Raw genomic sequence first — 57,671 nt, 5'->3', positions numbered from 1 at the left:
AACCGCCGTCATAACCTTGCGTACACAATTCATGCAATTCAGCCCTGATAAGGGAAGCGTGATCAGATTTTGTGCTTTGATTGGCGAGTTTGGGTTTGGAGCTTGTATATCAGCCATGCGGTAACCTTGTTTCGCCCATAGTGACTTGCGGTCAGGCGTTGGAATTGTTCATAATGTAAAGCATAAACCTTCCATCAACTGTAAGGTCAAGCATGAATGTGAGATTGGGAGCGATTGATGAAGATTAATGAAGTTGCACGTATAACGGGGCTGACAGCGAAGACCATTCGATTCTATGAGCAGAAGGGTGTGATCAGCGAACCGGATCGTAGTGATAACGGATATCGAGCCTACAGCGATCGGCACATTAATGAACTGCAGATGATCAAGCGATCACGGTTGGTTGGATTTAGTCTCGATGAGTGTCAATCCTTACTGGATATGTCACGTAATCCGAATCGTCGAAGTGCCGATGTAAAACAGAAAGCACTAGAGAAAATCGCAGAGATTGATGAGAAAATTATTGAGCTGAAAGCGATGAAAGCCTCCCTTAAGTCTTTAGCGAGTACATGTCCCGGTGATGAGAGTGCATGCTGTCCGATCATTGAAGCTCTTTCTCAGGGCAATGATTGAACAATCACTTCTCATGAAAAAATCCGCTCATTGAGAGCGGATTTTCTATTTTTGCGCATAGAGTTAGTTCGTGAGTTTAGTTGGTGAACTTAGTGCGTATGCAACATAGCCATGTCATGTCTGCTATCAAGCGCGAAGCTTGAATTGGCCAACAATACTTTGTAGCGTATTTGCCAATTGAGAAAGTTCGTTACTGGCATTGACGGTTGTTTCGACACTGTCTGCGCTTTCTTTCGAAATCGAGCTGACCTCTTGAACGTTTTTGTTTATTTCTCTTGTCGTTGCACTTTGTTCTTCACAAGCCGTAGCATTCAGCGTACTGAACTGTTGTATTTCGTTGATCGCTTTCGTGATGATATTGAACGCATCGCCAGACTTGCCAGCATCTTCTACGCTGGCGTTGACGATAGCACTGCTTTTCTCCATGCTCGTGACAACTTCGCGAGTACCTTGTTGTAGTCTCTCTATCAGACTTTGAATTTCTGATGTTGAGTTCTGAGTTCGCTGAGCCAATCCCCGCACTTCGTCCGCAACAACGGCAAACCCACGGCCTTGCTCCCCAGCCCTTGCTGCTTCAATCGCTGCATTCAATGCAAGCAGATTAGTTTGGTCCGCAATACCTAAGATGACGTCAAGAATGCCGCCAATGTTATCGGTTTCTTCGGCGAGTTGATTAAGACGATTAGCCGTTGTGTTGACTTCGTTTTCAAGTGTTTGAATGCTGTTGATAGTATCTTGTACTACTTTCAGTCCTGATTGCGCTTCACCGTTCGCCTGATCAGCGAGTCTTGCAACGGCTTCGGCATTGCTGGAAACGTCATTAACAACACTTTCCATCTCTTGCATGCCAGTCGCCACTTGTTCTGTCATGTGTAATTGATTCTGTGCCCCCTCGCTAGTGGCATGGGTGGTACTTCCCAAGTCACCTGAAGCGACACTGAGTCGATCACTGGCTTTAGCCATACTCGTGATTATACCGCTGAGACTTTCAGAGGTATCTCTCAGCGCATTTTGGAGATGTCCAATTTCGGTATTGGCGCCTTTTTCGAGTGTAAACGTCAGGTCTCCTTTTGCGAGTGAGCCTGCAGCGGCAACCACTTTGCCGATTGGCTTCGTAATTGTGCTAGATACAAATAGACCAAACAGAATAGCGACAATGATGGTTGTTATGCCGCCGAAAATAATCACATTGGAAGCAATGACTGATGCTTCATGTGCAGCCGTGGAGCGTTGCTCCATGAGGCCTTGCTCGATTGAAACGATTGCAGCCACTTTCTCTCTCAAACCATCCATGAAGGCCTTGCCCTCTTTCTTTGATAGCTTGAGGTATAAGTCTTGAGACGTCGAAAATTTGTTGGCTTCTCTCACTTTAGTGATGGCTTGTTCTGCATAGTCGTTAATCCAGCCTTGCGCATCTGAAGCCAGTTGGGTGCCTTGAATACCTCCCAATATCGCTTCTGCAGTTTCTTTTCCTGCAATGTAGGGCTCTAAGTATTGCTCTTGTCGGTTTAGCAAGAAGCCACGAAGACCCGTTTCCATATTGATCATCGAGCTAAGAAGCCTGTTTCCAGCCAAACCAAATTGGTTTGACGCAATTTCTGCTCTTAGACCGTCCATTTTCTGTTTGCCGATCCCAGAGTCAATCAGTGCTTTCAACTCTGTGTTAATTTCATCACCAGCACGAATGTCTTTTCTAAGTGATATAACACTTTCTGCGTAAACGTCCCATTTGGCTGCATCTTTGGCGACGTCATCAAATCTGACTTGTTGGGCGGGGTTATCACTGGTGAGGTTTTTAACGATATCCAAATTTTCTTTGAACGATTTCATCCCGCCAAAGTAGGGTTCCAAATAGGCATCTTCCCCTCCAATAGCAAAGCCACGAAGACCTGTTTCTTTGTCGACCATGGCGTTGACAAGGTTATTTGAATGATCCATGACCTTGTAAGTATGGTTAACCATGTCTGCGGTTTTATCCATGGTATTAATGCCGTTCCATGCGACACCGCAAAGCAGGGCAAGCAGTAACCCTGTGATTATATTGCCGACAAGTAATTTTGATTTGATAGTTAGCTTGTTCATTAACACGGCATCCCCCTGGTTAACAGGCTTAATCAAGCTGGTTAAACAATCATTCACTAATGGTGTACAGAAAATAGTCTGGCTCAAAATTGAGTCGCTTGCCTCTATTTCTGGCAATTTTTGTTGGGGTATTCTGAAGGTGTGTTTTGCTTTGAAGTAGGCTGTTTGGAATGTTTGACTTTAAAATCAGTCGGTTAATATGCGTTAAGATGTCTGGGTTTATGATGTTTGTGTTTGAATTAATTGTGAATTTCGAATAGGGATCGGGAGGGTGTTTTATCACCGCCTTAATCGGGGAAATGACGACAATGTTTTCGACCAATGAAGCATCATTTCTCTCTTTGGGGGAATGCTTTTATACAGCGCTGATTGAGGTTTGTTTTATTGATATACCCAAGCTTGAATCAGCACAAAAAAAGGCCGCTCAAAAGAGCAGCCTATCTTAGGACAAGACACACCGACATAGGAGGTATCAATAAAGCAGTGAATACAGTTGGCGACGGTAACGGCTGGCAACTTCATTGCCCTGACCGAGGGCTGCAAGAATATCCATCATGGTTTTCTTTGCATCGCCATTGGCGCAGTTAAGATCTTTACGCAGTAAGCCGATGAGCAACTCTAATGCTTCTTCTTGACGGTTAACCTGACTGAATTGAATCGCCAACTCGTAAGCCAAATCCGCATTGCTTGGGTCAGCATCGTATGCGTTTTGAAGTTCGCGAATTTCTGGCGTGTCAGCGGCTTGCTTATGCAGTTCAACCTTGGCAATAAGTGCCTTGTATTGTGCATCTTGGTCTTGCATTAGCACGGTTGCAAGGGTGGCTTCTGCCGCGTCGTATTGCTGGGTTTCAACTAAGCACTCAGCCATGGCTAACTTAAATGCTCCGGCCTCACCCAATGCAGCTTCTAGCACTTTAAGTTGCTGCAACGCATCGGTGTAGTTGCCTTCAGCAATAAGTGCGAGGGCTTGTTTGAATGCTATTTCGTCTTGGCTTGGCAAATGACGAGTAAGCATTTCACGCACAGTATCTTCGGTTTGTGGCCCCGCAATACCATCAACAGGCTGTCCATTGCTGAACAATGCAAGGGTAGGCAATGCTCGAACGCCGAATTGCTGCACGAGCATTTGTTGCTGTTCGCAGTTGAGTAATGCCAGCGTGAAAGCGCCTGCGTATTCGTGTGCTAACTTTTCGAGAGCGGGAATGATCTCTGTGCTTTCTGGACTCATTTGCGCCCAAAAATGGATCAGGACTGGAGTGTTTACAGAATTCTCCAGCACTTGCTGAAAGTTTTGCTCGGTAAGTTCAACAATATAATTCGGTTGCATGGTTTCGCCCACTGAAAGGAGTAATGCTGTAAAGGTGGGGGGAGAGCACCGAAAATTCAAGGCATTAGGCGGCGAAATTCGTACTTGGTGGCAAAGTTGAGAGGTTTCATCAATAGGTTTGATGAGAAATGAAAAAGGCCACTGGTATCAGTGGCCTCTCTCGTTTGGCGTTTGTCGATATGAAACGCTGACTTAGAACACAAGCAATATCGCCAGCGTTACACTCAGACAGAGCCAGTTCAATTGACTTAAGGACATAGTCCGGCTCCTTGAGGGGAATTATTGTTTTTGTTTTCGTCCCCGTTCACGGCCTGATCCGACACACATCACACTGAAGTAGAAGGTTAGGGCAGGTGTTTCACGGTACAAGGAACAGCTTACCAAGGCTTTATGACAAAACTATGAACCTGACAAAATTGTTTTTATGCATTTTTTTGGGATCCATTCGACCATTAGCCTCCTTTGGCTAAAACGCGGTCAAGCATTCGTGAAGGAAGCAGCCTTTTGCACAGAGCCATATAGTGCGTTGGCTTTGTTACTCGATAGCGAATTTTCGCTCTTGGTGCGGTTAGCGCATGCAGTAACGGTGCAATAATCGCTTCTGAAGGAAGAGTATACTTGTTGGTGGAATGTTCGCTTTCCATGCGAGATTGCTGGGCACGGTAATCACTTTCAAAGCGACTATTGTTAATATTTATGGCTTGATAAAAGGCGTCAAGCGCATTGGCACGAAAGCGACTTTCAATCGGGCCGGGTTCAATGAGGCTAATTTGTATTGGCGTGCCCGCAAGTTCCAATCGCAGTGTGTCTGTCCAACCTTCAACAGCGAACTTGCTGGCGTTATAAGCGCCACGGAATTTCAGGGCGACGAAACCTAACACAGAACTGTTCTGTACGATTCGTCCCGCGCCGTTTTCCATCATCATGGGAATCACAGCTTGCGTTAGGGTGTGCCAACCAAAAAAATTAGTTTCAAATTGTTTCCGAAGTGCATCTGTGGGCAAGTCTTCCAATGCACCTGGCTGACCATAAGCGCCGTTGTTGAATAGCCCAAAGAGTTTACCTCCTGTGTATTCTCTTACTGCCTCCACGGCAGTAAGAATGCTGTTGGTATCGGCCAAATCCAGCTGAATACAGTACAACCCTTCGGCATTTAGTCGCGCGACATCCTCACTTTTTCGGCATGACGCAATCACATCAAAGCCTTCTTTTGCCAATGCGTGGGCACACACGTAGCCGATACCAGATGAGCATCCTGTCACCAAAACCGTTTTTGTCATTGTTTTTACTATCCTTGTTTGTTCAGATGAGGGAGAAGTTGCTCAGTCACAAATTCAGCTATCCATGGTTGGGCGATGTCTTTCGGGTGAAGACCATCAGACATCATCCAGCCATCAGTGAGTACGACTTTTTCCATAAAAAAGGGAATGAGTGGGATTTGCATATCTTTACTTAGAGATGGATAGATATCGGCAAAGGCCTTGCTGTATCTTTGACCATAGTTAGGTGGGATCTGGATCTGCATAATGGCAACGTTCGCGCCATTTCCCTGACTAAGACTGATCAATTTGGCCAAGTTGCTACGTATTTGTTTGGGCGGGAAGCCTCGCAATCCATCATTTGCGCCTAGTTCAATAAATACCCAGTTAGGTTGATGTTGCTCAAGCAGAGCAGGAAAACGGTCTAGGCTGTTGCCACTCGTGTCGCCAGAAATGCTGGCGTTAATCACGCGCGTTATTGGGCTAGAAGAGGCCAATTTCGGTTCCATCAATGATGGCCAGCTTTTCTCAATGGCCATTTGATAGCCTGCGCTCAGGCTGTCACCCAACACAAGCAGCGTCTGAGCCGTGGCGCTTTGACTCAGAATTAAAAGACAGAAAGAAAGGATGCGAATCATGACAACTCCAGTGATCAGGGCCAGTAATGTTTCAAAAAAGGTGACGACGAATACGCAGTCTCTGACCATTCTGCAGGATGTTTCGCTTCAGGTCGAGCAGGGGGAAAGTATTGCTTTGGTTGGGGTTTCAGGGGCGGGTAAATCGACGCTGATGACACTGCTTGCGGGATTGGACACGCCAAGTACGGGTGAAATTGAGTTATTAGGGCAACCTCTTAGCCAATTGGATGATGATGCGCGAGCTGCATTGCGTGCCGAATCCATTGGCTTTGTTTTCCAAAGCTTCCTGCTCGTCCCTTCTTTGACTGCGCTCGAAAATGTACTTCTGCCTTGTACCATTCGTGGTGAAGACGAGGATGAAGAGCGAGGAATGTCACTGCTTGCTTCTGTTGGCCTAACCGGGAGAGAAACCCATTTGCCATCCCAGCTTTCAGGCGGTGAGCAACAGCGCGTCGCTATCGCTCGTGCATTCATGACAAAACCGCAGGTTCTGTTTGCGGATGAACCCACAGGTAACCTTGACCAACACACGGCGGCGACAGTGATCGATCTTCTGTTCTCATTGAACCGAGATCATGGGACGACGTTAATTCTCGTGACCCATGATCCCGCGTTGGCGGAGCGTTGCCATCGCACCTTACATCTCAATGCTGGCGAGATGGTGGAGGCTGCATGAGAAAAACCTTGGTTTGGCGCTGGGCTTGGCGCGAATTATTCCATGGGCAGCTTTGGCCTATCGTTGCTGCACTCGCGCTTATTATTGCGTGTGTTTTTGCGCTTTCAGCTTTAGCTGGGCGGATAGAATCCGTTTTGACTCAGCAAGGTAGAACCATGCTGGCAGCCGATTTGGTGCTGCGTAGCAATCAACCGCTCGCCCCTGAAATCCTGACTCAGCTTGATGCCACTGGCGCAGAATCATCGGATCAAACGCGTTTCGGCACCATGGCGTTTAGTGATAACAGCATGCAACTGATCAGCGTGAAGGCGGTTGAAAGCAATTACCCACTTCGCGGTGCACTAGAACTTCAAAGCGAAGCTGAACTGCGTGACAAGGTTCAGCCGGGGGAGTTGTGGTTGGAAGAGCGCTTATTCTCATTGTTAGAGGTTGAGCGCGGCGACACGGTAGACGTTGGTGATGTTACCTTGACCGTGTCAGGCATGATTGTCTCAGAGCCTGAGCTGTCCTTTAACCCGTTCAGCCAAATGCCCGCGGCATTGATTCACCAGAGTGATGTGGATGCCTCTGGTGTGGTGCGTCCAGGTAGCCGTGTCAGTTATCGTTACTTCTTCCGAGGAGAAGACAGTGAGCTAGCCGCCGTAAAGGCGAGTTATACGCTTGATGAAGGGCAACGTTGGATTGATGAAAACGACGGTGACCGCACGGGAGATATGCTAGATCGCAGTCGCGGGTATTTGTCCTTAACTGTCGTGTTAGTGATCATCATGGCGGCAGCGACTTTGCTACTGACTTGTCAGCATTACGTCGATAGCCGAACGCAAACCTTGGCGATGGTGAAAAGTCTAGGGGCCCAGCGATCATGGGTTCGACGCTGGCTATCAAGACAGCTATTGATGCTCATGTTGATGGCAACTGTTTTAGGGCTGGGAGTGGGCGCTGGTCTGGAGTTTTTGCTGCGTTTACCGCTGGCTGATGTCCTGCCTTCGCCGTTGCCCAGTTATGGGATCCTGCCGTGGGTTTTAGGCCCTCTTGTGGCGTTACTTGTCGCTTTGCCTGCGTTAGGTATTCCATTGATTCGCCTTGTTGAAGCGCCCGCAATGAGCGTGCTCCAAGCACAAAGCAAAGTACGTGCTCGTAAAAACCCATGGAGCTGGCTACTTACGGCTGTGCCTGTACTGGCCTTGGTGGCGTGGTCTTATGACAATCGCTTGCTGTGGCTAGTCTTAGCGGCATTGGTGCTCATGCTAAGTTTACTCGCAGGCTTGGGTGTGATGGTATTGCGCTTTGCGCAAAAGCGGGTAAAACGTCCTGCCTTCAAGCTAGCGTTAAGTCGTATTACCCGTAATCCAGCCTCCAGTGGGGCGCAACTCGGTGCCTTGGCGACCTCGTTCATGTTGTTGTCGATTATTTGGCTATTGAGAACAGATTTGTTGGAAGATTGGCAACAAACTCTGCCACCAAATGCGCCAAATGTGTTCGCATTGAACATTGCCAAGCAAGAGCTGGGGGATTATGTCTCCCGTATCGATGAAAACAACATAGAGCGCTCGGAAGCATACCCTATTATTCGTGGCAGGCTGATCGGTTTAAATGGTCAAAACTATGCAGAGTTAACGCCCAATCGCGAAGAGCGTGATGAAGCGCTGCGTCGTGAATTGAATTTTACGTGGCGTGATACTTTGCCGAGCCATAATGAATTGTTGCAAGGCAGTTGGCCTAGTGAAGGTGGCGTGTCGGTCGAAGAGGGCATTGCCCAGCGTTTAGGGTTACGTTTGGGGGATGAGTTAACCTTTAGTGTTAACAGTCAGGAGTTTACCGCGACCATCAATTCGATTCGCGATGTTGAATGGCGAAATATGAAGCCTAACTTCTATTTTATTTTTGACCCTGAACTGGTGGAAACACTCCCTGCGAATTGGTTGATCAGTTTCCGGTTAGAGCAAGCGCAGAGTGACATATTAAATGGACTTGGGCGTGACTACCCAACCGTCACCTTATTGGATTTACGCGCCATGAGCAGTCGTATTCAAGCGATTCTCAGTCAGGTGAGCTTGTCGTTGTCAGTGTTGGCGGGTCTTGCTGTGGTGAGTGGTTTGTTACTTCTTCTCACGCTGTTGCGCATTACGCTTGCGGAGCGTCAGCGTGAAATCATGCTCTATCGCACCTTAGGTGCAAGCAAGAAGCGTATCAATACTACCTTGTGGGCGGAATACGGCATCATGGCGTTAGTCTCGGGTTGTATGGCGGTGGGTGGTGCGGAGTTAGCGATGGCGGCATTGCTTAAATGGGGCGTCGAATTGCCTGTTCGCCTTCACCCTGAAGTGTGGCTGGTGCTGCCGACGTTGGCGGTAGGGTTGGTATTCTTGACGGTCGCTTGGATGATCCGAGGGTTACTAGAACCGCTCAAACGCTAAGGGTAGCTGCACTGACAGACCAAAAGGCACGTGACTCACGTGCCTTTTTATTTGCCGATGGGTATAGGTTTACCTCAGCAAATCTTCCAATGCCGAAGGGAGGTCGGGGAATTCAAAAGTAAACCCGTTATCTTCGAGTGTGCGAGGCACGGCGCGTTGGCCTTCTAAAAGAAGCTGACCAGCTTCACCCAGCATTAAAGAGATGGCAAATTTGGGGGTAAATAGCAGGTGAGGGCGCTTCAGCGTTGAAGCCAGTGCCTTACTGAACGCTTTATTCGTGGCCGGGTTGGGCGCTGTGAGGTTGAAGGGGCCTTGCATTTTTTCGTTATTAAGAAGAAAAAGAATGCCGGACACCATGTCTCTAATGTGGATCCAAGGAAAATACTGACTCCCATCACCGATAGGCCCGCCCAGACCTAGCTGATAAGGCAAGAGCATTTTTTTCAGTGCGCCGCCTTCTTTGCTTAACACAATGCCCGTTCGAAGAAGACAAACGCGCGTTTTGTTGGACTGCGCTCTCTTCGCGATTTTTTCCCAGTTCGCGCACACCGCATGGGCAAAGTCTGTTGAATCGACTTTTAGAGTTTCATCGACGATCGTATCGCCTTGGTCGCTGTAATAACCAACAGCAGAACCACTGATGAAGGTATGCGGAGGCTTGTCTGCTGCCAAAATTCGTTTGACGATTTTCTCCGTGATCCCCCAGCGGCTTGAACAAATAATGCCTTTTTGCTGCTCGCTCCAGCGTTTGTCGACGATGGGTTCTCCCGCAAGATTGATGACCGCATCCACCTCACTGAAATCGCTCAACTCATCCAAATCTCGGATAAAGCGAACACCGCTTGGCAAGATCTTCTGGGCGCTTTCAGGTGATCGCGTCAATACGGTCACCTGATGGTGTTCTAATTGAGCAACGAGTACGCGGCCAATTAAGCCCGTTCCCCCAGTAACAAGAATATGCATGAGATTTGTCCATTCTATGAGCGATAAGATTGAGTATGCATTCAATTGGTTAAATGATCACTATATCCCCAAGTAACTGGAAATTGAGCATCTTCAGGTAGTTTAGGGACATAAACGATCGTGATTCCGATTTTAAATAAAACCTTGTTACCTTTATCACCCTATAGACATTGTGGAATGGAAAATTTCTGTACAGTGGAACAGGGTTATAAAGAGGGTTGGTAACATTACCGTCTTTTTATTTTGATTTACCGCTCGTGATTTTGGCTATCTCATTGCCTGAATCTGCTCGCTTGGAGAGTGTGTGAAGGGAATTACTGCATTACTGACCGCTATGTTAGGAAGCTTGAAGGATTTGCTGCCTATCATCTTAGTCATCGGTTTTTTTCAGGTTATTGTCTTGCAACAGCCGTTGCCAGATTGGATCTCTATTGTCGTAGGGCTCGTCCTTGTAGTGATGGGTTTGACGTTTTTTGTTTTTGGTTTGGAAATGGGCTTATTTCCTATTGGGGAATCAATGGCTCATGCGCTGGCCAAAAAAGGCAGCGTATTTTGGCTAATGGTCTTTGCATTTTTGTTGGGTTTTGGCACCACGATTGCTGAACCCGCATTGACCGCTGTTGCCGCAGAAGCCGCAGAGGTCGCGGCAGAAGGCGGAATTATTACAATGGACGAAGAGTCGCAATCTTCCTACGCCAATGGGCTAAGAATCACGGTGGCATTGTCGGTAGGCTTCGCGATCATGCTCGGGGTACTGCGCATACTCAAAGGCTGGCCTATTCATCGCATTATCATTGGTGGCTACATGCTGGTGGTGGCGATGACCATGGTTGCGCCGCGCTATATTATTGGCATTGCCTATGACTCCGGTGGTGTCACTACATCCACCATTACCGTGCCGCTTGTGACAGCATTAGGCGTTGGTTTAGCCACCGTGATTAAAGGCCGAAACCCAATGATTGATGGCTTTGGTTTGATCGCCTTTGCCTCCCTGTCTCCGATGATATTTGTGATGGTTTACGGGATGGTGGCGGTATGACCCTACTCCTTTCCCTCATCCCTACCTTTTTCGACACCTTACTTTCGACGGTCCGGGATGTATTTCCGATCGTCTGTATTATTTTCGGCTTTCAGTTTGCGGTTTTGCGCAAACCTGTGGTCAACCTAAAGAAAATCGTTTTTGGTTTCGCCTACGTTATTTTAGGGCTGTCTTTGTTTTTGATGGGGCTCGAAATGGCCTTGTTCCCGCTGGGTGAATCGATGGCGATTCAGCTTACTGCACCAGCGTTTTTATACGGCGAAGGCGCAGTCATGCCAAGCGTTGTGGAATGGCATCATTACTACTGGGTATACCTTTTTGCTGCCGCCATTGGTTTTAGTACCACGGTCGCAGAGCCTTCCTTGATTGCGGTTGCGATTAAAGCGGCACAAGTGTCTGGCGGCGCTATCAGTGTTAACGGGCTACGATTTTCGGTGGCGCTGGGTGTGTCGATGGGGATTTCTCTTGGGTGCTATCGCATTGTTGCAGGTGACCCTATCCACTACTACATCATTGCGGGTTACGTCTTGGTGGTGTGCCAAACCTTCTACGCGCCAAAGTTTATTGTGCCGTTGGCGTATGACTCTGGCGGTGTCACAACATCAACGGTAACGGTGCCTTTGGTCACAGCGCTTGGCCTTGGTCTTGCATCGACTGTTCCGGGCAGAAGCCCACTTATTGATGGGTTTGGATTGATAGCGTTTGCCAGCTTGTTCCCAATGATTACTGTCATGGGGTATGCCCAGTTAACCGAGTGGTCGGCAAAGCGCGGATCGGCTCAAAAAGAAACGAGGGAACCATAATGCGATTCAAATTGATTGTCGCTTTCATTGAAGATTCAAAAACCGATGCGGTGCTTGATGCAGCAAGAAAGGCAGGAGCAACGGGCGCGACCGTAATTAACAATGCGCGAGGTGAAGGGCTCACCAAGCAGAAAACCTTCTTTGGCTTAACCCTAGACGTGCAGCGAGATGTGTTGTTGTTTGTGGTGGAAGAGCATTTAGCGCGCAGTATTCTCGAAACCATCAATGAAGTGGGAGAGTTTGATGCGACGTCCGGCAAAGGAATAGCTGTACAACTGGATATCGAGGATGCGGTGGGTGTGGCCCATCAGGTTCAAGAATTGAGTAGTGTGATTGAGGATGAGTTATGAAAATATTGAAGCGCGTCGGTGACGTAATGAAAGACGATTTTGCCGTGGTTGATGGGCTAATTACCGTTGCAGAAGCCATTCGCATTGCACGTGATAAGCACATCAAAGCGCTAGTGGTAAACAAGCGTGACGAAAATGACGAATACGGCTTGGTGTTGATGAATGATATTGCGAAAAAAGTCTTGTCGCAGAACAAGTCACCAGAACGTGTAAACATCTACGAAATCATGACGAAACCTGCTTTGGGTGTCTCGCCTGATATGAATGTGAAGTACTGCGCCAGACTGTTTGAGCGATTCGGCATTAGTCGTGCCCCAGTGATTGATAACGGCAAGGTACTGGGCGTGGTCAGTTATAACAGCATCGTGATGTATGGCATGTTGGCGGATTAGGCCAACACTTGCCTCGCGTTTTTAGCGATCGTTATGGCCTAAATCTCGCTCAGGGTCGAACACATCACGTACGCGTTGTTTCAGGATTTTGGCTTCGGGAAAGCCGCCATCTCGTTTTCGTTCCCAAATGACTTCACCGTTACAATGGATTTCAAAGCGGCCTCCTGTATCAGGGTGAAGTGCTAAGCAGCCAATTTCTTCGCTGAAGGTAGAAAGTAGTTCTTGCGCCATCCATGCTGAACGCAACATCCAGTTGCACTGACGGCAGTAATAAATATCGATATTCATTTTGTTCATGATGTTCCTTACCATGCGCTCCAAAGCAGTTTTAATCCGACAGCGAACGTAAGCCATTCAAAGGCCACTTTGATCAATTGATTGCTGTACTTGTCAGCCATGTAAGCGCCCAAGTATCCGCCGAGTAACGACCCAACCAGCAGTGCGGGTATCCAAGGCCAATAGATATCGGCACCGGCGACAGCGAGTGTTACCGCACCCAACCCATTCCAAAAGATGCCCACGCTGACCAAGGTCAGCGCCACCGCCTGCTTGTAGTCTAAACCGAACCATCGCACCAAAAAGAGGGTAACGAAAAGCCCAGTACCTGCTGTTAAAGAGCCATTGAGTATGCCAATGACACTCAACCCGATGCAGCCAATGACCAAGCCTAAGGTGTCGCGATGTTTAGGCTCAGCTTCTTGCCCCAAGGTTTTTCGCATTCGGGAATAGAGACCAAGCGCAATGATCAGCGCCCCCAGCAGGGCTTCTGCCATAGGGCCGGGCACGAACAGGATAAGGTTAGCGCCTGCAACAACCCCTGCAGCCCCAGCTAACACCACATAGAGAGTCAGTGCAGGGTCGAGGTTGCCACTTTTCCAGTGCTTTATTGCCGCGCCTAAGCCAAGTGCCACAGACGCGACTTTATGTGTGGCGAGTGCCACTGAAAATGTGAGCCCGAGAAACAGCAGAAGCGGCAGTTGCAGCAACCCAGCGCCTCCGCCAGCAAGAGAGGCCAATGTATTGGCTATGAGTGAGCCTATGAACAGGCCAAAGGTTGCGAGAATATCCATATTCGCTCAGTTAACAAGATATGAGTTGGCAGTGGTTATGCCGTTATTGAGTGTTGATACCACGGCGGTTAAATAGATGCCAGTATTAGAAAAAAAGAAAAGCCTGTGACGAGCACAGGCTTAGGCGTTGGATAGCAGAGAAGGAAGATTACCAGCCTTTCACCGCACCACCGTCGAAGATGTCCATCGCAGCGCTAAAGACAGCGTCTGACTGGTAAGCTTGAACGAACTGCTGAACGTTCTGCGCTTTCACATTGTCTGCACGAGCCACAATCAGGTTCACGTACGGAGATTCTTTGTCTTCAACGAATACACCGTCTTTTTCTTGTGAAAGACCGATAGTCGCCGCGTATGTGTTGTTGATGATCGCCAACGTTACGTCGTCCAGTGAACGCGGAAGTTGCGCGGCTTCTAGCTCAACAATGTCCAAGTTCTTTGGGTTGCCCACGATATCAAGAACGGTCGCTTGAAGGCCGACGCCATCTTTAAGTGTTAGCAAGCCTTGCTCTTCAAGAAGAATCAAAGAACGGCCTAGGTTGGTTGGATCGTTAGGTACCGCGATCTGTGCGCCATCTTGGATTTGCTCAACAGAAGTCACGGTGTTTGAGTAACCCGCAATTGGGTAAACCAAGGTGTTACCTGCGATAGTGAATTTGTAACCGCGGTCGCTGATTTGCTGGTCCAAGTAAGGCTTGTGCTGGAAAGCATTGGCGTCGATCGCACCTTCTTCCAGCGCCGCATTCGGTGAAACGTAATCTGTAAACGTCACCAGTTCCACGTCTAAGTCGTATTTTTCTTTGGCCACTTTTGCAGCGATTTCTGCTACTTGCTCTTCTGCACCCGCCATCACGCCGATTTTTACTTTGGTCAGGTCAATGGCCTTTTCTTCACCACAGCCAGTTAATGCCAGTGCCGAAGCCAAACCTAGAGCGGTGGCGATTTTTTTAAGATTGAACGTCATTTGCGCATCTCCTATGAGCTTAAATTTCCATTATTTTTTTGATTTTCTAGATTTATCTGTGGTCGACGCGTTTAACGAAGTAATCACCCGCCGACTGAATCAGTTGAACCAATATGACGAGCATGACAATGGTGATCATCATGACGGTGCCGTCAAAGCGCTGGTATCCATAGCGAATGCCAACATCGCCCAGGCCACCGCCGCCTACCGCGCCAGCCATCGCCGAATAGCTAACCAGCGTGACCAAGGTGATCGTTACGCTGTTCACAATGCCGGGTAGCGCCTCGGGCAAGAGAACCTTGCGAATAATTTGCAGCGGGGTTGCCCCCATTGCTTGCGCCGCCTCAACAAGACCTGAAGGCACTTCAATCAGCGCACCTTCGACAAGACGGGCAATGAAAGGGATGGCACCAACAATCAAAGGCACGATGGCTGCGGCTGTACCTATCGAGCTACCCACCACAAGGCGAGTAAACGGAATGATGGCAACCAGTAATATGATGAAGGGGATAGAGCGACCAATGTTCACCACGGCCCCTAGGCTGCGATTAAGTAGCTTGTTTTCCAGCAAACCACGGGGTTTGGACAGATGAAGCAAGACGCCTAAAGGAATACCAAACACAAAGCCAATGAAACCAGAGACAAACACCATGGTGAGGGTTTGGCCGAGCGCATCAATCAATAAGCTAACGAGGCGTTCGTTTTCCGCGAACCAGCCAGAAATGGCAGCAATATTAAGCGACATAACCAAGCACCTCTATGTTGACGTTGTGTTCTTTTAAGTAATCCAATGCGCGTGTGACATCTGGAGCATCACCGAAAAACTCTGCCAGCATGAGGCCGAATTTCACGCCGCCAGCGTAATCCATGTCGGCGCTTAAAATGCTCACATCGATATTGAACTTGCGCGAAACTTGGCTTACCAGTGGGGCATCCACGCTGGTGCCGGTAAATTCAAGGCGAACTAATGGCGGCAGATCCCCTGTGTTTTCAGTTTGCAGTCGCGCTGCATAATCTTGAGGAATCGACAGGTTCAGGGTGGCGCGAATAAAGTCGCGGGCAAGTTCGGTTTTTGGGTGGGCGAAAATATCGCCGACCGTGCCTTTTTCTACCAGTTTGCCATCGCCGATAATTGCCACTTCATGACAGATGCGCTTTACCACATCCATTTCATGGGTGATCAGCAAGATGGTTAAACCCAACTTCTGATTAATCGTCTGCAGCAGATTCAAAATTGAATGGGTGGTGGCAGGATCTAAGGCGCTGGTGGCCTCGTCGCATAGCAGGACTTTTGGGTCACTGGCGAGTGCGCGAGCAATGGCAACGCGTTGCTTTTGTCCGCCACTTAAATTTGCAGGATAGCTGGAGCGTTTATCTTCTAGGCCAACCAACTCAAGTAACTCTGTCACTTTGTTTTGGATATGCGCGTGGTCTTTACCTGCGAGTTCAAGAGGTAACGCGACGTTATCAAACACGGTGCGAGAAGAGAGGAGATTAAAGTGCTGGAAGATCATGCCGATCTTCTGGCGCTCACGTGTCAGCTCAGACGCTGAAAGGGTGGTGAGTTCTACGCCATCGACGTTGACATTCCCACTTGTTGGTCGCTCCAACAAGTTAACAATACGAATCAAGGTACTTTTACCTGCGCCAGATGCGCCGATAACCCCAAAAATTCTGCCCTTTGGAATGTGAAGGTCAATATCACGCAAAGCATGAATCGTTTTCACGCCCTGTTTGAATTCTTTATTAACCTGACTAATTTCGATCATAAGCCATCCTGGACAAAATCGTGTTAAATAATCGTTAAAATGTAGTGATAATCGTTGCTTTTGTTCTTCACTATGGAATTTGATGCTATTTATAGTCGAACGACAAGTCAATAGATATTTTTACGGCTAGACGTCTATACGGTTATTTGGGTGGTTTTCTTGGTGTGTTTTGAGGGAAGCTCGAAGACAATGTCTTAATAAAAGCCGAGTAAGGCAGGACGTTTACTGGGAAGGCCCTATAGAAATACCCAAACCAGAACGGTTTGTAATTAAATTTCTGTTGTTCGTGAACCAACTGCTTAGTTTTTGCACTGAAGCACGTCGTTAACGTCGCTTTTACAGTAAGGTATCGGGTTAATTTCATATGAATGGTGAATATGACGTTAACTGCCTATTTAGCACACAATAAGTCGTTTAAGCGTGCAATGCTCTGCGCGAGCACCTTGAGTTGGCTGCTTGTTTCTTTGATGCCGGTGATTAACGCACACGGCAGCAGTGCGGGCGTGTGGGCGACACTTTGCACCGTGAATGGCTTTGAGTTGGTGCAAGTCGAAGAGGGGGAAACCTCCAAAACGCACAGCAGTAAGCCTTGCCCATTCAGCCATTTTTCTTCCTTTCATCATCACTCGCTTTCTTTCAATCCGGTTTATACACGTAGCTCTGAAATCGCGCTTGAATCCTATCCGTACTTCGTAAAAAGGATTCGGTTTGAGCTGCCTGTGACCCGAGCGCCACCTTCATTCCTCCTTGCTTAAATACCGCATAAAAACAACAAGGGCTTATACCCAAACGTAAAGTCAAAATGCAATGTCACTGCGTTTTTCGGTGCATCTCAATGATGCTTAAGAAGTGCGGTGAGGTCGCGCATGAAAAAAGGAATGATTCATGGTTATTTCTAACCCCAGTAACAATCCTCTAGACACACTGGCGAAGCAAAAATCCCGTTATTTTCTCACTTGGCGCTGGCACTTCTACTCAGGGTTATTCGTTATCCCTTTTATGCTGATGCTAAGTGTTACCGGTTTCATCATGCTGTTTGATGATGAAATTGAAGCGGTGCGATATGGCGAGGTGCTGTCGGTCAACCCTAGCACGTATCCATCTCAAGAACCGTTGCCCCTATCTGCGCAATTAGAGGCTGTGCAACAGGCGTATCCTGATGGCACGGTAACGCAGTTTGTGCCAGCGACTTCTTCTGACGTCGCTAACCGATTTTCCGTCACCATGGCTGATGAATCGACGCGGTTTGTACTGGTGAATCCTTACAACGCAGACATCACTGGCACGATTGATCGCAGCGACAGTTGGTATCAATTGGCGAACGACATTCACGGCACCTTATTGATCGGTGATGTGGGCGATTATTTAATCGAGATTGCCGCTAGCCTGACGGTGATTCTCTTGGTGTCGGGGATATATCTTTGGCTACCCAACGACAATGCGCGCCGTGCTGGTTTTCTGAAAATTCGCACTGACAGTGGGTCAAGAGTTTTACTGCGTGACCTTCATGCCAACATGGGTGGCATCCTGTCTATTGTGCTTCTCTTTTTTGTGCTGAGTGGCTTGGCGTGGGCGGGCGTATGGGGCGCGAAAATCGTGCAGCCTTGGAACAGCTTTCCTGCCCAGAAATGGGATGATGTGCCTGTGTCTGACATTAACCACAAGGCGCTAAATCATGGTTCAGAAGAAGAGATGCCGTGGAACCTTGAACTGACGCCGTTACCTGAATCCAAGGTGCATGTGCACGGGGAGGAAAACACCTCGGGTTCATCGGCAGGAAATGCTAAAAAAGCAGAAATAGCTGCCAAGCAAATCGGTATCGATCGTGTTGTGAGTGAAGCGAAGGCGTTGGGTTTTGGGCAATACAAACTCAATTTTCCGCGCTCAGAAACAGGTGTGTTTACGGTATCAGCCAACACCATGAGCGGGGATATTACCGATCCTACGCAGGACAGAACCACCCACATTGATCAGTATTCTGGAAAGGTACTCGCTGACGTCACGTGGAATGATTACAACACCATCGCGAAAGCCATGGCGGCAGGTATTGCGCTGCATCAGGGAGACATAAGCATTATCAACAAAGTCGCAAATGTATTCTTCTGTTTGGCGTTTATTCTGATCGCTATCACGGGAGGCGTAATGTGGTGGCAACGTCGCCCTGTAGGTCAGCGAAAGCTGGGGGCACCACCGAAACTCGCAGATTCAGGGCTTTGGAAAGTGGGAATTGTCAGCGTTGTTTTGGTGTGTATCGCATTCCCGATGGCAGGATTAACCATTGTGGCTTTGATGGTGATAGATGCGTTGATTTGCCGATATATGGTGACATTTAAAGATGCGTTAAGTTAACGCGAAAACGTTTTTTGTTTCGACAAAAAACACGATGACATGCCTTCCTGTGGGAAGGCATTTTCGTCTCTACCAAAAAAATGTAAACACAACGCGCAGGGATAAGGTTGACGAGGCGTAGCACGTTATTGGTCGGTCACAGAGGCCGTTATCTATCAGATGTTTAGATTTCTAGTGATCATTGTTTGACCAACTTCAAACAACCTCGCCCTTTTACTACTTGCTGGCTGCGATAATAGGTAAAGTTATTGCAACAAACCATTAACTCATCGGTGTGATTGATGAGTATCGTGTTAGTAAGGCAGTACCTACTTTTAGATGTAAACCTTCAGTACTGCCATATCTTTCGCCTTTCCCAAGCAAGGAGATCACTCTCATGTACAAACGTCGTTCGTTTCTTGCCGCAACAGCAGTTGCACTCAGTGTGCTGCTAACTGGTTGTGGTGAAGAAAAGCAGGAAGCAAGTGCGCAGGCTCAGCCAGTAGCACAGGAAAAAATCAATTGGAAAATGGTAACGACTTGGCCGAAAAACTTCCCTGGGTTAGGTACAGGTGCAAACAACCTTGCTGAGCTAATCACCGAGATGAGTGATGGTCGTTTGGACGTGAAAGTATACGGTGCCGGTGAGCTAGTTGGCGCACTGGATGTGTTTGATGCCGTGTCTCGTGGTACGGCTGAAATGGGTCACGGTGCAGGCTACTACTGGAAAGGCAAAGCGCCAGCAGGTCAATTCTTCGCGGCAGTACCTTTTGGTCTAACTGCACAAGAAATGAATGGCTGGATCTACAGCGGTGGCGGTCTTGAGCTTTGGGCTGAAGCGTACGAACCGTTTGGCATTATTCCTATGCCTGCGGGTAACACTGGCGTTCAGATGGGCGGTTGGTTTAACAAAGAAATCAACACCATCAGCGACCTTGAAGGCCTGAAAATGCGTATTCCTGGTCTGGGTGGCGAAGTGCTGAAACGCGCAGGTGGTACACCTGTACTGTTACCGGGTGGCGAAATCTTCCCATCACTGCAATCAGGTGCCATTGATGCAACTGAGTGGGTAGGTCCATACAACGACCTTGCATTTGGTCTGCATAAAGCATCGAAATACTACTACTACCCAGGTTGGCATGAGCCGGGCACAACCCTTGAAGCGCTGATCAACAAAAAAGCCTTCGATGCCTTGCCAAAAGATTTGCAAGCTATCGTTTTGGCAGCAACACGCGTGGCGAACGCGGACATGATTGCTGAGTTCACTGCGCGTAACAATGCCGCGTTGGAAAGCTTGGTAAACGAGCACAATGTGGATTTGCGTCCGTACCCGAAAGAAGTGCTGTCACAACTTCAAGTATTGTCTGATGAAGTGGTTGCCGAGCAAGCGCAGGTCGATGAAATCAGCAAGAAAGTTTACGAGTCTTACAAAGGCTTCCGTGATCAAGCGATCGATTGGCATGCCATTTCAGAGCAAGCCATGCTGAACGCACGTAACCCGCAGTAACCTTTAAGAGGCGATTCTGAATCGCCTCTTTTTCTTTCCAATTTTAGCCAACAGGCTGATGTTAGAGTAGCTCTATGAATACCGCCTCTCCCCAATTGATCGCTCTTATTAAGGGGATCAACCGTTTTAGTGATTGGACGGGACGCATTGTTTCCTGGTTCGTCTTAGCCATCGTGCTAATCACCTTTGTCGTGGTTGTCATGCGCTATGTGCTCAATTCTGGATCGGTGTTTTTGCAAGAATCTGTCCTTTATTTCCATAACTACGTCATCATGCTCGGCGCGGCATATGCCTTATTGAAAGGCGCTCATGTTCGCGTTGATATTTTTTACCGCCCTATGTCAGACAAGAAAAAAGCATGGGTCGATTTGCTCGGATTTCTCTTCTTATTGCTCCCAACATGCAGTTTCATTTTTTACATCGCTTGGGATTACGTTTCCGTGTCTTGGCAAATCATGGAAGGCTCGCAAGAAGCGGGCGGGGTAGATGCAAAGTACCTTTTTAAAACCAGTATCTTACTGATGCCTGTTCTTATGATTATTCAAGGATTCGCCGAAGCGCTGAAGTCAGTGCTGACCATTACTGGTTACCGAGATATTGCCAAACAACTTGAAGAACACGATGAGGAGCACGCGCTATGAGTGAATTCCTCGCCCTGTTCCTTTTCCTGTTTACCTTTGGCGTGTTGCTGGTCGGCTACCCTGTCGCGTTCACCCTTGGTGGCTCGGCGCTCTTGTTCGCCTTCATTGGCGGCATAACCGGCACCTTTGATCCTGCTTTTTTAGAAGCGATTCCGAACCGTATTCAAGGCACGCTATCGAATGAATTACTGGTCGCGATTCCCTTGTTTATTTTCATGGGAGTCATGCTTGAGAAATCGCGTATCGCAGAAGATTTGCTTGATACCATGGGGCAAGTGTTTGGTGGCCTTGCGGGTGGCTTAGGCATTTCAGTTACCATTGTGGGCATGTTGCTGGCGGCAAGTACTGGCATTGTGGGCGCAACCGTGGTCACCATGGGTTTGCTGTCGCTACCTTCTATGATGAAGCGTGGCTATTGTCCAAAACTGTCTACGGGTATCATCTGTGCCTCGGGCACATTAGGACAAATCATTCCACCTTCCATCGTCTTAGTATTGCTCGGCGATGTGATATCTTCGGCGTATCAACAAGCTCAGCTAGACCAAGGTATTTACTCACCAGAAAGCGTCACTGTTGGCGATCTCTTTCTCGGTGCGTTGATCCCAGGCTTTATGCTCGTCGGCATGTACATCGTTTATTTGATTGTGATTGCGATTACCCAACCGCACCGTGTTCCGCCGATTCCTGCTGAAGAAAGAAAGGTCAGTAAAGAGTTGTGGATGCAGGTACTTACCGTTTTGTTCCCACCCGTGCTTTTGATTGTGTTGGTGCTGGGCTCAATTCTTGGTGGTATCGCAACGCCGACAGAGGCCGCTTCTGTCGGGTCGGTGGGAGCCATTATTCTTGCTGTCAGCAAACGTATGTTCAGCCTGTCGATTCTGCGTGATGTCCTGAGAAGTACCACCGAAGTGACGGCCATGGTCTTCTTGATCCTGATTGGCGCATCCTTGTTTGCGTTGGTGTTCCGCGGATTTGGCGGTGATGACATTGTTCGTGATTTCTTGATGAGCCTGCCGGGTGGCGTGTTCGGTGCTATGTTGTTGGTGATGTTGGTACTGTTTCTACTGGGCTTCTTCCTCGACTTCATTGAGATTACCTTCGTGGTTATCCCGATTGTCGCGCCAATACTGCTGACCATGGGCGTCGACCCAGTATGGCTGGGGATCATGATTGCGTTGAACCTTCAAACGTCATTCTTAACGCCGCCATTTGGCTTCTCGCTGTTCTACTTGCGAGGTGTGGCACCGGATTCCATATCAACCATGGATATCTATCGTGGCGTGTTGCCTTTCATTTTGATTCAATTGGTGATGTTGGGGCTATTGGCCTACTGGCCTACCTTAGCAACATGGTTACCAGACATCGTTTACGGTTAAGAAATAGCCTAAAAAAAGCCTCCAAACAACGGAGGCTTTTTTGTCGCAACAATTACGCTTGACGCTTATCCAGTCTCAGTTTCTACTACGTTTCTTTTGAGTCACTTTTTGTCTGGAGATGACGTGACATCTGCTGTTGATATCGCCATGTTGGCGGTCTTTATTCCTACTTTTTTCTTTGTCTCGGTAACCCCAGGGATGTGTATGACGTTCGCCATGACGCTTGGAATGAGTATTGGTGTTCGTAAAAGCCTGCACATGATGTGGGGTGAGCTGATTGGTGTTGGCTTGGTGTCGCTAGCCTCAGTGGTCGGTGTGGCGGCAATCATGTTGAACTATCCAAGCCTGTTTGCAGTGCTTAAGTATTTGGGTGGCGCATACCTATTCTATTTGGGTATTCAAATGTGGCTGTCCAAAGGGAAAATGGCTATTCCTGATGATTTGTCAGTTAGCACCAACACGTCTCCATTCTCTTTAGCGATGCAGGGCTTTGTGACCGCGATTGCGAACCCGAAAGGCTGGGCGTTCATGGTATCGTTGCTTCCGCCATTTATTAACCCTCAGTTAGCGATGCCCCCGCAGCTCGCTGTGCTCATCGGCATTATCTTGATGACGGAATTCGGTTGTTTGTTGCTTTACGCAAGTGGTGGTCGCACGCTGCGTCACTTTTTGCAGAAAAGCGGCAATGTACGCTTGATGAATCGTATTGCTGGCTCACTAATGATGGGTGTTGGCGTTTGGTTGGCTGTGGGCTAATTACCGTGATTACCGCACTTTTAATGCTGTTCTGCATGGTTTAAAAAGTGCGGTAATTTGCAGGGTGTTAGAGCAGACTAATCTTTGTAGGTTTCAGCGATTTTTATAAAGTCGTTTTGCATATCAAACATCAAATCGACCAGCATGGGATCGAAATGTGTCCCTTTGCCCTCTCTGATGATCTCGAATGCTTCATCATGAGTCATGGCTGATTTGTAGACACGCTTACTCACAAGCGCATCAAATACATCCGCCACAGCCATCAAACGGGCGCTGAGCGGTATATCTTCTCCGCTTAGACCTTGTGGATAGCCAGACCCATCCCACTTTTCATGGTGGCCATAAGAAATCTCTTTTGCGGCGCTCAAGAAAGGATAGTGCGCATCAACTTCTTTTTCTGCTTTGACGATAGCGTCGTAACCCAGCTTTGCGTGGGTTTTCATGATCTCGAATTCTTCCGCCGTCAACTTTCCGGGCTTGAGCAAAATGGCATCTGGAATCCCCACTTTGCCGATGTCATGCAAGGGGGCGGTTTTGAACACCATGGTGATGTATTCGGGTGTGACAATCTCTGGGTACTTACCGCGAAGATAGAGTTGGTCAGCAAGAATTTTCACATAGTATTGAGTACGAAGAATGTGATTTCCGGTTTCTTGATCTCGGGTTTCAGCGAGGCTGGCAAGCGCATTAATCGTGACATCTTGGATAACGCTAAGTTCTTTGACTCGTCGTTGAACTTCATCTTCTAGGTATTCATTTTGGTCATGAAGGAAATCTTGTGACGCTTTGTTTTCTAAATGGATTTTTATTCTCGCCATGGTGATCGGCGGACTCAGCGGCTTGTTGATGTAATCCGCAGCACCTACCGAAAAACCGTACTCTTGGTCTTCTGCTTTTGATTTCGACGTCAGGAAAATAACAGGAATATCACCGCCACTCTTTTTCGCTTTTATTTGACGGCATACTTCATAGCCGTCCATGCCAGGCATAACCACATCCAAAAGAATGAGGTCAATGGAGAACTTCTCCACGATAGCGAGTGCAGTTTGTCCGTTTGTTGCCGCTTTGACTTCGTAACGGTCTTTCAGCATTTCGCTGACGAACACTAAATTTTCAGGAGTATCGTCAACGACCAGGACGGTTGCTCGCTTGTTGGGTTTATTTTCCGGTGACTCCATCAACGGGATCCTGATTTGCTTTTCACTAATTCAATCCTAGGTCTACTCTTAATATTGTTCCAATCGTGAAACACATTAATTTAATTTGAGACATGCATTTAGCCCAAAATGAGAGTCTCAACGGATCAGCGAAATCCTGGCTGGCATCTGGAAGCAGTATCCGTGTTTTCGGAGTGATGAAGGTATGAATCCGCTTCGGACAATGATGCGGGTAGGTTGCATGTTGAAATGATGGAATGGCTGAGCCTGCAGAGCGTGCCTGATAATCGCCTTATGACCAAATTGCTAATCTATATTTATGCTGTGTTTGCTTCTTTCTCTCTTCTCGCCGCCGGCAAGGAAGACCATGGATACCTGTCTGGTGTGAGCTTACCAGCAGTGAACCATACGCTCGCTGATGGCGTCACGAATATTACTACGTTGCTTGTTGTCCTCGTGATTGTTCTGACAGGAGCATTGGTCGTTCATAACTTGATCATTAAGCGCAACCAAAGTGAGATGCAAGAGCAACGACAATTACTCAGACAAGCCGAAAAACAACTGCAAATTTCAAAAAAAGCGGCGCAATCAGCCCAACAAGCCAAGCGCGATTTTCTTTCCAATATGTCTCATGAGTTTCGCACGCCTCTGAACGCCATCATTGGTATGTCTCAACTGGCACTTGATGCAGGGCTGGAAGGTAAGCAACAGCAGTATATTCGGCGGGTTGTGACGTCAGGACATGCCTTGTTGGACGCCGTGAATGCGACATTGGACTTTACCAATGTGAAAGCAGGAAACCTAGAAATTGAGTGGGTTGAGTGTAATGTCGAAACCATTCTATCACCTGTGGCAAAAGCGCTGGGAGAGCGGGCCAGAGATAAAGGGATACTGCTGTGCGTGAATGTCGATATGTCTATTCCAAAAGTCATTGACGCAGACATTGTTCGAATGACTCAGGTGTTAATGGCGTTGGGAGACAATGCGATCAAATTTACTGATCATGGAGAGGTTATCATTTCAGTATCGCTGGAATCTCGCCGTGAAGACGATGTGAAAATCCGCTTTGCCGTCACAGATACGGGGATAGGTATTAAGCGCAAAGAGCTGGAAATGTTATTTCTGCCATTTTCTCAAGCCGACACCTCAACGTCACGAGCAAAGGGCGGAAAGGGGTTGGGTTTGTCTCTCTCCAAAGAGTTGGTGGCACTGATGGGGGGCGATATCGAAGCTGAAAGCCGTGTGGGGATTGGAACTACCCTTTCTTTTACACTCCCATGTCAATCAGGGGTGCGAGAAAATACGAGGCTTGGCGGTGCTTGGTCTCGCGCTTTAACGACAAAAAGTGTTTTGGTAATCGCATGTCACACAACGCTTCAAGCTAACATTTGTGACCCTCTTGTGTTTGCGGGTGCGAATGTCAGTCAGTGTCGTAGTTTCTCCGAATTGGAAGAGTGTCAGAAGGGTATAGAGCGTGGTAACTACGCGCATCTTGTGGTGGATTGGGAGGGTATTGATCCCGACATGAAATCACTACTGACGAGCATATTTATTGCATTGGAGACTCCGCCTAAAGTGCTGCTACTGAGCGGTCCAAATGATAATTTCGATATTGTTGAAACACGCCCGCCTTTTCCGTTTAATTGGCTTGCAATGCCGACCTTGCCTTCCGCGTTGATGCGCACGTTAACTGACGAAAACAATACAATCAGTCCTATTCGTTTAAGTTCCTTTGAAACTGGGCCTGAGCTGGAACTGGAAGATGTTCCAGAGGAAGAGTGGGTGCTTCGAGATCGCGTCATATTGTTGGTTGAAGATAACTTGATCAATCAAGAAGTCGCGATTGGCGCGATGGAAAGTTTGCCGGTGAGAGTGCTTGTGGCAAACAATGGCGACGAGGCGATTCAATTATTGAAAGCACATGCCATTGATTTGGTGCTCATGGATATGCAAATGCCTGTTGTTGATGGGGTGACAGCAACCAAAATCATTCGCCGAGAAATGGGAATAACGACTTTACCCATTTTAGCCATGACCGCCAACACCGATTCACACGATGTCGCTGCCTGCCGTGAAGCGGGAATGAATGAGCATATTGCAAAGCCCATAAATTTCGAACTGTTGAAAGAGCGACTGATTTATTGGCTAGCGATTTCTGAGTACAAGCCTGAAGACACCCAACGACCTCGCTTCTCACAAGATTCCACCGTGGTGAAAAGTGATGACATTGGCATGGCGGTTGAAACGCCTCCAGCGTTGTTGGCTGAAGAGACACCATCCAACTCTCAAGTCTCAGAGCTTGACGATGTTAGTAACAATACTGAGGTAACAACCCCGCAACCTCAACCGCAACCCAAAAAAGCAGATCTTGAAGCGGACGAGACCCGAAGGAGAGCAATAATGGAATACACCGAAACCATGTTCGACCTGATGGTGGATAATGTCCCCGGTATTAACCTTGCCGACGGCGTTAAACGCTTGGGGGGCAACAAGGCAAAATATCTCAAAATACTGTCGCTTTTCCTCAACTCTCAGGTGAGTTCTGTAGAGCAATTGCTGACGTCGGATGACAATAGCGAGAAAGGCATTTTGGCGCATTCGTGTAAAGGTGCGGGCAGCAACATTGGCGCGGATGAAATGGCCGGTGTCGCCTCGGCGTTGGAAGACAAATATAACGCGGGAGAACCCGTATCAGAAAGTGAAGTGCTAGTGCTGAAATCGATGATTATCGCTGCCATTGAGAAGTTTGATGAAATAGCCGCTAGCGCAGAAGAAACGCCTGAGCCGCAAGCCGACGAAGAGATCAAACCGCTTGATGCTTATCTTGTTGAGCAGATCAATGCGTTGCAAGTCAGTTTGCAAGAGTTTGATATTGAGGTGCAGGACAAGGTGACTGTTTTGGCGAAAGCACTGCCGCAATGGTGCAACCAGCTTGAGGAGTTCCAGCGTTTGCAGGAGGCGATAGGCCAATTTGATTTTCTGACAGCAGAAGACCACCTGAAAGACCTGAAAAAGAAAACGGGTTGAGTGCCCTGTCGATGAAAGAATAAAGGAGCGAGGCAGCGCTCCTTTATTATGATTTTATTGATTATTTTTCACCTTGCGCATAACGATGAATTACGTGAAAGACTTTGGCAATAGCCATCGCGCCTGGGTCTACGTTTCCGATTAGACTGTCCTCCCTGAGATAAGAAGAACGGCCCGCACGCGCTTTTGTCATTCTGGCCGTTGCTTCTGCACCCAAGCGTGCTGCATTAGCGGCCTGTTGGATATCCCCGGTTTCGCTATATACCTCTAATGCGGGAATAGCCGCATCAAGCATCGTACGGTCATTGAGTTTAGCGCCACCATATTGCTGAACTTTGGTGATGCCCTCTAAGAGCGATATGTTGATTGACTGGCCTGAAGCATTGGCTGAAGCTACAGCGGTAAAGAAAATAGAAAGAAGAACTCCGCTTGAACCGCCCATCACCGTTGAGAGCTCTTGACCGATACACTGAAAGAGCTTTTCTGGTGTATTCAGGGGAAGTCCATCGTTTTCCAATTTGGCAAGAATCGCCTTTGCTGCGTGAGAAAATGTTGTGCCTGTGTCCCCATCACCGACTTTTTCATCAAGGGTATTGAGATAAGATTCTTGCGCAACGAGTTCCTGGCAAACGTTCACAATGAGTTGCTCAACGGTCGAATTTTCCTCTGACGAGTAGGTCGTATGGGTCGTCAAGTTATGCATTGGAACTCGGTTAACGTCGCCACAAACACCTGATGCTGGCCACGCAGTTGGCGCGACATCGGACAAGAGTGCTTCACGAATGGTGTCGTCTAGCGCTATCAAAGACAAAGAAACGCCATACATATTCAGTGATGTCATGTATGCACCAGGTTCAAATACAATATCGAGTTGATTCCGCAAGGGAGAGGCTAGAATTTTCTGAGTGATAATTTGAAGCTCAAGCTCTGTTGTAGCGCCTAGGTTATTAATTAAAAGGGCAAAGCGCTTGTTGTTATTTTCCGTGTAAGGTGCCAGCTTTTTTAGCATCATTTTGACGGCTTGTTCGGCATTGGCGATGTCGACTGTTTCGAACCCGGGCTCGCCATGGATCCCCATCCCAATTTCCGGTGCATACTTAAACTCACCCGTTTTATCATAAGGTAATGCACAAGATGAGAGCGCTAATCCTATGGAGTGAATGCCTTGGGTTGCTGCTTTCGTGATTGTCGCTATCTCTTCGAGACTTTTCCCTTGCTCTGAAAGATGCCCCGCTAATTTATGAACAAACAATGTTCCCGCAATGCCGCGAGGATTTGATACATCGGGCAGTGCAATGTCATCACCGACAATGATCATGTCGACCTGATAACCCATGGCGCGTGCCTTTTCTGCCGCTAGGCCGAAGTTTAGGCGGTCACCGGTATAACTTTTTACGATTAGAAAACAGCCGCTTTTACCTGTTGTCGCGATAATTGCTTGTAGTATCGCTTCAACGCTTGGAGAGGCAAATACGTCCCCTGCAATCGCTGCCGTTAACATTCCTTGTCCAACAAACCCAACATGTGCTGGCTCATGACCCGCTCCACCGCCAGACAAAATGGCAACCTTGCTTTTGTCCCAATCAGTCCTGAGAACAACTTTAATACTCTGCTCTCCCTCCAACATCGCGAGTGGGCGATGGGCATTGCTTGCTAGGTAGCCTTGGATAGCTAAAGGCACGTGTTGGTTGTCATGTGCAAAGAAACGACTCATTCATCTTACTCCCTGATTACTAAACATTATGCGTTTAAAACTGAACAAAAAGGTTTAGTTTTATTGGATTTAACCATTGAGTAAACATAGCATTGTTACGGAAAAACTCAATAATGTAATTTTATTGTTATCTATGGTTTGTTTGTAAATTATTGAATTTAAAATAATAAAATAAAAAATATTTTCATTATGTTGCAATTGAGTTAAATGTCACTTGCATTTTGTTAAGTATTGGTTCAGTGTTTTTGTGTGTTTAGTTAACTTTGGTTATGAACATGGTTTTCTTTGAGGTAAACCCTGAATTGCGGTGACGTACCAGAGTACGACTCGATGAAGATGGTCTTAGGCAAGGTTTGTCATGAACCCAAAAGGTTCAAGGAAGAAACAACAGGAGCTGATCAAATGAAATTAAGGCAAAAGTTAAATGCCGTCATTGCGGTAACAGCAATCGGACTCGGAGTAAGTAGTACTGCTGCGCAGAGTGCGGAGCAATCCTTAACACTCTGCTGGGCTGCTTGGGATCCCGCCAATGCGCTCGTAGAACTCTCAAAAGACTTTACGTCTGAAACAGGTATCGAAATGAATTTCGAATTTGTACCTTGGACGAGTTTTTCTTCCCGTTTCCAAAATGAGTTGAACTCACGCGGCAAGCTATGCGACCTGCTCATTGGTGACAGTCAATGGATAGGGGGTTCTGCGGAAAATGGTCACTACATGAAGCTCAATGATTTCTTTGAAAAAGAAGGGATCAGCATGAGTGACTTTATCCCTGCAACGGTGGATGCATATTCTGCTTGGCCAAAAGGATCAGACAACTACTGGGCGCTCCCTGCAATGGGTGATGCATTGGGTTGGGTATATCGTAAAGATTGGTTTTCGAGAAAAGATATTCAAAGCCAATTTGAGAAGGCGTTTGGACGAGCCCTCACGCCGCCTAAAACGTGGACGGAGCTAAAAGAAGTGTCGAGCTTCTTCCAAGGTCGTGAGATTGACGGCCAAAAAGTCTACGGTGCGGCTATCTACACCGAACGTGGCTCTGAAGGTATTACCATGGGGGCGACATCAGCGCTCTATGCACATGGCTTTCAATATCAAAACCCTAACAAGCCTTATGATTTAGAAGGCTATGTGAATAGTCAGGAAGCGGCGGAAGGCCTGAAAGCATACAAGGAACTGTATGATTGCTGCACCCCGCCAGGCCACTCGAATGCCTATATGGTGGCAAATCTTGATGCGTATAAATCAGGTCAGGTTGCCATGCAAATGAACTGGTTCGCCTTCTTCCCTGGCATTGTCAAAGACCCCAACGTTGGGGGTGAAAACTCGGGCTTTTTCTTAAACCCAAAACAAACTACCGAAGGTTCAACACTGGGTGGGCAAGGCATCTCTGTGGTTTCTTATTCGGATAAGAAAGACTTAGCGTTGCAATACATCAAATGGTTCGCCCAACCTCAGGTGCAATCAGACTGGTGGACACTGGGTGGCTACTCTGCACACCGAGCGGTGGTTGAGCATCCCGATTTTGCGAGTACTGCACCTTTTGCCGCCGACTTTGTTGAAGCGATGTCAAACGTGAAAGATTTTTGGCAGGAGCCGAACTACGCAGAACTTCTTCAGGCAATGCAAAAAAGACTTCATGACTATGTCGTCGCAGGCAAGGGCACACCAGAGCAAGCTCTTGAAAAACTGAAAGATGACTGGCAGGAAATCTTAGAAGACGGCGGACAGCTGTAATCCTACGAGGCAGGGAGAGCCTCGCTCTCTCTGCTTAACTTCAGTGACTCGCAAAAACGGTTGCACCATGGAAGTAAATAAAATGAAGTCAATACAGAGTGCTGGCAATGTTGTCAACGCATTGGAGGGCTCGTCACGGAAGACGTGGTCGATGTCTGACCGTGCAATGGCCTGGTGGTTTATTTCTCCCACCATTCTACTCCTGTTAGCCATTAACATTTTCCCTCTCATTTGGACGATCTATCTGAGCTTTACCAATTACCGCGCGAACAGACTTGATCGTGATGTGGAATGGGTGGGGTTAAAGAACTACATAAAAATCCTAAATGATGAGGATATTTGGGGGTATCTCCAAGCGACGATGCACTTTGTCAGCTGGACGATGATTCTCCAATTCACTATTGGTTTTGGTCTTGCGCTACTCATTAATAAAAACTTTAAAGGTCACAGTTTTTGGACGACCTTGATTTTGATCCCAATGATGATGGCACCCGCCGTGGTAGGGACATTTTGGACCTATCTCTATCAGCCACAATCTGGTGTCTTTTCTTACGTCGTTAACTTCTTTGTGGATGTTGGTCCCGTCGACATGATTGGCGATACCACACTTGCGCCGTGGTCGATCATCTTAGTGGATACATGGATGTGGACACCCTATGTGATGCTGATTTGTCTCGCTGGGTTGAGGTCGATACCGGGCAGTATCTATGAAGCAGCCGAGGTAGACCGTGCTTCAAATATACGTCAGTTTTTCTCGATTACTCTGCCGATGGTGATGCCATTTTTGATGTTAGCCATTTTATTCCGAGCAATAGAGAACTTCAAAATGTTTGACATGGTTGTGCAGCTAACCTCGGGAGGCCCTGGGTCAATAACAGAGTTGGCCTCAATTAACCTCAAGCGGGAAGCATTTGAAAAATGGAAGACGGGCTATAGCTCTGCATTCGCCGTTATTTTGTTTGTCACCGTATTTGGTGCCGCAAATATCTATGTTAAAGCGATGAATAAGGTGAAAAGTCGATGAGTGATTCTGCATTTTCTGTAATTGAGCCAAGCGGACGCTCAAAAAAAATGGCAGCTGCGGTAGTCATTTTCTACGGTGTGATTTCCATTGCTCCGCTGATATGGATATTGATGACGAGCTTTAAGTCGCCGTCTGATGCTATTGCTTACCCTCCTAAAGTGACATTCGAAGCCAGCTTAGAGGGGTACGTTAACTTGTTCACCAGTCGTTCGCGTCAAACCGAAGAGCACATGGCATCGTTGCCGCCACCCTCGACGTGGTATGACGAAATCGTTCGTGACCAAAACATGGTCATTACGGGGCCTTCTCGCTTTTTAGGGCGGTATACCAACTCGATGATCATCGGCTTCGGTTCGACATTTCTAGCCGTCTTCCTAGGAACGTTAGCAGCGTATGGTTTTTCACGATTTAAGGTGCCGCTAAAAGATGATCTGCTGTTCTTTATTCTGTCGACGCGAATGATGCCACCCATTGCGGTCGCCATCCCTATCTATTTGATGTATCGGCAGTTAGGGCTATCAGATACCCATCTTGGGATGATTATTTTGTATACCGCGGTCAATGTCAGCTTATCGGTGTGGTTGCTCAAAGGCTTTATTGATGAGATCCCGCGAGAGTATGAAGAAGCCGCAATGATTGATGGATACAGCCGATTTCAAGCCTTTATCAAAGTGGTGTTACCACAAGCGGCAACGGGCATCGCGTCTACCGCCATTTTCTGTTTGGTGTTTGCGTGGAATGAATATGCGTTTGCACTACTGCTGACCAGTGGTAATGCCCAAACCGCACCGCCATTCATCCCCATCATTATCGGTGAAGGAGGGCTTGATTGGCCGGCTGTTGCAGCAGGCACGTCTTTGTTCCTCATCCCAATTGTTGTGTTTACCGTGGTTCTTAGAAAGCACCTGTTGCGAGGAATTACGTTTGGAGCAGTGAGGAAGTAATGAAAAATAGATTATTAACCAGCCGCTACCTGCGTAGAGGTTTCTTGGAAAATGTCTCATGCGTATTGATAGGGCTTGGCATCTTTATGCTGATGCAACCTTTTGTCATGACCGCATTTACATATTCGTTCAGCGTCATTTTGTTCGGCACAGTCAGCTTTCTGATTGTCAGCCATTTTCCAGAATAGGAGAGAAGTTTATGGCTGATATTACAGTGGCTAATTTGCACAAACGATTTGATCGTTTTGTCGCGGTGAAAAATTCGACATTTACGATTAATGATGGTGAGTTTTTTGTCTTACTCGGTCCTTCTGGGTGCGGGAAAACAACCACATTAAGGATGATTGCAGGGCTGGAGTTACCTACCTCAGGCCAAATAAAAATCGAAGGCGATGACGTTTCATTTCTGCGCGCAAGCCAGAGAGATATTGCGTTTGTCTTTCAGATGTTCGCACTCTATCCGCACATGAATGTTCGTCAAAACATCAGCTTCCCGCTGAAGTGTCAGGGTGTCGCGAGAGCGGAAATAAAAGAACGGGTCGCGGAAGTGGCCGACATTTTACGTATTGAGCATCTTCTAGATAGCCCTGTCGGTGGGTTATCGAGCGGTGATAAACAGCGCGTTTCGCTGGGTAGGGCAATCATCCGAAAACCACAGGCTTTTTTGATGGATGAGCCTTTAGGTGCGTTGGACAGTGAGTTTCGCCACCTGATGTGTTCGGAGCTCAAAGAGCTGCACAATCGAATGGGGGCAACCACGGTTTATGTCACGCATGACCAATTAGAAGCGATGTCGATGGCCGATAAAATCATGGTGATGAACCATAGCGTGATAGAACAAGTGGGAGCGCCACAGTTTATTTACGATTTTCCCAACACCATATTTGTCGCCAAATTTCTCGGGGAACCCTCAATGAACATCATTGAGTTTGAAGGGAACGTTGCGCAGGGAGCAGACTCTGTCTGCATCAACAGTATCAAGATTGCCGTTGCGCGCATTGTCGAGGGGGTTCAAACCAAGAAACTGGCATTGGGCGTCCGCCCTGAGCATGTATCACTGGTTGAGTTCTCCCACTTAAAAGGAATGATTGATGCTGTTGAATACTTGGGAACAACACAAGTACTGACCATTAATTCAACAATTGGAACGTTAAAAGCGCGTGTTGATAGCTATATCGCTGTTGAGCGAGGCCAGCAAGTTTATCTTCAGTTAGACCCTGAACATACCTCGATATTCGATCGCGAGACAGATCAAGTAATAATGAACACGCGCTATGAGGAGGCATACCATGACAAAGCTTAAATTTAATCACGTCTGTAAACGCTTTGGTGATATTGAAGCGGTGAAGCAAATCAATTTAGACGTTAAAGAAGGTGAGTTCATGGTGCTGCTTGGGCCAACAGGCGCAGGGAAAACGACCTTATTGCGTTTGGCGGCAGGGCTAGAGAAGTGTGACGAAGGCGATATCATTTTAGCCAATCGAAACATGCATTCTGTGGCTCCCTCTGAGAGAGATGTTGCTTTCGTTTTCCAGCAGTATTCGCTTTACCCGCATATGAGTGTTTATGACAACTTGGCATTTCCACTGCGTTCCAAAGTCCGAAATATGCCAGAGGCCGACATTAAAAAGCGTATCGGTAAAGTGGCTGAAGTGCTGCGGATTAGTCACAAACTGCAAAATAAAGCAACGAAACTGTCTGGTGGTGAAATGCAGCGCGTTGCTATTGGACGTGCGTTAGTTCGCCGTCCTGCGCTGTATTTGATGGACGAACCTTTATCTTCACTGGATGCAAAACTGCGTGCGGATCTCAGGGTTGAACTGAAGAGGATTCAGCAAGAGCTTGGTGCCACTATACTTTATGTCACACACGATCAAATTGAAGCCATGACGCTGGGTGATCGTATTGGTGTATTGAAAGACGGTGAGATTGTTCAAGTAGGGACACCAAAGGAAATCTATAGCAACCCAAACAGTGACTATGTCGCGACGAGATTGGGGTTACCTCAAATCAATGTGTTGCCGAAGCAATGTTTCGATGAGCATTTTTCTGAGGAAAACGTGGCGTTTGTTGGAGTGAGAACCGAGCATTTGTCATTAAAGGCGAGCGGGGAAGGGAAGTATTCGGCAGTGGTGCGACGAGTTGAACATTTGGGTGACCAATGCCATCTGCATCTGGATTTTCATCAAGAGAAAATCACAATGCTGGTGCCTTCAAATACAACGTTGAACCCAAATGAGCGTGTGTCGTTTGATTTCGTTCATCCCGTTTTATTTGATAGAGCAGGACAGAGAGTGCAAGGGGTAACCTATTAGTCAACAGATATGGCGAGAGCAGGTGGTGAGTAGAGTGTGCCATGAGCTGCTCGCTCATCAAGATCTGCTTACGCAGTTAGATGTCGAGATTGGAGATGGTGACCATGGGTTTAACATCTCAAGGGGTGCGGAAGCCGTTTTGGAAGCCTTACCGCAGTGGCGACACCTAATGGATGGTGCCTTTTTAAAGGCCCTAGGCGAATGCGTGCTAAAGCACATTGGTGGCGCCTCAGGCGCCTTGTATGGCACCTTGTTTTTAACCTGGGGTAAGGCAGTCAACCAAGGTAAACCCATTGATGAGGCATTTTATCTTGGGGTTGTATCGGTTGAACGAAGAGGGAAGTCCGCGCTGGGTGATAAAACCATGTTGGACGTGCTGGTACCTTTTGCCGCGTATTGGCATTTTGATACGAAAGCACTCGGCGTTGAAGCGCTGACGATTGTTCAGCACCTCGCTGAAACCCACTGTGAAAACACAAAACACCTGCTTGCGAAGAAAGGGAGAGCGGCATACCTAGGTGAGAGAAGCGTTGGGCATATCGATCCCGGCGCTTGCTCTAGTATGTTGGCTCTGAAAGCCGCAATGAATGGAATGATGGAGATGACGAACCTTGAACAATCCGATTAGCTTAGTGATCGTTTCGCACTCGCGGCTCGTGGCGCAAGGCGTTGCTGATATGGCAACACAAATAGTGACCGACGCAGTGCCTATCGCATGGACGGGGGGAGCGGCTGACGGTCAGCTCGGTTGTCATGCTGATGCCATTTATAACGCGATAATATCAGTGTGGTCTCCCGCGGGCGTCGCGATCTTTGTTGATATGGGCAGCACGGAACTTAACAGTGAAGTTGCGATTGAGCTGCTTTCGCCAGAAAAAGCCAAAGTGGTCAGAATTATCGATGCGCCACTTGTCGAAGGCGTTATCGTGGCTTCTTATAAGGCCGTCGCAGGGGGAAGCCTTAAGCAAGTTGAATTGGCGGCAAATGAACTTAATCATGCTGGTGGGTAATGGAAGAGCATTTGAACACCAAGATTTGGCTAACAGGAGGTTTTGACCTCCATGTGCGCCCAGCCGCTCAATTATCTCGCTTAATGCAAGGATTTGACGCGAAGGTTGAGTTATCTGAAACGGTCGACGGCCCTTGGGTTTGTGCAACACGTCAGGCTGCTTTGGTGAAATTAAAGCTACGCTCGGCGTGCCCCGTTTACATTCGGGCATCAGGACGAGATAAGAACGCTGCGATGTCTGCGATCGTGGGTTGTCTTGAAGGTGTCGATTGTCAGCAATAAGAAAATGGATAATAGGCTATCCAATTGGTGATTGATCTTGCATCTGATATGCTGATTTCTCTCATTTAGATGGATAACACCATGCACATAGAGTTTGTCATATTGGGTTTCACGAGTGGTAATGCATGAGCATTGAAGGGTCAAAAGTTTCTAAATACAAAATCATCCTTAGAACCGTTATCGAACAGCGTCCTTCTGGTATTCGGCAGCGCTTGGCGGAGGCGTTAGGAAAAAATCGTAGTTTCATTTCTCAGATATCAAACCCTGAGTACAACACGCCGATCCCGTTTAAACACATTCCCACGATTTTTGATGTCTGCATGTTTTCAGATGAGCAGGAGAGTCTGTTTCTTGCCGCATATATTGAGGCTCATCCGAATCGGTCGGCGTTAGAGAGTAAGAAAATACAGATGGTTCATTGCTCTGTTTCATTCCCGGATATGGGGAGTGAGAAAAGCAACACTGCCATCAAAAAGGCAATTCAAGATTATACTAAGCAGTTAGTGGCAACGATTGAAAAGGTTAAAACACCTTAGTTCGAATCTCTTGAAGATTGAGACGAAATCAAATGGCAAAGGATAGCAAAGACATTTCTGTAAAAAGCCGTCTAAAGGAATTTGAACAGACCCATCAAGATAACATCGTCATTCAGTGGGATCCTTTGGTTGTCTTTCGACATCCTCACTATCAGAAAAACAAAGTGGCATTGGTTTCTGGCGGTGGCTCGGGTCATGAGCCTCTGCATGCGGGGTTTGTGGGCGAAGGAATGCTTGATGCAGCATGCCCTGGCGAAATATTTACGTCACCTTCTCCCGATCAAATCACATCCGCTATTCACCAATCTGATACCGGTAAGGGCGTCCTTTTGATCGTGAAAAATTATCAAGGGGATCGGATGAACTTTGAAATAGCAGCAGAGCTCTCGGAGAGTGATACTTTGATGGTTCTCGTCAACGATGACGCGACGCAATCGGATAGGGATTCCGCGCGAGGGCTGGCGGGCGTGGTGGTGGTAGAAAAAATGCTGGGCGCTGCCGCAGAGCGTGGCTTGACGCTTGAGGCCTTGGCTGAACTGGGTGATGACATTGTTTCTCGCACGCGAACAATCGGCGTTGCTTTTTCGACATGCTCCTTTCGAAAAATGGCTGGGTCTTTAGAAAGCCACGAAGTGGAATATGGTGTGGGTATACATGGTGAGTTAGGTATTTCACGTATTCCCAGATCGCCCATCAATGCTCTCATTCCCAAAATGATCGACGATATTCTGCAATCTTTGGAAGCCGTATCGTCTCAGCCTATCTTGATGGTCAATGGCTTGGGTGCTGCCCTTGCTGCTGATCTGGATCTTGCTTTAGAAGAAGCACAAAAAGTACTGGCTGAAAAGGGCATGCCCGTTGCGCGAACCCTCGTGGGGACGTTTGCAACAACATTGGATACTGACGGGATTTCTCTTACAGTGGTTGATGCGCGACCAGAGTGGATTGAACTTTGGGATACGCCAGCAACAACGCCGGCATTGGCGATAGGTCAGGGTTAAACAGACGGGTAGCGGATGAGTATTATCACAAACCGCGACCGACAAAAAAGCCGATGCATCAGCATCGGCTTTTTTTTACCAATAAGCGCGTGGCTTATTTAGCTGCTTCCGCGTCGTCAGCTTGTTTCGCTTGAATCGCAGTTAGTGCAACTGTGTAAACGATATCGTCTACCAGTGCGCCGCGAGACAGGTCGTTCACAGGCTTACGCATGCCCTGAAGCATTGGACCGATAGAAACCAAGTCAGCAGAACGTTGTACTGCTTTGTACGTGGTGTTACCGGTGTTCAGATCAGGGAATACGAATACAGTCGCTTTACCCGCTACTGGCGAGTTAGGCGCTTTCGATGCTGCTACGTTTTCCATGATCGCTGCGTCGTACTGAAGCGGACCATCGATGATCAGATCAGGACGTTTCGCTTGTGCCAGTTTCGTTGCTTCACGTACTTTATCAACGTCTGCACCCTTACCAGATTCACCGGTAGAGTAAGAGATCATTGCGACGCGTGGCTCGATACCGAATGCAGCAGCAGAGTCTGCAGATTGGATAGCGATTTCAGCCAGTTGCTCAGCCGTTGGATCAGGGTTGATCGCACAGTCACCGTAAACCAATACTTGATCAGGCAGAAGCATGAAGAAGATTGACGATACGATAGAGGCATCAGGGGCTGTTTTGATGATTTGGAACGGTGGAACGATGGTGTTTGCTGTGGTATGAACCGCACCAGAAACCAGACCGTCAACTTCACCCGCTTCAAGCATCATGGTGCCAAGGAAGACTGAATCTTGTAGCTTCTCACGAGCAACAACTTCGGTCATGCCTTTCGCGCCACGCAGTTCAACCAAACGAGCAACGTAGTTTTCACGTACTTCGTCAGAGTTGATGATGGTCACGCCAGCGCCTAGCTCAACGCCTTGTTGCGCAGCAACACGACGAATCTCTTCTGGGTTACCCAAAAGCACACACTCAGCAATCTTACGCTCAGCACAGATAGCCGCTGCTTTTACTGTACGTGGTTCGTCGCCTTCAGGCAGAACGATACGCTTCGCTGCTTTACGCGCGAATTCAGTTAGCTGGTAGCGGAAAGCTGGTGGGCTTAGACGCAATGCACGGTTAGAACCGACAGACAGTGATTCAATCCAGTTACCGTCGATGTGGCTAGCCACATGTTCGTTAACGAACTCAACACGCTCTTTATCGTCCGCAGGGACTTCAAGGCTGAAGCTTTGAAGGTTCAAAGACGTCTGCCAAGTGTTACCTTTGGTCGTGAATACTGGCAGGCCAGATTCGAATGCACGCTGGCACAGGCCACGCAACTGTTCTGGGATGTTGTAACCGCCAGTCAGAAGCAGAGCACCGATTTCCAAGCCGTTCATTGCAGCAAGACATGCAGCAACAATAACGTCAGGACGGTCAGCAGAAGTTACCAGCAGTGAACCTGCACGGAAGTGCTCAACCATGTTCGGGATAGAACGCGCACAGAACGTGATGCTCTTAATGCGACGTGTGTTGATTTCACCTTCGTTAACGATTTCAGCATTCAAGTGCTTAGCCAGATCGCTAGCACGAGTTGCAATCAAATCGATGCTCCAAGGCACACAACCCAGAACGCGGATTGGGCTTGAATTGAAGATTTCCATCACTTCCACGTTGCCTGATTTCGCTGCGTTCGCGTCATCAAAGACGTCAGACAGGTCAGGGCGAGTGCGGCCTTCTTCATCAACAGGTGCATTGTGCTTGTTGATGATAACGCCAGAGATGTTTTCGTTCTTCGAACCACCGAAGTTAGAGACAGCAACTTCAATGCGCTCTTTTAGCTGTGCAGGGTTGTCGGTACCTGGAGTGGTAACGAAAACAATTTCTGCGCCTAGCGTTTTCGCGATCTCAAAGTTAACTTGGTTCGCGAATGGGTGGTTACGAGTCGGTACAAGACCTTCAATCAGTGCAACTTCAGTACCTGCAGTTGCGCCTTTGAAACGCGCGATGATTTCTTCCATCAACACGTCGTTTTGGTCAGTACGGATCAGCGCTTCAGCGTTTGCCATGGTCAGTGGCTCTGCCACTTTCATGTCGCTGTTTGCTTCGATAATGGTGGTCGTCAGATCTGGCTGGTTGTCGCCATGACGTGGTTGCGCGATTGGTTTGAAAAACGAAACGCGAACGCCCTTATGTTCCATCGCACGCAATACGCCAAGACTGACACTTGTCAGGCCAACGCCAGCACCGATAGGAATGAGCATAATAGTACGGGACACGGATAATTCCTCTTTACTATGTCAAAACCAAAGCCCGCGAAGAGCAGGCTTTGTTGAGGTGTTCAATTTAGCCATTCACTATGCCAAATTGAAACGACTGATCGCATTGATCAGCCGCAAGTTCACATCAGTGGCTAATTAAATAGCAGCTAGACGTGCGGTATCTTGAGCGATAACCAGTTCTTCGTTGGTAGAGATAACCATCGCAGGAACACGGCTGTTATCAGAAGTGATAACGCCTTCGCCGCCGAAGCGAGCTTTCAGGTTGCGCTCTTGGTCAACTTCAACACCTAGAAGGCCAAGACGGTTTAGCACTAGCTCACGGATTGGGCCAGAGTTCTCACCGATACCACCAGTGAACACGATCGCGTCCAGACGGCCGTCAAGACATGCAGTGTAACCAGCAACGTATTTAGCAAGACGGTGACAGAATACGTCCATCGCGCGCGTTGCTTCTTCTTTAGTGCCGTAGTTGTCTTCAACGAAACGACAGTCAGAAGTCACTTCAGTCAGACCAGCAAGGCCAGACTCTTTGGTTAGCATGTTGTTGATTTCTTCAACGCTGTAACCCAGTGCATCGTGCAGGTGGAAAATGATTGCTGGGTCTAGGTCACCAGAACGGGTACCCATTACCAGACCTTCAAGCGGCGTCATACCCATTGAAGTGTCTACAGACTTACCGTTTTTGATAGCACATACAGATGCGCCGTTACCTAGGTGACAGTTGATGATGTTTAGTTCTTCAACTGGCTTGCCAAGTAGGTTTGCTGCTTCTTGCGCGATGAAGAAGTGAGAAGTACCGTGCATGCCGTAACGACGGATACCGTTCTCTTTGTACAGCTTGTACGGAAGCGCGTATAGGTACGCTTCTTCTGGCATAGTTTGGTGGAACGCAGTGTCAAATACTGCAACGTTTTTCAGCTCTGGGAATGCAGCTTTAGCCGCTTCAATACCAACAAGGTGTGCTGGGTTGTGAAGAGGTGCAAAGCTAGAAGCATCTTGAATGCCTTTCAGAACGCTGTCACAGATAAGTGCAGATTGAGTGAACTGCTCGCCACCGTGAACAACACGGTGACCAATTGCGCCCAAGTTTTGTGCCAGTTCAGGCTTAGAAGCCAGAATGGTTTCAACGATGAAGCTCAGTGCTTCTTTGTGTGCAGCACCTTCGCCCAGTTGAGCTTCGTGTTTGCCGTCCAATTTCCACTTAATGCGAGCTTCTGGCAGGTGCAGACACTCAGCCAGACCAGACAGGTGCTCATCACCTGTTTGTGCGTCAATGATAGCGAATTTCAGCGATGAGCTGCCGCAGTTAAGAACAAGAACCAGCTTAGACATTTGAGACTACCTATTCGTGTAAAGTAGAGTGTGTTAACTATTCGAAGAAGGATAGTTGAAAAAAAATTCACCAACCTTCTCACAAAAGCAATAAGCAAAAAATTTGTCGCGGAATAGATGCATCGCCCATCGGTCCCTGATATGCAACGAAAAACGCCAGACAGACTCACCTACTGCGCTCACCTTTCTGGTGATTTGTTGCGCTGCCGGTTATCCATATGGCGTTTCTGTGGTTGCGAGATAATCAAATCCGAGCAACAATTGATTTAGGTCGGCTAAGAATAGCGATACTTGCGGCAGATAACAAAAACTTTTGAGTCATTATTGATTTGAATTAATGTTTTTAAACTTTATTTTAAAGGTTGCGGCAGGATTTTAGCTGATAATACAGAGACATCGCTGAGAGGTATGCGCCGTATGAGCAAAAAATCGATGTGGAACAGTTTTCGTGATGGTCAGAAGTATATGACCGAATGGCCAGTCCGAAAGGAGTTGGCTCCCATGTTCCCTGAAAATAGGGTAATAAGAGCAACACAGTTTGCTGTCAAAGTGATGCCTGCTGTTGCGGTCATCAGTGTGCTGATACAAATGGCGTTCAATAACTACGCAGGATTGCCTCAGGCAATGATCATGGCGTTGTTTGCATTGAGTATGCCCCTGCAGGGGATGTGGTGGTTAGGAAGACGTCGCGACACCCAATTGCCTCCAGCTTTGGCGGGTTGGTATCGTGAGCTTCATGAGAAAATTGTGAGTGAAGGTGGCGCAATGCAGCCAATCAAAAGCCAACCTCGCTACAAAGAACTTGCGCAAACCTTAAACCGAGCATTCAAGCAATTGGATAAATCGTCACTGGAGCGCTGGTTCTAACACATCAGCTAGCATGAATGTAAACGAAAAAGCGCCTTGGGAGACCAAGGCGCTTTTTTGATTTTTGACGTTTGGTTTTAGATCTTCGGTTTTACATGTTTGGAGTAAACGTTGACTGTCAGTTACTTCACTGAATATCTGAATAGAACAAGATTGTCTAAAACAAGGTTCTTTGACCAAATGAATTCCGCACCCGAGCCAGTGAATTGCTCTTGGAAGTTCATGTAGGCTTTTTTGTTGTTTACGCCAATGTCATCTTCAGTGAATTCCGTGGCTTTTGGCCAAGCCTTGAACGTGTCATTGGTTTTCCAGCCGTTTGGCACATCCCAATGCAGCGAGTAGGTTTTCACGTAACTGTCATAACCGTCCGTGTCGCAGTTCGCAGTGATTCGATGTTGGCCGTTTTCTTCAACACAATTGAGATCTGTAATCGGCGACGTGTAAAACGTCTGTGCTGACCAATCACCATTGGTTTTTGTTCCGTCAGTAAAGCTCGCGATTAAGCCACCATCGCCCGCGTGATAACGCTTTCCACGGTTATTTTCGCTTCCCAGTCCTGAGTTTTCTTCCCAATCCACCACCTTGATGGCGATGTCATACGGCTTGTTGACTTTGAAGCTAACAATGTTGGAATTGAATGGCGTAAAAGGCACCGGGTCAACACCGATTAAGGTGCCATTAATGTAGAGTTCGAAGTAATTGTCCGCAAAAATATACCCCATCACTATCTCGCCATCGCTATCGACTTCAACAACAGGTACTGCCGAAACATCGACATCAGCCAGAGAGTCTGGTTTAACGTTTGAACACTGATCGTAAAGATTGGTGGCAAACTTTGGTTCGTCGTACTGCACGTCAGCGGGTACGACGAACGTTTTCCCATCACTTTGTTTTTCACCAATCGGTGATGGGCGAGACTTTCCGTTTTCGCATGTAAACAAATTTTCAATTTTTACGTCAGCGCTTCCCGCGATAACCGTTGCTGTTCCTGAATATTCACCGTGAGCAGTGAACGATATGAGTGCTGATGTAACCAAAAAAGCTAACATGTTTGTTTTCACGTCGATCTCCGTATCTTGATATATGGCGAAATGCTAATGCTCGACACCCAAACGAGCAATCATTGCCCATCATTACTTGCCACGATTGGTAGCTCGTCTAAATAGTAATACATGGTTTGCATTCTCGTTTACCTACGCGTTTCATTTCTTTGCGATGTCTTAGCAGTACTCACCCGACAAGACCTGTACTTTTATGCCCCTAACAATCTAATTGCTTGTTCGCTTCGTAGGTTCTTTAAGAAAGCATCAAAAGAAAAGACGTCAGATGTCGAACCAATAGTCACAAAGATACTCACCCATAATGTCAGCTTGCCATGGCTCATGTCAGGAATTCTAACGCGATGTATTGGCAAGTTTTCGACGAAAAGAACAAGGAGCGCGAGTGGCGATTTCTGTTGTTTGGTTAAAGCGAGATTTACGACTTACTGATCACGAACCCTTGCTACGAGCAGCGCAATCTGGGTTGCCTGTACTCTTGATGTATAGCTTTGAACCCATGCTGATTGATGACCCTCATTACGATGAACGTCATTGGCGGTTCGTTGGTCAATCCCTGCAAGACATGCAAGCACGCCTGCCCCAAGGGGCGATGTTGGTCTCTCACCGAGACGCAGTAGATACCCTGAGCACTATCCACCAAACATTTGGTATCGCTCACCTTTTCTCACATCAAGAAGTGGGGCTCAATAACACTTTCGAGCGAGATATCTCCGTTAAATCGTGGTGTGAGCAGCACTCGGTCGTGTGGAATGAAACCCCATTCGGCGCGGTCATCCGCGGCCTTACGAATAGGCAAACATGGGACAAACATTGGCAAAAAGTGATGCGTGCCCCGCAGGCGAACTGCGATATCCAATGTGTGCATTGGGCGTCTGTTGAACCGGAAGTCCTACCAGCCCAAATTGCGAACTACGTTAAGCCCGGTGAGCATGCCGGATGTTTTCAACACGGTGGCGAGCAGGCCGCGTGGCAAATGCTCAACGGTTTTTTTGAAGGCCGAGGGAAAGACTATGCTTACTCGCTATCTAGCCCAACGCTAAGTCAAACCCATTGCTCACGCGTTTCCGCCTACTTGGCGTGGGGTAATTTGAGTCTTCGTCAGGTGTATCAAATTGTGCTGGGGAATTGGAATAAGAAGGGCTGGCGGCGGTCTTTGGTCGCGTTGAGTTCCCGCTTGCATTGGCACTGTCACTTCATCCAGAAGTTTGAAAGTGAAGCCAGCATGGAATTTGAACCAGTGAATCGTGGCTATCTTGAATTACCAAGGGTGACGGGGGCGGAAGCACCGCGACGATTGACAGCATGGAAGGAAGGTAAAACAGGTTTTCCCATGGTGGATGCCTCCATGCGTTGCTTGCACGCGACGGGTTACTTGAATTTCCGCATGCGCGCCATGCTGGTGAGTTTTTTGTGCCATCACCTAGCACTTGATTGGCGTCTTGGCGTTAAACATCTCGCGAGTGTCTTCCTCGATTTTGAGCCCGGTATTCACTACAGCCAATTTCAAATGCAGGCTGGCGTGACAGGCATTAATACCATCCGTATTTATAACCCCGTAAAGCAAGGTGAGGAGAAAGACCCTGACGGGATATTTGTGAAAACATGGCTTCCTGAACTGGCTGAAATCCCTGCTCCGCTTGTGCATTCGCCGTGGCAGCTCTCTCCCATGGAACAAATGATGTATGCGGTGAATATTGGTTCGGACTACCCCGAGCCTATCGTTGATTTGAAGCAAAGCTATTCAGAAGCTCAAGCGCTGCTGTGGCGATGGCGCAAACTGCCGGATGTTCAGCAAGAAGCGCATCGATTACTCAAACGACATGTAAGGCCAGATTAAAAGATTGGCGCACACTGAGTGAAGAATACTGAATCAAGAAGGCTGAATGAAGAAGCCGGACGTACCAAAGAAAACCTGTGCGGTGTGCCAACGCCCTTTTACGTGGCGCAAGAAGTGGGAGCGCGTGTGGGACGAAGTGAAGTATTGCTCGAAGCGATGTGCGGGAAGCCGAACTCCAAAGAAATCCAGTCAGCAAAAAAATCCTAGCTAGCGAGATAAAAATGACAACGAAAGCCGCTCGATTGCGTTTGATTTTGGGTGACCAACTCAATGCCAGCCATTCTTGGTTTCGCGAGCAGGATGACAGCACCTTGTATGTCATCGCCGAGCTTCACCAAGAAGCCAGCTATGTGCCTCATCATGTACAAAAGGTCTGTGCCTTTTTCGCCGCCATGTCTGCATTCGCACAGGCATTGCAACACGCAGGGCACAGAGTCTTGCACCTCACCTTGGACGACACCGCGCCGTTTTCGGATTTACCTGCTTTGCTGACCCAACTTATCGAGCAACATGGCGTGAGTGCATTCGAATACCAATTGCCGGATGAGTATCGTCTGAGGGAACAACTGTCGGTATTTGCATCCTCGTTGTCTATTGCTTCCAATGTGGTTGAGTCAGAGCATTTCTACCTTTCTGACCAAGAACTTCCCCGCGACTTTAAACAAGGTAAGCGACACCGTATGGAAGCCTTCTACCGCAAGATGCGTGTGCGCTTCAATGTGTTGATGGACGGCGAAAAACCTGAAGGCGGACAATGGAACTACGATGCTGACAATCGAAACAAACTCAAAGCGAAAGACATCGACGATGTACCAGAACCACTGCTGTTTGGTCATGATGTCACTGACATTCTCGCGCGTATCGAACGCCACAACATCAAGGTGATCGGAAAGCCTGACTCAAACCTGCTATGGCCGACAACACGCACGCAAGCGAAGGCGTTACTGGCTTTCTTCTGCCAGTATTGCTTACCCAACTTTGGACGCTTCCAAGATGCGATGACAGGGCTGGCCGATGAAGAAGGCCAGCGCAAACAATGGAGTTTGTATCACTCAAGGTTGTCCTTCGCCCTTAACAGCAAAATACTCAGCCCACAGCATGTGGTGGAGATGGCGGTTTACCATTACCAAACACGACCTAATGACATTAGCTTGGCGCAGGTGGAAGGCTTTGTGCGGCAAATCATCGGTTGGCGCGAATTCATTCGTGGCATCTATTGGGCGAACATGCCCGACTACGCCAATCTCAATAGTTTGTCTGCGACGCGTGATTTACCGTCATGGTTTTGGACGGGCAACACCAAGATGGCCTGCATGAAACATGCGATTGAGCAGTCACTCGATTATGCGTATGCCCATCATATTCAGCGCTTAATGATCACAGGTAACTTTTGCCTGATTTCGGGCATTGCCCCTGAGCAAGTGGATGAGTGGTATCTCGGGATTTATATCGATGCGATCGAATGGGTGGAATTGCCCAACACACGCGGCATGAGCCAGTTTGCCGATGGCGGCATTGTTGGCTCAAAAGCCTATGCAGCAAGTGGCAACTATGTGAAGAAAATGAGCGATTACTGCACGAACTGCCACTATAAGGTCACGAAAACCACCGAAGATGATGCCTGCCCGTTGAACTCACTGTATTGGCATTTTATGGATAAACACCAAGACGATTTTGGGGGTAACCCCAGAACCAAAATGGTGTATGCGAATTGGAATAAGAAATCAGATGAGCATCAAAGAGCGGTGTTGGGCAAGGCGGCTCATAGCCTCAAAAACATCGAGAAATTGTAGTGGCTGAACGTTTTTATTTACCTTGAGCCTTGAGCCTTGAATCAGGAACAATCTGGAGCTTTCCGGCGGCTATGGCGCATGGTTCCAATCGCAGCATTCATCTCCTCTTCTGATAACCATTGCTCGGGAAGAGGGTTCACGATTAATCGATAATCCTTAACGTCGTTTGGCAGCGGCGCATCTTGGGTTTGCGGTGAAATGATGGCGATATTGAGGTTGGGGTTTCGCGCCAACATGCGGCTGGCAATGCCTAAACCATTTTCGACATGAAACGCGCCCGCAATGTGCATCACTTTGTCATTCGGATTTTCTGCTAAAAACGCAACCATGCTTTCTGCCATGGTGTCATCCCACGCGATTTGCGCCAAATACTGGTTATTGGTTTTCTCTTCATCGCCGTGGAACATTACAGACAAGAACTTTTCTTTGTAGGGGGAGGCCTCACTCGATAGCCTGTTCGCGACGTGACGTCGCTTTTCCTCTGGCAATGTATCAAGGTAGCCTTCACCCTTAGCGGCAAGACAACGGACGATCTCTTGTGTGGTATTTGCTGCGATAACAGGCAGCGCATTGGTCTTGGCGATTTCAATCAAGGGGCGATAATCACTGGCGTAGTTTGGCCATTTCTCGCTTTTTCCCAACAGTACGCTCTCCCCAAAATCACCTTGAAGGTAACCATCTATCACGCTTTGGTCTGGTCGTGAAAATTGCTCCATAGAGAGTGCTGTGGCGGGGTAACGCGCTGAGAGGGTGGCAAGCAACTGCGCTTGGAATAAGTGAATACCGGGGTGTGTGTGCCATTCTCCTACCAATATGACGTCAGCGTCACTCAGTGCATTGGCGAGTTCGTTGAGCGAATAAGGAACACCATTGGAGGACTCGATTTGGTAGTCGTAAAGTGTGCCTGTGGGGGCGGGTGTTTCTTTCGGCGTAAGCGGGTGAGTGCAACCTAAAAGCGTCGCGAGAATGAATGCTGTGGAGAATGCGCGTATCGACATGAATTCATGACCTTGAATATCAGGAGATACGCACCAGTATGACCGAAAATGTGGATGATTGCTTTGTTGCGTTATACCCGCATTTTTCTGCTTTTTAGGCTTTCTTGCGATAAACGCGCAGGGTGAAATCCGCTTCACAGTCAAACTGCTCAGTCTCTTTTAATGTCTGCCACAACGCGTCAGGTGCTCGCCATGCAAACGGCGTCATTTGAAGCAATGTGGTCGCATCTTCACTGTTTAGTGTCATGGGATAAGCGACGCTGGTTTCCGTCTCCAATTCGAAGCCCGGAAGCGCTTCGACAGGCACGTCGTGAAGTTTCACTTCGTCGTAAATGCCCGCCTTTAATTGATACAAGTGGCGAGGCCCAGGTGTCACGGTGACGACCACGCCGTTGTCTTTGACGGTGCGTTGCAATTCTTCACCATTACATGGCGCATAGATGCGCACGACAGCGTTTAGCTGGTTATCGGAGAAGGGAAGGCGCTGGCTTGATGCCACAAGAAATTCGCAGTCTGAATAGCGTTTGGCGGCATGACGGATCATGACTTTGGATATGTCGAGGCCAAGCACCTTGGTGACAGGCAATGCCTGCGCAAAATGGCTGGTGTAATACCCTTCGCCACAACCTATGTCCAAAAGCTGGGTGTATGACTGTTCGGCTAGTAAGTCAGAAAGCAACTCACACACCGCATCGCGCATTGGCTGGTAGTGACCGCCGTTAAGAAACTGACGACGAGCCAGCATCATTTCTTTGTTATCACCGGGATCTTTTGAACGCTTATGCTGAACCGGAAGAAGGTTCACATACCCTTCTTTCGCCACATCAAACTGGTGGTTATTGGTGCATTTGTAAGTGCGCTCAATGCGCTTAAGCGGAAGCTGACACAGTGGGCAAAGATAAGATGACATAGTGATGTTTCGACAAGAATGGATGAGCGGCAAGGATACGGTGCAAGGGCTGGGGGTTCAAGCAAGGTGAGGTGAATAGAAGAAGAAAATTCATAGAGACAATTGTCAAGCCTTGAAGATCACACGATATAGTGGTTTGATCTGCTCCATTAGCTAGTCGTACCTGAAAGGTCTTGTTACAAGCCATTTGATAACGGCTGCTAAACGATTTAGTAAGGGGTATTAGTCAGTTTTGGAGGAATAAATTAGGGCATAAGACAGGAAAGTGAGAGTGACGACCTTGGCGGCAACCAAGAGTCGTCATGTTAAGAAACCATCCCTGAGAGACAGATTTCGTAACGTTCAAGTCGATTTTAGATCTCGGGGAGTTTAAACGCAAAAAACTTTTTAAGGAGACGTATGAAACGTCAGAGTTGGCTTAACGTGCTGCGTGCTATTTTTATCAATTTTTCAGCTCGATCTTTATTTGAACTGTTTGCCCAAACAAATATGTGGGATTTATTCAAAGACTGTATTCAAGATTGGTTCTAGGTAGTACTAACTTTGTTGGTTTAAACCTTTAAAATCCTACAAACCTGCGATCGGCTATAGCCGGTCGCTTCTGCTATTTCTCTCAGGCTGAGGCCTTTCTCTCTAAAGATTCTCACTTTCTGGTGTCGTTCGGTGTCGGCTTGCTTGCCTTTGTACTTTCCGGCGGCCTTGGCGGTTTGTATGCTCTGGCGCTGTCGTTCTCTTCTTGTTTCGTAATCTTTTCTGGCCATGGCAGCCATCAGCTCTATCAGCATGTTGTTGATGGCATCGATCACGGCCTTGATGATGGGATCATTGTGGGTGAGTGCGTTATTGTCGAGTGCCTGCCAGCTGGTTGGTACATCCATGCTGACAATGCGTATGCCTTTTTCCTCAATCATGCGCTTGAGCTGTTTCCAGTCGTGGTCGTTAAGGCGGGTCAGGCGGTCGATTTGCTCAACAAGCAGGATGTCGTTTGCCTGTGTGTCAGTGAGTAGGCGATTTAGCTCTGGGCGGTCGAGTTGGGTACCGCTGATGTTTTCGGTGTAGTAACTGGCAATGCGTTGGCAATTCTTCGGTATCAATAAAGCAAATAGGTTTTCTTTGTTCACACTCAAGGGGCGGCCAGTGCTGCTCTAGATGCATATCAATATCTACCCACGTAGTAAATTCTAAGCCAGCTAACACACGTTGATCTTTGCTGCTAAAGCCCAATTTTACTGGTTGATAGTTGGTGATATTTACTCGTTGTCCGAAGAAAGTAGTCACTGTTTCAGTGTCCCGCTCTTGAATACAAATCTTGCTGCTTCAAACTTTGCATCCCTCACCGGAGGAAATGGCGCTCCCCCTAGTGGTTACAGTGGTTAGGCTTGTTGGCGCTTGAGTTGAGATGGCTCGGTAGGGTGTGAGTACTCAGAGCTACTATTCAGAGCGATGAACTGATGATGGAAGAAGTGGATCCATAGGTTGGACACACAAGCTATTGGGTCCACTCGTCTCCCCATAAGTCAAGTTTATTATTGAAATAGAAGTCTGTTAAAGTGTAACTATTCAAATTCCCAGGATATGATCGATAAGAAGTGTTATGGGTTTTACCCGTACTCTGATTTATAGTTTGATACGCGCCTGACCATTCCTTAAGGAAAAATTGGGAATTGTTCTCATCGACACTAGTAACAATGAAATAAGGGGAGAAAAACCAAACGTAATTTCCCGGCTCATCAAAGACATTCTTCATATACCACTTATGTGCTCGCATTGCATGTTTATCACCAGTGAAATACCTCAATATTGTACATCCGTCATTGATTTCCAGATAGTGCGTTATTGTTAAGTTTTGGCTCACAGTTTCCTCATAGGACCATCTACCGACTAGACCAGCAGGCATCTGAACGCCATCGGGGCATTCATTTACTGGCTCTGGTAACACGGTCGGCCGCCCATTGTTACTCAAAAAAAAAATAAACGTAGATATCACGAAAGCAGAAAATAGATAGCTTTTCATTTTCATGCCTCACCTCCTTGTGAATTTACCGTCAAACACCATATTGTGTTTGACATAATATCGGGCTTGTTGCAAAAAATCCCTCTTGACCCAACATATTCATATCGCCTTAGCGGATGGGTAGTCAATGGCCAACAACGAATTCAAATGGAAACACTTAGCGCCTGAAATCATCCTTTGGTCGCTACGTTGGTATGGCTCAACACCCATGAGTTATGCCAACGTCAGTGATATGTTGGCGGAAAGAGGGATTTTAGTGAACCGCTCAACGATTTATCGGTGGTTTATTGAATACTCCCCCGCACTTCGTATGAAACTCCGTCGCTACCTACCTATCGGCGCTGACTCCTCTTGGCAACTTGATGAAACCTACATAAAAGTGAAGGGAAAATGGCGCTACCTGTACCGTGCCATCAATAAAAAAGGCGAAACATTAGACTTCTACTTTTAGTACTTGCTGGGACAGGCACTTTTAGAAAGGAAAAGAAGTGTTAGCTATCGGGAAAATGCAATCCTGATGCCCTTTGACAAGATGTGGCATTGCTACCAACCTATTGTTTATCATTAGAAAATCTATCGAAACCACTCGGGGTGAGGCTGATGTGTTTTAACGTTGGCAACACCGAATGGGGCATAAACGATCTTGAGCGAATAAACAGCTTTCAACCCACGAGCACATACAAAAACACCCGCCTAAGCGGGTGTTTTTCGTTAGCGAGTTATGGTTACTTCGCCTTACGATTCGCCGCCCACACATGAAGCAGGTCGGTCGCAATCGTCGCAGCAGCTAGAGACGTTAGCTCTGCGTGGTCATACGCTGGCGCGACTTCTACTACATCCATGCCAATCAGGTTAATGCCCTGAAGCCCACGAATAACCTTTAGGATCTTGTCTGTGCTCAAACCGCCGCACACTGGTGTGCCTGTGCCCGGTGCGTAAGCAGGGTCAAGACAGTCGATATCAAACGTGAGGTAAACCGGACGATCGCCGACACGTGTTTTGATCGCTTCGATGATTTGATCCGCAGTCCAATCATTCGCTGTTGCCGCGTCTACCACTTGGTAGCCAAGTTTGTGGCTGTGCTCGGTGCGAATGCCGATTTGGATTGAGCTTTGTGGGTCAATCAAACCTTCGTTTGGCGCGTGATAGAACATGGTGCCGTGGTCGTATTGGCTACCCATGTCGTAGGTGTCTGTGTGCGCGTCAAAGTGTACCAGCGCCATTTCACCGAACTGTTTGGCGTGAGCACGTAGCAGCGGCAGGGTAACAAAGTGATCGCCACCAAAAGTCAGTAGTGTTTTGCCTTCAGCCAGCAAGCTGGTGGCGTGCGCTTCTAGGCGCTCACACATTTGCGCGGCGTCGCCACAATCAAACACCAAATCGCCACAGTCAGCCATTTTGATTTCTTTGGTGAGAGAAAACTCCCACGGCCAGCGTTTACCTTCCCAAGCCAGATTGATAGAAGCTTGGCGGATAGCGCCTGGGCCCATGCGGCTGCCTGAACGTCCGGTGGTTGCCATGTCAAACGGCACACCTGTGATAATCACGTCAGCGTCACAACCTTGTGGTTGAAAAACCAAAGGCTGACGAAGGAAACCGAACGCATTGGAATACAGCGAATAGTCTGGGTAGTTGGCCATTGTTGCCATGTGAAAATCCCTATGAAATAAGATTGCCCGCCATAAGCGGGCAATCAAAAATTAACGGTGTGAACGAATGTCTTCGAGGTAAGTGTAGCCTTTTAGGCCTTCTGCCATTTCTGCAAGAATCGCTTCGTGTTCTTGTTCTGGCAAATACTCTTTGACCATTTCTTGGTATTGCACCATGAACTGTGCCGGATCAAGGTGAACATAACGCAACACGTCGTCGACACTGTCACCGCGATCGATAGATTCAATATTGAAACCACCCTCAGCGCAGCTGCGCACCACCGCGGTGTCGGTATCGCCAAACAGGTTGTGCATGTCGCCAAGGATCTCTTGGTACGCACCCACAAGGAAGAAGCCCATGCGGTAAGGTTCTTCGTCACTCCATGCTGGAACAGCAAGGGTACTTTCGATGCCTTGGCCTTCCACGTACTGATCAACGGCACCATCAGAGTCACAGGTGATATCGAGCATGACTGCACGGCGCTCTGGTGCTTTATCAAGGTTACTGAGCGGCAAGATAGGGAAGACTTGATCGATCCCCCAAGCGTCAGGCAATGATTGGAACAGCGAAAAGTTCACAAAGAACTTGTCTGCCAAGCGTTCGTTCAATTCGTCCATCACTGGGCGATGTGCGCGGTTCTTCGGCGACATTTTGCACGAGAGCTCGTAACAAATACGCAGGCTAATTTGCTCTGCCCAAGCACGTTCTGCAAAGTTAACCATGCCCATGGCGAACTGCATGTGTACTTCGGACAGGTCACTTTGGTTGTCATGGTAAATCTCAACCAATGAGCGTTGATCGCCTGACTGGCTAAGATCTTTAAATGAATGCCACATGTTGTGAAGAATTTGCGGAGCATTCTCTTCTGGCGCAAACACTTCTTCACGTTGGTAACGCTCAACGCCGACCACATCGGTTACGAGAACAGCATGGTGCGCCGTTAGGTTACGGCCTGATTCAGAAATAATGCGCGGCATAGTAATGTCGTACTCTTTACAGACATCACCAATGGTATACACCACGTTATTGGCATACTCACGCAGGCTGTAGTTCATCGAACAGCTGCTTTGGCTGCGTGTGCCTTCGTAATCTATTGCCAAACCACCGCCCACATCGACGGTGGTGATACCAGCGCCGAGTTTGTGGAGTTCAGCATAAACACGTGCGGCTTCGCCCACACCAGAGCGTACATCGCGGATATTGGCGATTTGTGAACCAAGGTGGAAGTGCAGCAGTTGCAGTGTGTCTAGCATGTCGTGCTGGCGCAGTTTGTCCATCACGGTCAGCACTTGTGATGCTGAAAGACCAAACTTGGATTTTTCGCCACCACTGGCTTGCCATTTGCCTTTGCCTTGAGAGGCGAGACGTGCGCGAAGGCCAAGACGTGGTGTCACGCCCAATGCTTTGGCTTCTTCTAGCACGACATCTAGCTCAGAGAGCTTCTCAAGGACGATATAAACTTCATGACCTAGCTTTTCGCCGATCAAGGCAAGTCGGATGTATTCACGGTCTTTGTAGCCGTTACAGACGATCACTGAGCTTGCTTGACGCGCCATGGCTAATACCGCCAATAGTTCAGGTTTACTGCCGGCTTCTAGCCCAAGCTGACGCTGTTGGCGGGCATATTGGCTTTTCAATATTTCGCTAACAACTGCTTCTTGTTGGTTCACTTTGATCGGGTAAACCAGCAGGTATTCACCTAGGTAGCCGTAGTCGGCGATCGCATCGTTGAAGTTGGCGCATAGGCTATCGACGCGATGATGCAGGATCTCAGGAAAGCGAACCAAAACAGGCAGCGAAGCGCCTTTGGCAATCAGTTCGTCTGCCAGAGTAGATAGCGCGACAGTGTTCTCCGGACGTTTTACGTCAGGACGAACAATCACTTCCCCTTGCGGATTAATGTCAAAGTATCCCTGACCCCAGTACGGTGTGTTGTAGACATCGCGGGCGTCATTAATAGACCAATCACTCATGTTTATTCCTCAGCGGTGATCGGGCACAAGAAGAATGCGGATAGCCAATAAGTGGTGCTATCACGCTTACTTGTACCAAAGAAATTTATCAGATGCGGTTAACGCAGGCAGACCTTATTCAGGCATCTGTAGCGAAAGATCAAGAAGGACGGCATCCGCGCTTCGTGTTCGCTTTAACGATGCCCGTTTCCTGCGCGAAGGCGCTGACAGGGGCTGGGAACAGTTGTGCGGGTGAAGTGTCGCTGTGGCGTCGCAAACGGGGGCCAGGTTATTGACCTGATCAAGCGATTTTGCGAAAGATTTCATTGCCATTCCTATAAAAGGCCGTACGACAAACAGGTACGGTATGACAGAGAACAAGGCATATTTCGTCAGCAATGATGAGATTGGTGATTGCTGTTCGACGCCTGGATACACCTCTTTGGTATCATCTAAACCAGAACGGGTGCGTGGCGATTAGACAACCGTTTTAGTTGTGGTGCAAATAAATTAATTTGTCGTTAACGAACAAATTTTCTCATGAAGGCGCGAGGAGGCATGGGTAGGCAAATCCGGTGCGGGTTGGCGCAAGATTAACGACGAAACCGAGAAAAATCGCGGTGCATATCGGGCACAAAAAAGCCGCTCAACAGGAGCGGCTTCAAGCTGATTTCGATAACTTATGCGGCTACGATCTGGCACAGTTCGTTACCACATAAATGGTATTGACGTGGACAGTTACGCCATACCTTCAGCATACGCTGATACTTCTCAAGCATCGGCATTTGGCTGTTAAAGTGGTGTGACCCTTTGTCGAACTGAGGGTAAAGACCTTCAACATCAGTCAGGAAACGAACATAGTTGACCAAATGCGCTTCGGTTGCTGCATCAAAGCCCCAGAACTGAAGGCGACGTTCATCGACATCACACTCACAGCGCGTGCCAGTCTCTAGCATGCGGAAAGATTCTTGCAGTGCATGGTGCATTTCCATCACATCAATGACCAGACGGCAAAGCTCTTCTGGCATATCGCCGAAATCTTTATCCAATTCGCGCATTTGCAGTGCGTAACCACGTTCTACAATGGTTTGTAGACGACCGTATTTGTCGGCGTTTTGTGGGTCAAGCTGTGACATCAAAGAGTATTGATTAGATAGGATAAGACGCTGAGCGTGAGTCATTTCCATAATAGTGGCCTCAAAAGTTAAAAATTCTTTTCCCAAACAGTCCCTTAGTTGTGATTTTAAGTGAGAGAGTTTGGTAATTCATGTGCCACAGAGTATCAGTTAGTACCCTCAATTTTTTTGATCTGACTACAGGTTAGTTACGGTTTTTTAACTTGAAAAAAAGAGACTTACTGGGTTGGCAGTGGTGGCAACAAGCTAGAGTGATGGAGTTTTGATGGTTTACTGGCAAGTGCTGGGTTGGACAGGTTTAGTGCTAGCACTTTGGCTATGCTGGACACCGCTAGCATGGCATAAAATGCGACAAGACAAAGGCTATCAACATTTGGTGTTTGCCAGTGCCATGGTGCTGTTTTGTTTGTGGGCGCTCAAAGCAGGGATCAGTGAAGGGCTCGATATTCATTTCCTTGGCATGACAGTGCTGACCTTGAGCCATGGCCCTCGCATCGCGGTGTGGATAAGCGTATTGCCGCTGTCACTCATGGTCGGGTTTGGTTTGTTGCCTTGGGAGGACGTGGGTTTATATGCGATCACCACCGCCGTGATCCCCGCGTTTGTGAGTTACGGTATTTTTTGGCTTTCTTACCGATACCTCACACATCACCTGTTTATTTATATCTTTGTCGCGGGCTTTCTTAATGCCGCGTTCACGGTCGTGCTGCATCTTTGTGTGGTGTCTGCGGGCTATTGGCTGTCGGGGCTGCACCCTTGGGGAACCATCGTGGACAATTACTTGATGTTATCCTTGCTGATGTGGTTTCCCGAAGGATTGCTAAATGGTTTTGCGGTGACCTTGCTGGCAGTATACAGGCCACATTGGTTGCGAACCTTCTATGACAGGGAGTATTTGTCACCTGAACGATAGCAACGCTACTCGATAAGTTGATAGCCGCGAAACTAAAAAACGGCCCGTAGGCCGTTTATAGAATCTGTGAACACTTGGTTTAGTACATGACCTTGTGGCCATAGCCTTCGAGAATGTTCTTCAGGTTTTCCATGGTTTCTTTCTTCGGTGGTGTTGCGTCTTTGAGTTCGTATTCATAACCCAAGGCTTCCCACTTGTGCGCACCTAGCTGGTGGTATGGCAACATTTCAATTTTTTCGATGTTGTCCATGTCTTTGATGAATTCACCAAGGCGATGTGCTGAGTCTTCATCATCGGTGTAACCCGGTACAACCACGTAACGAATCCAAGTCTTTTGGCCACGCTGATGCAGGTAGCGTGCAAAATCCAACACGCGTTTGTTTGGCACGCCAACAAGGTTTTGGTGGATTTCGTCGTTGATTTGTTTCAGATCGAGCATAACGAGATCCGTTGCATCCAACACTTCATCAATCACGTCAGTGTGCTTACGGATGTAGCCGTTGGTATCAAGACAAGTGTGAATACCTTCGGCGTGCGCAGCGCGGAAAAATTCACGCACAAATTCAGGCTGAAGCATGGCTTCGCCACCTGATGCAGTGACACCGCCGCCTGATGCATTGATGAAATGACGGTAGGTGACGACTTCTTTCATGATTTCATCGACCGAGACTTCACGGCCATCATCTAAATCCCACGTATCACGGTTGTGGCAATATTTGCAGCGCATGAGACAGCCTTGCAAAAATACGATAAAGCGAATGCCAGGGCCATCCACGGTGCCACAAGACTCAAAAGAGTGAATACGGCCAATCACCGACATGAGATTCTCCAAAAACTACTGTAAAAAGTAAGGAGTTATATTATACCGAAAGCCCGCTCAGATACAGGGATTCAGCGAGTTTGACAGGCATGCTTTCGTTGGGCTTTTCGCGGGTGCCGCAATCGATCATGTTTTTGCACACGAGCTAAAAGCCAGAGGGGGAAACAGTGGTCACACGATAGGGGTGCTTCACAGTTTGACGGAAATGAAAGACATTTCCGTCATGGTCAGCTTCTATCTGAGTATTTGGATTGGAGCGATGTATTTATATCGTGCTAATGACATGAGAGGGGCAGAGTGAACGATGATTCTTCAATTGCATCCACAAAGGATACCAATTGCTTAAGTCATGAGCAGGCATGGCTTTGGCGATGAAAAAGCCTTGTCCGTAATCGCATCCC

Annotated in this window: 54 protein-coding genes and 1 pseudogene (2 of these 55 cut by a window edge); 31 read left to right on the top strand and 24 right to left on the bottom strand. The window is 47.8% G+C overall.

Annotated features, from left to right (window positions below; all coding sequences use genetic code 11):
- Positions 1 to 117: the 5' end (the start) of a cation transporter gene (locus LRP50_RS14915; protein ID WP_274165250.1), read on the bottom strand. It extends 2,643 nt beyond the left edge of the window; 117 of the gene's 2,760 nt are visible here — the first part of the coding sequence; its start codon is at positions 115 to 117; its stop codon lies beyond the left edge, outside the window.
- Positions 118 to 237: 120 nt separating this feature from the next.
- On the opposite strand from LRP50_RS14915, the gene cueR reads away from it, so the two are divergent.
- Positions 238 to 633, top strand: a complete 396-nt coding sequence (cueR, locus tag LRP50_RS14910; RefSeq protein WP_274165249.1) for a Cu(I)-responsive transcriptional regulator — start codon at positions 238 to 240, stop codon at positions 631 to 633.
- Between the two features lie 126 nt (positions 634 to 759).
- Here cueR and LRP50_RS14905 read toward each other — a convergent pair whose 3' ends face one another.
- The 4 genes from LRP50_RS14905 to LRP50_RS14890 form a co-directional block, all read right to left on the bottom strand.
- The gene (locus LRP50_RS14905; protein WP_337992919.1) at positions 760 to 2,715 is read right to left on the bottom strand and encodes a CHASE3 domain-containing protein; all 1,956 of its coding nucleotides are present in this window, start codon (positions 2,713 to 2,715) and stop codon (positions 760 to 762) included.
- Between the two features lie 472 nt (positions 2,716 to 3,187).
- A complete protein-coding gene (locus LRP50_RS14900; protein WP_274165248.1) occupies positions 3,188 to 4,042 on the bottom strand; it encodes a co-chaperone YbbN in 855 nt (284 codons plus the stop codon).
- A 452-nt stretch (positions 4,043 to 4,494) separates the two neighbouring features.
- Positions 4,495 to 5,322 carry an SDR family oxidoreductase gene (locus LRP50_RS14895; protein WP_274165247.1) on the bottom strand — a complete coding sequence of 276 codons (828 nt, stop codon included), beginning with the start codon at positions 5,320 to 5,322 and terminating at the stop codon, positions 4,495 to 4,497.
- Between the two features lie 8 nt (positions 5,323 to 5,330).
- Positions 5,331 to 5,939 carry an arylesterase gene (locus LRP50_RS14890; RefSeq protein WP_274165246.1) on the bottom strand — a complete coding sequence of 203 codons (609 nt, stop codon included), beginning with the start codon at positions 5,937 to 5,939 and terminating at the stop codon, positions 5,331 to 5,333.
- Here LRP50_RS14890 and LRP50_RS14885 point away from each other — a divergent pair.
- The gene (locus tag LRP50_RS14885) at positions 5,938 to 6,615 is read left to right on the top strand and encodes an ABC transporter ATP-binding protein (protein WP_274165245.1); all 678 of its coding nucleotides are present in this window, start codon (positions 5,938 to 5,940) and stop codon (positions 6,613 to 6,615) included. The two genes, LRP50_RS14890 and LRP50_RS14885, sit on opposite strands and share 2 nt — an antisense overlap.
- Positions 6,612 to 9,032, top strand: a complete 2,421-nt coding sequence (locus LRP50_RS14880) for an ABC transporter permease (protein WP_274165244.1) — start codon at positions 6,612 to 6,614, stop codon at positions 9,030 to 9,032. Before LRP50_RS14885 ends, LRP50_RS14880 begins: the two co-directional genes overlap by 4 nt.
- 69 nt (positions 9,033 to 9,101) lie before the next feature.
- Here the strand turns inward: LRP50_RS14880 and LRP50_RS14875 are convergent, their stop codons facing one another.
- Entirely contained in the window at positions 9,102 to 9,995 is an 894-nt protein-coding gene (locus LRP50_RS14875) for a TIGR01777 family oxidoreductase (protein WP_274165243.1), read from the bottom strand.
- A gap of 304 nt (positions 9,996 to 10,299) precedes the next feature.
- On the opposite strand from LRP50_RS14875, the gene LRP50_RS14870 reads away from it, so the two are divergent.
- Genes LRP50_RS14870 through LRP50_RS14855 form a run of 4 tightly spaced genes read left to right on the top strand, consistent with a single transcriptional unit; the run spans position 10,300 to position 12,579 of the window.
- Positions 10,300 to 11,034 (top strand): DUF1538 domain-containing protein, encoded by a 735-nt coding sequence (locus LRP50_RS14870; protein ID WP_274165242.1) that lies wholly within the window; start codon positions 10,300 to 10,302, stop codon positions 11,032 to 11,034.
- Positions 11,031 to 11,837, top strand: coding sequence for a DUF1538 domain-containing protein (locus LRP50_RS14865; RefSeq protein WP_274165241.1), 807 nt, complete (start codon positions 11,031 to 11,033; stop codon positions 11,835 to 11,837). The genes LRP50_RS14870 and LRP50_RS14865 overlap by 4 nt, the downstream gene beginning before the upstream one ends.
- Positions 11,837 to 12,187, top strand: coding sequence for a P-II family nitrogen regulator (locus LRP50_RS14860; protein ID WP_274165240.1), 351 nt, complete (start codon positions 11,837 to 11,839; stop codon positions 12,185 to 12,187). The genes LRP50_RS14865 and LRP50_RS14860 overlap by 1 nt, the downstream gene beginning before the upstream one ends.
- A complete protein-coding gene (locus tag LRP50_RS14855; RefSeq protein WP_274165239.1) occupies positions 12,184 to 12,579 on the top strand; it encodes a CBS domain-containing protein in 396 nt (131 codons plus the stop codon). The genes LRP50_RS14860 and LRP50_RS14855 overlap by 4 nt, the downstream gene beginning before the upstream one ends.
- Positions 12,580 to 12,600: 21 nt before the next feature.
- On the opposite strand, the gene LRP50_RS14850 is transcribed toward LRP50_RS14855, so the two are convergent.
- The 5 genes from LRP50_RS14850 to metN form a co-directional block, all read right to left on the bottom strand.
- Positions 12,601 to 12,876 (bottom strand): Rdx family protein, encoded by a 276-nt coding sequence (locus LRP50_RS14850; RefSeq protein WP_274165238.1) that lies wholly within the window; start codon positions 12,874 to 12,876, stop codon positions 12,601 to 12,603.
- Positions 12,877 to 12,884: 8 nt separating this feature from the next.
- Complete coding sequence (locus LRP50_RS14845; protein ID WP_274165237.1) at positions 12,885 to 13,649, bottom strand: sulfite exporter TauE/SafE family protein; 765 nt, start codon at positions 13,647 to 13,649, stop codon at positions 12,885 to 12,887.
- Between the two features lie 148 nt (positions 13,650 to 13,797).
- Entirely contained in the window at positions 13,798 to 14,610 is an 813-nt protein-coding gene (gene metQ, locus LRP50_RS14840) for a methionine ABC transporter substrate-binding lipoprotein MetQ (RefSeq protein ID WP_274165236.1), read from the bottom strand.
- Between the two features lie 52 nt (positions 14,611 to 14,662).
- Positions 14,663 to 15,355: a methionine ABC transporter permease gene (locus LRP50_RS14835; protein ID WP_274165235.1), complete on the bottom strand. Its 693-nt coding sequence runs from the start codon at positions 15,353 to 15,355 to the stop codon at positions 14,663 to 14,665.
- The gene (gene metN / locus LRP50_RS14830; RefSeq protein WP_274165234.1) at positions 15,345 to 16,379 is read right to left on the bottom strand and encodes a methionine ABC transporter ATP-binding protein MetN; all 1,035 of its coding nucleotides are present in this window, start codon (positions 16,377 to 16,379) and stop codon (positions 15,345 to 15,347) included. Before metN ends, LRP50_RS14835 begins: the two co-directional genes overlap by 11 nt.
- Before the next feature lie 377 nt (positions 16,380 to 16,756).
- Between metN and LRP50_RS14825 the strand changes: the two genes are divergently transcribed.
- The 6 genes from LRP50_RS14825 (at position 16,757) to LRP50_RS14800 (ending at position 22,987) form a co-directional block, all read left to right on the top strand.
- Positions 16,757 to 17,134, top strand: coding sequence for a hypothetical protein (locus LRP50_RS14825; protein WP_274165233.1), 378 nt, complete (start codon positions 16,757 to 16,759; stop codon positions 17,132 to 17,134).
- Between the two features lie 130 nt (positions 17,135 to 17,264).
- A complete protein-coding gene (locus LRP50_RS14820; RefSeq protein WP_274165232.1) occupies positions 17,265 to 18,728 on the top strand; it encodes a PepSY-associated TM helix domain-containing protein in 1,464 nt (487 codons plus the stop codon).
- A 376-nt stretch (positions 18,729 to 19,104) separates the two neighbouring features.
- The gene (locus tag LRP50_RS14815) at positions 19,105 to 20,214 is read left to right on the top strand and encodes a TRAP transporter substrate-binding protein (RefSeq protein ID WP_274165231.1); all 1,110 of its coding nucleotides are present in this window, start codon (positions 19,105 to 19,107) and stop codon (positions 20,212 to 20,214) included.
- Positions 20,215 to 20,288: 74 nt separating this feature from the next.
- Positions 20,289 to 20,855, top strand: a complete 567-nt coding sequence (locus tag LRP50_RS14810) for a TRAP transporter small permease subunit (RefSeq protein WP_274165230.1) — start codon at positions 20,289 to 20,291, stop codon at positions 20,853 to 20,855.
- On the top strand, positions 20,852 to 22,231 hold the full coding sequence (locus LRP50_RS14805) for a TRAP transporter large permease (protein WP_274165229.1): 1,380 nt from the start codon (positions 20,852 to 20,854) through the stop codon (positions 22,229 to 22,231). Before LRP50_RS14810 ends, LRP50_RS14805 begins: the two co-directional genes overlap by 4 nt.
- 147 nt (positions 22,232 to 22,378) lie before the next feature.
- On the top strand, positions 22,379 to 22,987 hold the full coding sequence (locus LRP50_RS14800; RefSeq protein ID WP_420791227.1) for a LysE family translocator: 609 nt from the start codon (positions 22,379 to 22,381) through the stop codon (positions 22,985 to 22,987).
- A 77-nt stretch (positions 22,988 to 23,064) separates the two neighbouring features.
- Here the strand turns inward: LRP50_RS14800 and LRP50_RS14795 are convergent, their stop codons facing one another.
- Positions 23,065 to 24,165, bottom strand: coding sequence for a response regulator (locus tag LRP50_RS14795; RefSeq protein WP_274165227.1), 1,101 nt, complete (start codon positions 24,163 to 24,165; stop codon positions 23,065 to 23,067).
- 273 nt (positions 24,166 to 24,438) lie between these two features.
- Between LRP50_RS14795 and LRP50_RS14790 the strand changes: the two genes are divergently transcribed.
- Positions 24,439 to 27,171, top strand: a complete 2,733-nt coding sequence (locus tag LRP50_RS14790; protein WP_420791226.1) for a hybrid sensor histidine kinase/response regulator — start codon at positions 24,439 to 24,441, stop codon at positions 27,169 to 27,171.
- A 61-nt stretch (positions 27,172 to 27,232) separates the two neighbouring features.
- Here LRP50_RS14790 and LRP50_RS14785 read toward each other — a convergent pair whose 3' ends face one another.
- Positions 27,233 to 28,885 (bottom strand): dihydroxyacetone kinase subunit DhaK, encoded by a 1,653-nt coding sequence (locus LRP50_RS14785; RefSeq protein WP_274165225.1) that lies wholly within the window; start codon positions 28,883 to 28,885, stop codon positions 27,233 to 27,235.
- Positions 28,886 to 29,287: 402 nt separating this feature from the next.
- On the opposite strand from LRP50_RS14785, the gene LRP50_RS14780 reads away from it, so the two are divergent.
- The 11 genes from LRP50_RS14780 to LRP50_RS14730 all read left to right on the top strand — a co-directional run bounded on the left by LRP50_RS14780 (position 29,288) and on the right by LRP50_RS14730 (position 37,730).
- Positions 29,288 to 30,619, top strand: a complete 1,332-nt coding sequence (locus LRP50_RS14780) for an ABC transporter substrate-binding protein (protein WP_274165224.1) — start codon at positions 29,288 to 29,290, stop codon at positions 30,617 to 30,619.
- Between the two features lie 82 nt (positions 30,620 to 30,701).
- Positions 30,702 to 31,643 carry a carbohydrate ABC transporter permease gene (locus LRP50_RS14775; RefSeq protein ID WP_274165223.1) on the top strand — a complete coding sequence of 314 codons (942 nt, stop codon included), beginning with the start codon at positions 30,702 to 30,704 and terminating at the stop codon, positions 31,641 to 31,643.
- Positions 31,640 to 32,587, top strand: coding sequence for a carbohydrate ABC transporter permease (locus tag LRP50_RS14770; RefSeq protein WP_016959353.1), 948 nt, complete (start codon positions 31,640 to 31,642; stop codon positions 32,585 to 32,587). Before LRP50_RS14775 ends, LRP50_RS14770 begins: the two co-directional genes overlap by 4 nt.
- Positions 32,587 to 32,775, top strand: a complete 189-nt coding sequence (locus LRP50_RS14765) for a hypothetical protein (RefSeq protein ID WP_016959354.1) — start codon at positions 32,587 to 32,589, stop codon at positions 32,773 to 32,775. Before LRP50_RS14770 ends, LRP50_RS14765 begins: the two co-directional genes overlap by 1 nt.
- Positions 32,776 to 32,786: 11 nt before the next feature.
- Positions 32,787 to 33,890 (top strand): ABC transporter ATP-binding protein, encoded by a 1,104-nt coding sequence (locus LRP50_RS14760; RefSeq protein ID WP_274165222.1) that lies wholly within the window; start codon positions 32,787 to 32,789, stop codon positions 33,888 to 33,890.
- Positions 33,877 to 34,902, top strand: a complete 1,026-nt coding sequence (locus tag LRP50_RS14755) for an ABC transporter ATP-binding protein (RefSeq protein ID WP_274165221.1) — start codon at positions 33,877 to 33,879, stop codon at positions 34,900 to 34,902. The genes LRP50_RS14760 and LRP50_RS14755 overlap by 14 nt, the downstream gene beginning before the upstream one ends.
- 22 nt (positions 34,903 to 34,924) lie before the next feature.
- Positions 34,925 to 35,530 carry a dihydroxyacetone kinase subunit DhaL gene (dhaL, locus tag LRP50_RS14750; protein WP_274165220.1) on the top strand — a complete coding sequence of 202 codons (606 nt, stop codon included), beginning with the start codon at positions 34,925 to 34,927 and terminating at the stop codon, positions 35,528 to 35,530.
- Between the two features lie 4 nt (positions 35,531 to 35,534).
- Positions 35,535 to 35,912, top strand: a complete 378-nt coding sequence (dhaM, locus tag LRP50_RS14745) for a dihydroxyacetone kinase phosphoryl donor subunit DhaM (RefSeq protein ID WP_274165255.1) — start codon at positions 35,535 to 35,537, stop codon at positions 35,910 to 35,912.
- Positions 35,913 to 35,923: 11 nt separating this feature from the next.
- Positions 35,924 to 36,193: an HPr family phosphocarrier protein gene (locus LRP50_RS14740; RefSeq protein ID WP_274165219.1), complete on the top strand. Its 270-nt coding sequence runs from the start codon at positions 35,924 to 35,926 to the stop codon at positions 36,191 to 36,193.
- Between the two features lie 125 nt (positions 36,194 to 36,318).
- Positions 36,319 to 36,729, top strand: coding sequence for a hypothetical protein (locus tag LRP50_RS14735; protein ID WP_274165218.1), 411 nt, complete (start codon positions 36,319 to 36,321; stop codon positions 36,727 to 36,729).
- A 32-nt stretch (positions 36,730 to 36,761) separates the two neighbouring features.
- Positions 36,762 to 37,730, top strand: coding sequence for a dihydroxyacetone kinase subunit DhaK (locus LRP50_RS14730; protein ID WP_274165217.1), 969 nt, complete (start codon positions 36,762 to 36,764; stop codon positions 37,728 to 37,730).
- A gap of 94 nt (positions 37,731 to 37,824) precedes the next feature.
- Here LRP50_RS14730 and pta read toward each other — a convergent pair whose 3' ends face one another.
- A complete protein-coding gene (gene pta / locus LRP50_RS14725) occupies positions 37,825 to 39,969 on the bottom strand; it encodes a phosphate acetyltransferase (RefSeq protein WP_274165254.1) in 2,145 nt (714 codons plus the stop codon).
- A 153-nt stretch (positions 39,970 to 40,122) separates the two neighbouring features.
- Positions 40,123 to 41,319 carry an acetate kinase gene (locus LRP50_RS14720; protein ID WP_274165216.1) on the bottom strand — a complete coding sequence of 399 codons (1,197 nt, stop codon included), beginning with the start codon at positions 41,317 to 41,319 and terminating at the stop codon, positions 40,123 to 40,125.
- A gap of 417 nt (positions 41,320 to 41,736) precedes the next feature.
- Between LRP50_RS14720 and yfbV the strand changes: the two genes are divergently transcribed.
- Positions 41,737 to 42,186 carry a terminus macrodomain insulation protein YfbV gene (gene yfbV, locus LRP50_RS14715; protein ID WP_274165215.1) on the top strand — a complete coding sequence of 150 codons (450 nt, stop codon included), beginning with the start codon at positions 41,737 to 41,739 and terminating at the stop codon, positions 42,184 to 42,186.
- A 122-nt stretch (positions 42,187 to 42,308) separates the two neighbouring features.
- Here the strand turns inward: yfbV and LRP50_RS14710 are convergent, their stop codons facing one another.
- Complete coding sequence (locus LRP50_RS14710) at positions 42,309 to 43,247, bottom strand: hypothetical protein (protein WP_274165214.1); 939 nt, start codon at positions 43,245 to 43,247, stop codon at positions 42,309 to 42,311.
- 382 nt (positions 43,248 to 43,629) lie between these two features.
- On the opposite strand from LRP50_RS14710, the gene LRP50_RS14705 reads away from it, so the two are divergent.
- From LRP50_RS14705 to LRP50_RS14695, 3 genes are read left to right on the top strand one after another with little or no spacing between them, the layout of a single operon-like run.
- Positions 43,630 to 45,084, top strand: coding sequence for a cryptochrome/deoxyribodipyrimidine photo-lyase family protein (locus LRP50_RS14705; RefSeq protein WP_274165213.1), 1,455 nt, complete (start codon positions 43,630 to 43,632; stop codon positions 45,082 to 45,084).
- 46 nt (positions 45,085 to 45,130) lie between these two features.
- Positions 45,131 to 45,295 carry a DUF2256 domain-containing protein gene (locus LRP50_RS25695; protein WP_420791225.1) on the top strand — a complete coding sequence of 55 codons (165 nt, stop codon included), beginning with the start codon at positions 45,131 to 45,133 and terminating at the stop codon, positions 45,293 to 45,295.
- A 10-nt stretch (positions 45,296 to 45,305) separates the two neighbouring features.
- Positions 45,306 to 46,877 (top strand): cryptochrome/photolyase family protein, encoded by a 1,572-nt coding sequence (locus tag LRP50_RS14695; protein ID WP_274165211.1) that lies wholly within the window; start codon positions 45,306 to 45,308, stop codon positions 46,875 to 46,877.
- A 41-nt stretch (positions 46,878 to 46,918) separates the two neighbouring features.
- On the opposite strand, the gene LRP50_RS14690 is transcribed toward LRP50_RS14695, so the two are convergent.
- The 3 genes from LRP50_RS14690 to LRP50_RS14680 form a co-directional block, all read right to left on the bottom strand.
- Complete coding sequence (locus tag LRP50_RS14690; protein ID WP_274165210.1) at positions 46,919 to 47,875, bottom strand: ChaN family lipoprotein; 957 nt, start codon at positions 47,873 to 47,875, stop codon at positions 46,919 to 46,921.
- Positions 47,876 to 47,969: 94 nt separating this feature from the next.
- Entirely contained in the window at positions 47,970 to 48,785 is an 816-nt protein-coding gene (gene rlmA / locus LRP50_RS14685; protein ID WP_274165209.1) for a 23S rRNA (guanine(745)-N(1))-methyltransferase, read from the bottom strand.
- Positions 48,786 to 49,336: 551 nt separating this feature from the next.
- Positions 49,337 to 49,906 (bottom strand): recombinase family protein, encoded by a 570-nt coding sequence (locus LRP50_RS14680; protein WP_274165208.1) that lies wholly within the window; start codon positions 49,904 to 49,906, stop codon positions 49,337 to 49,339.
- Between the two features lie 1,020 nt (positions 49,907 to 50,926).
- On the opposite strand from LRP50_RS14680, the pseudogene LRP50_RS14675 reads away from it, so the two are divergent.
- A pseudogene (locus tag LRP50_RS14675) lies at positions 50,927 to 51,247 on the top strand (IS6 family transposase); the annotation flags it as partial.
- A 277-nt stretch (positions 51,248 to 51,524) separates the two neighbouring features.
- On the opposite strand, the gene speB reads toward LRP50_RS14675, so the two are convergent.
- The 3 genes from speB to LRP50_RS14660 all read right to left on the bottom strand — a co-directional run bounded on the left by speB (position 51,525) and on the right by LRP50_RS14660 (position 55,588).
- Entirely contained in the window at positions 51,525 to 52,448 is a 924-nt protein-coding gene (speB, locus tag LRP50_RS14670; RefSeq protein WP_274165207.1) for an agmatinase, read from the bottom strand.
- 51 nt (positions 52,449 to 52,499) lie between these two features.
- On the bottom strand, positions 52,500 to 54,422 hold the full coding sequence (gene speA, locus LRP50_RS14665) for a biosynthetic arginine decarboxylase (protein ID WP_274165206.1): 1,923 nt from the start codon (positions 54,420 to 54,422) through the stop codon (positions 52,500 to 52,502).
- Positions 54,423 to 55,081: 659 nt separating this feature from the next.
- A complete protein-coding gene (locus LRP50_RS14660; RefSeq protein ID WP_274165205.1) occupies positions 55,082 to 55,588 on the bottom strand; it encodes a YfbU family protein in 507 nt (168 codons plus the stop codon).
- A 211-nt stretch (positions 55,589 to 55,799) separates the two neighbouring features.
- Here LRP50_RS14660 and LRP50_RS14655 point away from each other — a divergent pair, with 211 nt between their 5' ends.
- The gene (locus tag LRP50_RS14655) at positions 55,800 to 56,450 is read left to right on the top strand and encodes an energy-coupling factor ABC transporter permease (RefSeq protein WP_337992917.1); all 651 of its coding nucleotides are present in this window, start codon (positions 55,800 to 55,802) and stop codon (positions 56,448 to 56,450) included.
- A 79-nt stretch (positions 56,451 to 56,529) separates the two neighbouring features.
- Here LRP50_RS14655 and pflA read toward each other — a convergent pair whose 3' ends face one another.
- Positions 56,530 to 57,270, bottom strand: a complete 741-nt coding sequence (gene pflA / locus LRP50_RS14650) for a pyruvate formate lyase 1-activating protein (protein WP_274165203.1) — start codon at positions 57,268 to 57,270, stop codon at positions 56,530 to 56,532.
- 265 nt (positions 57,271 to 57,535) lie between these two features.
- Positions 57,536 to 57,671 carry the final stretch of an EAL domain-containing response regulator gene (locus LRP50_RS14645; protein ID WP_274165202.1) on the bottom strand. It continues 1,070 nt past the right edge of the window, so the window shows 136 of its 1,206 coding nt (coding positions 1,071-1,206); its start codon lies off the right edge, out of view; it ends in the stop codon at positions 57,536 to 57,538.

Origin of the sequence: Enterovibrio gelatinilyticus (assembly GCF_028683095.1) — a bacterium.
Classification (GTDB): domain Bacteria; phylum Pseudomonadota; class Gammaproteobacteria; order Enterobacterales; family Vibrionaceae; genus Enterovibrio; species Enterovibrio gelatinilyticus.
This window is presented reverse-complemented; position numbering and strand designations above follow the sequence as displayed.

Bases quoted from the DNA above. Each gene is read 5' to 3' on its own strand.
- cueR (WP_274165249.1), top strand. From the start codon at position 238: ATGAAGATTAATGAAGTTGCACGTATAACGGGGCTGACAGCGAAGACC.
- LRP50_RS14905 (WP_337992919.1), bottom strand. From the start codon at position 2,715: ATGAACAAGCTAACTATCAAATCAAAATTACTTGTCGGCAATATAATC.
- LRP50_RS14900 (WP_274165248.1), bottom strand. From the start codon at position 4,042: ATGCAACCGAATTATATTGTTGAACTTACCGAGCAAAACTTTCAGCAA.
- LRP50_RS14895 (WP_274165247.1), bottom strand. From the start codon at position 5,322: ATGACAAAAACGGTTTTGGTGACAGGATGCTCATCTGGTATCGGCTAC.
- LRP50_RS14885 (WP_274165245.1), top strand. From the start codon at position 5,938: ATGACAACTCCAGTGATCAGGGCCAGTAATGTTTCAAAAAAGGTGACG.
- LRP50_RS14890 (WP_274165246.1), bottom strand. From the start codon at position 5,939: ATGATTCGCATCCTTTCTTTCTGTCTTTTAATTCTGAGTCAAAGCGCC.
- LRP50_RS14880 (WP_274165244.1), top strand. From the start codon at position 6,612: ATGAGAAAAACCTTGGTTTGGCGCTGGGCTTGGCGCGAATTATTCCAT.
- LRP50_RS14875 (WP_274165243.1), bottom strand. From the start codon at position 9,995: ATGCATATTCTTGTTACTGGGGGAACGGGCTTAATTGGCCGCGTACTC.
- LRP50_RS14865 (WP_274165241.1), top strand. From the start codon at position 11,031: ATGACCCTACTCCTTTCCCTCATCCCTACCTTTTTCGACACCTTACTT.
- LRP50_RS14860 (WP_274165240.1), top strand. From the start codon at position 11,837: ATGCGATTCAAATTGATTGTCGCTTTCATTGAAGATTCAAAAACCGAT.
- LRP50_RS14855 (WP_274165239.1), top strand. From the start codon at position 12,184: ATGAAAATATTGAAGCGCGTCGGTGACGTAATGAAAGACGATTTTGCC.
- LRP50_RS14850 (WP_274165238.1), bottom strand. From the start codon at position 12,876: ATGAACAAAATGAATATCGATATTTATTACTGCCGTCAGTGCAACTGG.
- LRP50_RS14845 (WP_274165237.1), bottom strand. From the start codon at position 13,649: ATGGATATTCTCGCAACCTTTGGCCTGTTCATAGGCTCACTCATAGCC.
- metQ (WP_274165236.1), bottom strand. From the start codon at position 14,610: ATGACGTTCAATCTTAAAAAAATCGCCACCGCTCTAGGTTTGGCTTCG.
- LRP50_RS14835 (WP_274165235.1), bottom strand. From the start codon at position 15,355: ATGTCGCTTAATATTGCTGCCATTTCTGGCTGGTTCGCGGAAAACGAA.
- metN (WP_274165234.1), bottom strand. From the start codon at position 16,379: ATGATCGAAATTAGTCAGGTTAATAAAGAATTCAAACAGGGCGTGAAA.
- LRP50_RS14825 (WP_274165233.1), top strand. From the start codon at position 16,757: ATGACGTTAACTGCCTATTTAGCACACAATAAGTCGTTTAAGCGTGCA.
- LRP50_RS14820 (WP_274165232.1), top strand. From the start codon at position 17,265: ATGGTTATTTCTAACCCCAGTAACAATCCTCTAGACACACTGGCGAAG.
- LRP50_RS14815 (WP_274165231.1), top strand. From the start codon at position 19,105: ATGTACAAACGTCGTTCGTTTCTTGCCGCAACAGCAGTTGCACTCAGT.
- LRP50_RS14810 (WP_274165230.1), top strand. From the start codon at position 20,289: ATGAATACCGCCTCTCCCCAATTGATCGCTCTTATTAAGGGGATCAAC.
- LRP50_RS14805 (WP_274165229.1), top strand. From the start codon at position 20,852: ATGAGTGAATTCCTCGCCCTGTTCCTTTTCCTGTTTACCTTTGGCGTG.
- LRP50_RS14800 (WP_420791227.1), top strand. From the start codon at position 22,379: ATGTTGGCGGTCTTTATTCCTACTTTTTTCTTTGTCTCGGTAACCCCA.
- LRP50_RS14795 (WP_274165227.1), bottom strand. From the start codon at position 24,165: ATGGAGTCACCGGAAAATAAACCCAACAAGCGAGCAACCGTCCTGGTC.
- LRP50_RS14790 (WP_420791226.1), top strand. From the start codon at position 24,439: ATGACCAAATTGCTAATCTATATTTATGCTGTGTTTGCTTCTTTCTCT.
- LRP50_RS14785 (WP_274165225.1), bottom strand. From the start codon at position 28,885: ATGAGTCGTTTCTTTGCACATGACAACCAACACGTGCCTTTAGCTATC.
- LRP50_RS14780 (WP_274165224.1), top strand. From the start codon at position 29,288: ATGAAATTAAGGCAAAAGTTAAATGCCGTCATTGCGGTAACAGCAATC.
- LRP50_RS14775 (WP_274165223.1), top strand. From the start codon at position 30,702: ATGAAGTCAATACAGAGTGCTGGCAATGTTGTCAACGCATTGGAGGGC.
- LRP50_RS14770 (WP_016959353.1), top strand. From the start codon at position 31,640: ATGAGTGATTCTGCATTTTCTGTAATTGAGCCAAGCGGACGCTCAAAA.
- LRP50_RS14765 (WP_016959354.1), top strand. From the start codon at position 32,587: ATGAAAAATAGATTATTAACCAGCCGCTACCTGCGTAGAGGTTTCTTG.
- LRP50_RS14760 (WP_274165222.1), top strand. From the start codon at position 32,787: ATGGCTGATATTACAGTGGCTAATTTGCACAAACGATTTGATCGTTTT.
- LRP50_RS14755 (WP_274165221.1), top strand. From the start codon at position 33,877: ATGACAAAGCTTAAATTTAATCACGTCTGTAAACGCTTTGGTGATATT.
- LRP50_RS14735 (WP_274165218.1), top strand. From the start codon at position 36,319: ATGAGCATTGAAGGGTCAAAAGTTTCTAAATACAAAATCATCCTTAGA.
- LRP50_RS14730 (WP_274165217.1), top strand. From the start codon at position 36,762: ATGGCAAAGGATAGCAAAGACATTTCTGTAAAAAGCCGTCTAAAGGAA.
- pta (WP_274165254.1), bottom strand. From the start codon at position 39,969: ATGCTCATTCCTATCGGTGCTGGCGTTGGCCTGACAAGTGTCAGTCTT.
- LRP50_RS14720 (WP_274165216.1), bottom strand. From the start codon at position 41,319: ATGTCTAAGCTGGTTCTTGTTCTTAACTGCGGCAGCTCATCGCTGAAA.
- yfbV (WP_274165215.1), top strand. From the start codon at position 41,737: ATGAGCAAAAAATCGATGTGGAACAGTTTTCGTGATGGTCAGAAGTAT.
- LRP50_RS25695 (WP_420791225.1), top strand. From the start codon at position 45,131: ATGAAGAAGCCGGACGTACCAAAGAAAACCTGTGCGGTGTGCCAACGC.
- LRP50_RS14695 (WP_274165211.1), top strand. From the start codon at position 45,306: ATGACAACGAAAGCCGCTCGATTGCGTTTGATTTTGGGTGACCAACTC.
- LRP50_RS14690 (WP_274165210.1), bottom strand. From the start codon at position 47,875: ATGTCGATACGCGCATTCTCCACAGCATTCATTCTCGCGACGCTTTTA.
- rlmA (WP_274165209.1), bottom strand. From the start codon at position 48,785: ATGTCATCTTATCTTTGCCCACTGTGTCAGCTTCCGCTTAAGCGCATT.
- speB (WP_274165207.1), bottom strand. From the start codon at position 52,448: ATGGCAACAATGGCCAACTACCCAGACTATTCGCTGTATTCCAATGCG.
- speA (WP_274165206.1), bottom strand. From the start codon at position 54,422: ATGAGTGATTGGTCTATTAATGACGCCCGCGATGTCTACAACACACCG.
- LRP50_RS14660 (WP_274165205.1), bottom strand. From the start codon at position 55,588: ATGGAAATGACTCACGCTCAGCGTCTTATCCTATCTAATCAATACTCT.
- pflA (WP_274165203.1), bottom strand. From the start codon at position 57,270: ATGTCGGTGATTGGCCGTATTCACTCTTTTGAGTCTTGTGGCACCGTG.